Raw genomic sequence first — 57,386 nt, 5'->3', positions numbered from 1 at the left:
GTTGCAGAACCACATCTGGCCCGCCGAAGGCGCGCACGTCAGTTCCGGCTTCTGCGAAGACGGCCTGCGTCTGGCCTTCGCCGAGATGATCCGCGGCGGCACGACCTGCGTGAACGACATGTACTTCTTCCCGGACGCAACCGCGCGCGTCGCCCGTGAAGCCGGCCTGCGGGCCAGCGTCGGCCTGATCGTGTTCGACTTTCCGACTGCCTGGGGCAGCGGTGCCGACGACTACATCCACAAGGGTCTCGCTCTGCACGACCAGCTTCGCAGCGAACCGCTGATCCGCACCGTGTTCGCGCCGCACGCGCCGTACACCGTGTCCGACGCACCGCTGCTGAAAGTGCGCCAGTACGCCAACGAACTCGGCATCGGCATCCACATGCACGTGCATGAAACCGCACACGAGATCGAAACCGCAATCGCCAGTACCGGCAAGCGGCCGTGGGCGCGACTGCGTGATCTGGAACTGCTCGGTCCGGATTTCATCGCCGTGCACATGACGCAGCTGACCGACGAGGAAATCGACGACGCGGCGCGGCATGGCGTGCACATCGCTCATTGCCCGGAATCGAATCTGAAACTGGCGAGCGGCTTCTGTCCGGTCGACAAGCTGCTGCGCGCCGGCGTCAACGTCGGTATCGGCAGCGATGGCGCCGCGAGCAACAACGACCTCGACCTGCTCGGTGAAATGCGCAGCGCCGCGCTGCTCGCCAAGGCGGTCGGCGGCAATCCGGCAGCACTTGCCGCACCGGCGGCACTGAAGATGGCGACGCTGGCCGGCGCCAGGGCACTTGGCCTCGACAGCGAGATCGGCTCGTTGCTCGCCGGCAAATCCGCCGATTGCATCGCGATCGATCTGAGCGCCAGCGCGACCCAGCCGGTCTACAACGTGCTGTCGCAGATCGTCTACGCTGCCGGCCGCGATCAGGTCAGCGACGTGTTCGTTGCCGGCCGCGCGCTGCTGCGCAACCGCCAGCTCACCACCATCGACGAAGCGGCGGCAATCGCGCGCGCCGCCGAATGGCAACGGAAGATCCGCCCATGACCAGCAAACACGCCAGCGCCAACGTCGACGCTCGCGAAATCGCCAACTTCGATCGCCTCGCCTCGCGCTGGTGGGACCCGCGTGGCGAGATGGCGACCTTGCATCAGATCAACCCGCCACGCGTGCGCTATGTCGAGCAATGCGTCGGCGGCCTCGACGGCAAGCGCGCGCTCGATGTCGGCTGTGGCGGCGGCCTGCTCAGCGAGGCGCTGTGCGCCGAAGGCGCCGCCGTACTGGGGATCGACATGGCGGCCGAGCTGATTGATGTCGCGACGCTGCACGCACTCGAATCCGGACGCCGGCCCGAGTACCGGCGGATCGCCGCCGAGGCACTGGCCGCCGAACAGCCGGCGAGCTTCGATCTGGTGTGCTGCATGGAAATGCTCGAACACGTGCCGGAGCCGGCATCGGTGATCACCGCCTGCGCGCAGCTGGTCAAACCCGGTGGCGACGTGATCTTCTCGACGATCAACCGTCATCCCAAGGCCTTCGCGCTGGCCGTGGTCGGCGCCGAATACGTCATGAACCTCGTGCCGCGCGGTACTCACGAATACGAGAAGTTCATCCGTCCGTCCGAGCTCGACGGCTGGGCGCGCCATGCCGGCCTCGATGTGCTGGGCGTCAAGGGCCTGCGATACAACCCGATCCTGAAATCGGCGCGCCTGAGCGACGATCTCGACATCAATTACTTCATGCACTGCCGGCGACCCGCATGAACATGGCCAGCCCCGATCACCCGATCACGCGCAGCGTGCCCAGGGCCGTGCTGTTCGACCTCGACGGCACGCTGGTCGACACCGCACCGGACCTTGGCCATGCCGCCAATCTGGTACGCGCAGAGCTGGGCCGGCCGCCGCTGCCGCTGGCCGACTACCGGCCGGTGGCTTCGGCCGGTGCGCGCGGCCTGCTCGGCAAGGCCCTGCAGATCACACCCGAGCACGCCGATTTTCCGGCCCGCCGCGATCGCTTCCTGGAACTGTATCGCGCCAACCTGACGCGCCAGTCGCGTCTGTTCGACGGCATGGACGTGCTGTTCGCGGCAATCGCAGCCAGCGGCGCGCGCTGGGGCATCGTCACCAACAAGCCGGCCTGGCTGACGACGCCGCTGCTCGCCGGTCTGCATCTCGATCGGCAGGCGGCGTGCGCGGTCAGCGCCGATCAGGTTGCCCGCGCCAAGCCGGCACCCGACTCGCTGCTGCACGCCTGCGAGCTGCTGTCGCTGGCGCCGACCGAGTGCTGGTATGTCGGCGACGACAAGCGTGACATCACCGCCGGACGCGCGGCCGGCATGATCACGGTCGCTGCCGACTGGGGTTATCTGGGCGCCGACGGACCGATCGACAGCTGGGGCGCCGACTACATCGCGCGTTCGCCGCAGGAACTCGCCGGCTGCTTGCGCTCATGAGCTGGCGCTCTCCGGCACAAGGCGGCCTGCAAAGCCTCGACACGATGGCGCAGCTGCTGCGCGGGCGCGCCAATCGCTACGCGTGGTTCGGCCTGCTGGTCGCCGGACTGACGATCGTCGCGGCGACCCTGCTCAGCTGCCAGTACGAACAGGGCGACTACAGCTGGGCCGGTCTGCTGACCACGCAACAGAGCAATCCGGCCTTGTGGGCGCTCGACGCGATGCCGCTGATCTTCCTGATCTGGGGCCAGTACATCGGCAGCGTGATGTCGTATCAGGCCGGCGCGATGGTGCTCGACGAAACCCGCGAGTTGCGTGATGAAGCCAATCGCCTGCAGTACGAGCTGAGCCGGCAACCGGTCGCCGGCCACGCGATGGGCCTGCCGAACCGGCACACGCTGATCGGCGCGATCAACCGCAGCATCAACAAGCCGACACGCAAACCCGGCAACTTCGCGGTGCTGGTGCTGACCACCGAGCACTATCACGAGATCGCGCAGGCGCACGGCGAAACCGCCGCCGCCCAGTACATCTCGCAGCTGGGCGAACGCCTGCGCAGCGTGGTCGACAGCGACGACACCCTGGCTCACTTCGGTCATGACGACTTCGGCATCGTGCTGGCGCAGGCGCAGGACGAAGCCGGTGCGCGTCACCTCGCCAGCCGCGTACAGCTCGCCCTCGATGTGCCGATCACGATGGGGCGCAGCGCATTTTCGCTGCGCGCCAGCATCGGCATCGCGCTGTATCCGATGCACGGCCCCGACGCCGAAACCCTCTTGCGTCACGCAGAGACCGCCAAGTACGCCGCCGTCGCCGCGCGCCGCGACTATCTGGTTTACGAAGCCTCGCTCGACGACGCCCGCACCGAAAACTCGCGCCTGATCGCCGAACTGCACGGTGCCCTGTACAACGACGGCCTCGCCGACGAGTACCAGCCGCAGATTCCGCTGCGCGACGGCCTGCCGCGGCGTCTGCGTCTGTTGCCGTACTGGGAGCATCCGCGGCGCGGCCGCCTCGCCGAAGCCGACTTCCTGCATCTGCCGGATCGCCTCGGTCTCGTGCACGGCCTGACGACCTGGCTGCTGCGCGAAGGCCTCGGCCATCTGTCGCGGTGGCGTGCCGGCGACGCCACCGATCTGCAACTCGTGCTGCGTCTGCCCGACGCGGCGCTGCGCGAACTCGGCTTCGTCGATCTGATCCGCCGCATGCTGCAGTCGCACGACCTGCCGGGCTCGGCGCTGGTCATCGAATTCAGCGAAGCCGCACTGATGCAGGCCAACGCCACGCAGCGCGCACAGCTGGCGGCGCTGCGCCAGTCGGGCATCCAGCTGTGTCTGACCGGCGTCGGCGCACCCGGTGCCTCGGCCATGACATCGCTGTACTACCCGATCGACGAGTGCCGACTCGCGCCGGGGATCATCGATCGCGCGGCGCGCGAACCGCTGGCGCAGGACGCCCTGCAGAAGACCATGGAGCTGCTGCGCCTGCTGAAGCTGCGCGTCGTTTCCTCGGCGGTCGACAGCGAACCGCAACACCGGCTCGCCGAATCGCTGGGCGGTGACTACGCCGAAGGTCTCAGCTATCGCGCCGCCCTGACACCGCAAGCGGTCGAGCGCTGGCTGCATCCACGCGCCGCCGTCTGAATCCTTCTTTTCCACTTTCACGAGCCGACACGCCGCAATGGCCGCGACCCTGCCTGCCTCCTACACACCGCCCGCCGATCTGCTCAAGGGCCGCCACATCCTCATCACCGGTGCCGGCGACGGCCTCGGCCGCGTCACGGCGCTGGCCTGCGCGCAACACGGCGCGACCGTGATCCTGCTCGGTCGCACGATCCGCAAGCTCGAAGCCGTCTACGACCAGATCGGCGCAGCCGGCGGATCGGCCGCGATCTATCCGCTCAATCTCGCCGGTGCCACCTGGGCCGACTACTTCGAACTGGCGAGCACGATCGAGCGCGAGTTCGGCGGCCTCGACGGCCTGCTGCATTGCGCCGCGCACTTCAAGGCCTTCACGCCGCTGTACGACGTCGAGCCCAAGGAGTGGGTCGAAAGCCTGCAGGTCAATCTGACGGCGGCCTATTCCCTCACCCGTCATTGCCTGCCGCTGCTGAGCAAGGCGGCCGACGCGTCGATCGTGTTCACCAGTGATCGCAGCGGCCGCGAACCACGACCCTTCGCCGGCATCTACGGCATCGCCAAGGCCGGCGTCGAACAGATGGCGCAGATGTGGGCGAGCGAGCTGCAGTCCAGTCCGAAGCTGCGCATCAACAGCTACAACCCCGGTCCGCTGCGCACCGAACTGCGTCTGAAAGGCTACCCGGGCGAGCTGATCGAGGAATCACCGTTGCCGGAGACGGCGACACCGGCACTGCTGTGGCTGCTCGGTCCGGACAGCCGCGGCGTCAGCGGCCAGCGACTCTAGCGCCCTGTCAGCGCCGCGTGCGCGGCGGACGCCTGGGCTTCTGCGGCGGGCTCGCCGGTCGGTCATCGCGGCGTCGGCTTGCCGGTTTTCCCGCCCCCGCACTGCGCGGCGATGACGCGCGCGCTGGCGCTGCCGATTTGCCGCCGCCCGAACGCGACGCCGGGCGAGCGTCGCCGCTTGCACGTCCGGGACGCGCATCGCGCGCCTTCGCGCCGGCACGCACCGCGTCGCGCGACGCGCGACGCGGACGTCCGTCATCGGCTTCCTCGCGATCGTCGGCACGGCGACGGCGTGGCGCTGGTGGCTTGCCGGCAACATGCCGCGCTCCCGACTTGCCGCCGCGGACGGGTTTGCGCCCTGCATCGAGTCCGGCATCGGCCTCGCTCAGGCGCACCGCATCGAGCAAGGCCAGCAGTTCGGCCGGTGTGGCTTCGCGCGCGGTGCCGGACTTGATCCCGCGACCGAGCTCGACCGGCCCGTAGCTGATGCGAATCAGGCGGCTGACCTGCAGCTTCTGCGATTCGATCAGGCGCCGCACGAGCCGGTTGCGGCCCTCGCGCACGGTTACGTGGAACCACTGGTTGGCGCCCTCGCCGTCCTCGTTGACGCCCGCTTCGACGCGTTCGAATTTCGCCTTGCCGTCTTCGAGTTCGACACCGGCCTTCCAGCGTGCGATCACCGCATCGTCGACCGTGCCGAGAATGCGGACCGCGTAGGTGCGCGGCACTTCGAAACTCGGATGCGTCAGACGACGCGCCAGCTCGCCGTGATTGGTGAACAACAGCAGGCCCGAGGTATTGATGTCGAGGCGACCGATCGCGATCCAGCGACCGCTGCCGAGTTTCGGCAGCTTGCGGAACACCGTGCGACGACCTTCCGGATCGTCGCGGGTGACGAGTTCGCCCGTGCGCTTCTTGTAGATCAGCACGCGTGCCGGTTCGGCCTTGCGTTGCATCGCGATCGAACGCCCGTCGATCCGCACCTTGTCGTCCTGGTCGATGTGCTGGCCCGCCTCCGCCGGCTTGCCATTCACTTCGATGCGGCCGTCCTCGACCATGCGCTCGACTTCGCGGCGCGATGCGACACCCAGCGTTGCCAGAAACTTCTGGATTCTTTCACTCACGGCACGTCCTCCCGACGTTCCTGCGCAGCAGCCGTGATGGCCGCGCGCCCTGCTTGCGGCGCCTAGTGCCTGTCGACGCCGATGGCGTCGCTGTCGTGGTATCCGGCCCGTTTTGCCGCATCGTTGCGTCTCTCGTGGCTCATGTACATCACGTACACCTCACTACCTCGTTGCTTGCGCTGCGGCAAGGCGGACTCGGCCACGGCGATGTCACGAGTGTTACAGGCCCCAGGAACCCTCCGTCGGCGCTGTCACGACCAATGCGCTCAGTGCACGGTCGGCGGCTCGTCTTCGCCGGCGTCCGGCAGGTCTTCCGCGTCGTCCCCATCCTCGTCGCCGAGATCGAAGTCTTCGTCGCGGAACTCGTCCGGCGAAAACTCCAGATCCTCGTCGCTCAGGACCGGCGGATGTGCGTCGTCACCGCCATCGGCAAGCGGATGTGCCGGCGTTTCGTGCAGTTGCTCGCCCAGCCTTTCGAGGGCGGCTTCGAGCTGCTGCGCGTCCTTGATTTCCGGCAGTGACGGCAGATCGTCGAGCGAGCGCAGGTTGAGATCGTCGAGCAGCTGATGCGTGGTGCCGAACAACGAAGGCCGGCCCGGCACTTCCTTGACACCGACTTCGCGTATCCAGCCGCGATCCAGCAGCGTGCGGATGATGTTCGGCGACATCGCCACGCCGCGCACGTCCTCGATCTCGCCGCGCGTCACCGGCTGTCGATAGCAGATCAGCGCCAGGGTTTCGAGCAGCGCGCGCGACAGGCGCGGCGGCTTTTCCTGATACAGACGTGCAACCCATTCGGCATATTCGCGCCTGACCTGGATGCGCCAGCCGCTCGCGACTTCGGAAAGCTCCGCGGCGCGCGACTCCAGATCTTCCGACAGCCGCGCCAGCGCATCACGGATGTCCTTCCGGGTAACGCCGAGATCGTGGCCGAGCATGCGCTGCAGCTGCTCGGTCGGCAGCGGCTGCTCGGAGGCGAGCAGCAGGGCTTCGAGGATGCGGTCGAGCTGCGCAATGCGTGCATCGGCGGTGTTCTGGATGTCGAGATCGGCTTGCGCGTCGGTCTGTTCGTTCATGCGTCTGCTCCTTCGAGTTCGTCGACCGCAGCCGCGCGCGGGCGCGGCGGCATCACCATCAGCGGTGCGAACGGGCTGTCCTGTTCGATGTCCAGCATCGCCGAGCGCGCCATCTCGAGGATCGCGAGGAAACAGACGACGACACCGAGCCGGCCCTCCTCGGGATCGACCAGCTCGCCGAGCGTCGCCGGACCCTGCTGGATGCGCGACAGGATGTGGGTCATGCGTTCACGCACCGACAGCGGTTCACGTGAAATCTCGTGATGCTTGTACAGCGCCGCGCGTTCCATGATGTCGCGGAACGCCAGCACCAGTTCGCGCAGGCTCGGCATCGGCAGCTGCGCGGTGGTCGGGATCACTTCCGGACGTGCCTGCGCCAGGTGCAGATCGCGACCGATGCGCGGCAGCTTCTCGATGGCCTCGCCGGCGCTCTTGAAGCGCTCGTACTCCTGCAGGCGGCGCACGAGTTCCATGCGCGGATCGCCCTGTTCCTGCGCCTCGTCCGGCGGTGGCCTGGGCAGCAGGATGCGCGACTTGATCTCGGCGAGCAGCGCCGCCATCACCAGATACTCGGCGGCGAGCTCGAGCTTCATGTCGCGCATCAGACCGATGTACTGGATGTACTGCTGGGTGATCTTCAGGACCGGAATGTCGAGGATGTTGAGATTCTGGCGGCGGATCAGGTACAGCAGCAGATCGAGCGGCCCCTCGAAGGCTTCGAGGAAAACCTCCATCGCATCCGGCGGAATGTACAGATCCTCCGGCATCTTCTCCATCGCCAGCCCATGAACCTTGGGCAGGCGTACGGTCTCGGCTTCGGCGACCGCGTCCTGTACTTCTTCGCTCATGTGCTCACGGCCTCGCGCTCCCAGTACCAGACGATGCCATCCTGGGGGTGATGCAGACTGTCGCGCAAGCGAAACCCGAGCCGGCGCAGGATGCGCGTCGGCGCGCTTTCCTTCGATGCCGTCTGCGCGCTGATGATCAGCGAGGCATCACTGCGTTGCACGAGCTCGATCAGCTTCTGCGTCATCGCCGTGGCGATGCCGCGGCCCTCGTAATCCTCGAAGGTGTAGCAGGCGATCTCGACCTTGTCGTCCTTGGGCGGCGCCTTGAACGCGCAACTGCCCACCACTTCGCCGGCGGCGAACGCGAGATAACCGATCCACGGCGGCGCAAAGCCCTCCGCGCCGTAGAGCTGCAAGGTGCCGTCGAGCACCTCGCGCGCGTCCGGCGACAGTTCGGCCGGACAGAACGCCGGTGCGCCATCTTCGAGGATCGCGATCAGGCGCAGATCGTCGGCGCGGATCGGCAGACCACGCAGAGTCATTGCGGGATGAAGCCCAGCGCTTCGTGCACCTGCAGCAGCGTCGCGTCGGCCTTGGCCGATGCCGCCTCGGCGCCGGCACGCAGCACCTTGCGCAGACCTTCGGTGTCGTCACGCACGGCGCGGTATTTTTCCTGCACCGGCTTCAAGCATTCGACCACGGCATCGGCGCAGGCCTGCTTGAACTTGCCGTAACCCTGACCGTTGTAGCGCTCGACGATCGCATCGAAGGACTCGCCGGTGGTTGCCGACAGAATCGACATCAGGTTGGTGACGCCGGGCTTCTCGGCGATGTCGTAACGGATCTCGTTGCCAAGGTCCGTTACCGCGCGCTTGAGCTTGCGCGTGATCACGTCCGGCTCGTCGAGCAGGTAGATCGCATTGGTCTCGGCATCGTCCGACTTCGACATCTTCCTGGTCGGCTCCTGCAGGCCCATGATGCGCGCGCCGACCGGCGGAATCATCGGCTCCGGCACCGTGAACACCGGTCCGTGCACGTTGTTGAAGCGCATCGCCACGTCGCGCGTCAGTTCCAGATGCTGCTTCTGGTCGTCGCCGACCGGTACCTGCTGCGCCTGATAAAGCAGGATGTCGGCGGCCATCAGCACCGGATAGTCGAAAAGGCCGGCGTTGATGTTGTCGGCATGCTTGGCGCTCTTGTCCTTGAACTGCGTCATGCGGTTGAGCTCGCCCATCTGCGTGTAGCAGTTGAGAATCCAGGTCAGGCGCGAATGCGCCGGCACATGGCTCTGCACGAACAGCGTGTTGTGCGCCGGATCGAGACCGCAGGCGATGTACAACGCGAGAAATTCATAGCAGCGCTCGCGCAGCACTTTCGGATCCTGGCGCACCGTGATCGCGTGCAGATCGACCAGCATGTAATAGCAGTCGAAGCGGTCGTTGAGCTGCACCCAATTCTTCAGGGCGCCCAGATAATTGCCGATCGTCAGGCGGCCTGACGGCTGGATGCCGGACAGGACCACCGGTTTGCCGGAGGCGGGTTTGGTATTGAGAGTCACGAGCCGGATAACAGGACAGTGCTCGAATTCAGACCGAGCAGGGAATAGAGGGAAAATTCGGCGATCGCCAGTGGCCAGTACATGATCGCGCCGAGCAGTCCGGGGATCAGCACCAGACCGAGCAGGATGAACATGCCGTAGCGCTCGAGCTTGGCGAACTGGAAGGCCGCTCGCGCCGGCAGCAGGCCGGTCAGTACGCGACCGCCGTCCAGTGGCGGCAGCGGAATCAGGTTCAACACCATCAGCACCAGATTGATGACGATGCCGGCGACCGACATGTAGCGCACGCCCATCCAGACCCCTTCGGCGGCGCCGACCGCGAGCGCCAGCTTCAGCAGCAGACCCCAGCCGATCGCCATCGCCGCGTTCGACAGCGGACCGGCCGCGGCGACGATCGCCATGTCGCGGCGTGGATTCTTCAGATTGCGGTAGTCGACCGGCACCGGCTTGGCCCAGCCGAACAGGAATCCGCCCAGCATCAGCAGAATGCCCGGCACGAGGATGGTACCGACCGGGTCGATGTGGCGAATCGGGTTGAGGCTGAGGCGACCGAGCATCTGCGCAGTGCGATCACCGAGCGCACGCGCCGCGTAGCCGTGCGCGGCCTCGTGCACGGTGATGGCGAAGATGACCGGCAGGGCCCAGATGGCGATTTTCTGGACCAGGGTGAATTCCATGGGCATGCGCCGATTATATCGTGCTCGCTCCGTTCGCCGGCCCGGTGAACGAAACGCCGCACGGCTTCGAGTTCGCCCACACCGGACACGCCACGGGCCGGGCCGGCATCCCGCTCAGCCGGGCGACGGCGCCCTGCGTCGCCGCCGTCTCGTCGCACATCGCTCCGCCGAGGGCCCGACGCAGCAGGCCGTGATGCGCACCCGCCTCATAGTCCGAGGCCGGATACGTCGCCCTTGCCTTCGCGGACCAGCCGGACCGTGTCTTCGCTGAGGTCCAGCACCGTGGTTGGTGTCGTCCCGCAAGACCCACCATCGATGACGATATCGACCGCGCGATCGAGCAGTTCACGGTAGTCGTCCGGACTGCTGACCGGCTCGTCTTCACCCGGGAACTGCAGGGTGCAGGAAATCAGCGGCTCGTCGATCGTTTCCAGCAGGGCCTGGGCGACCACGTGCTCGGGAATGCGGATGCCGATGGTCTTGCGCTTGTCGTGGGCGATGCGCTTCGGCAACGTCTTGGTCGCCTCCAGAATGAAGGTGTACGGGCCGGGCGTGAGTTGCTTGAGCAGGCGGAACTGGCGATTGTCGACGCGCGCGTAGGTGGCGATCTCCGAGAGGTCGCGGCAGACCAGCGTGAACTGGTGGTGGCGGTCGAAGTCGCGGATGCGGCGCAGGCGGTCGGTGGCGTCCTTGTCGTCGAGGTGGCAGCCCAGCGCGTAGCAGGAGTCGGTCGGATACGCGACCACCGCCCCGGCGCGGATGCGCTCGACGACCTGCGCCAGCAGGCGTTTCTGCGGATTGACCGGATGCAGTTCGATCCACTCGGCCACGACGTTCTCGCTGCGAAGAAAGTGCGAATTGTAGCGGCCAGCGCGCCGGCGGCGTCCGTCGGCGAGCGCTGCAAGGCTACAATAGCGGGATGAATGCCCTGATCGATTTCCTGCCGGCGCTGCTGTTCCTCGGCACCTACGCGGCCTACGGAATCTATGTCGCCACCGGTGTGCTGATCGTCGCGATGTTCGCGCTGGTCGCGTGGTACTGGTTCCGCGAGCATCGGCTGCACAAGGCGCACTTCGTCACGGCGCTGGTCGCGCTGGTGCTCGGCGGGCTGACGATCTATGTGCACGATGCGCGCTTCATCAAGTTCAAGCCGACGGTCGTCTACGCGGTGTTTTCGCTGGCCCTGCTCGGCAGCCATTTCATCGGCGATCGCGTGCTGCTGGCGCGCCTGCCGCAGAAGTCGATCACGCTGCCCGATCCGGTCTGGCGCAAGGTCAATTTTGCGTGGGCGATCTTTTTTGCCGGCTGCGCGGTGCTGAACCTGTACGTGGCCTCGCACTACTCGGAAGCGGCCTGGGTCAAATTCAAGACCTTCGGCTTCACGTCGCTGATGTTCGTGTTCCTGATTGCGCACGTGCCGTTCCTGAAATCCTATCTGCCTGAACAATGAGCATGCTTTACGCCATCCTCGCGCACGACGCGCCGGACAGCCTTGCCGGTCGCCGTGCCCACCGTCCTGCGCATCTCGAACGTCTGCTGGTGCTGCAGAACCAGGGCCGGCTGGTGCTCGCCGGGCCACGGCCGCGCATCGATGCCGCCGATCCGGGCGAAGCCGGTTTCTCCGGCAGTCTGGTCGTCGCCGAATTCGAATCCCTGCAGGCCGCACAGGCCTGGGCACAGGATGATCCGTTCATGAAGGCCGGGGTGTATCAGCGCATCGACGTCTACCCCTTCGTCAAGACACTGCCCCAGTGAACCGGCAGGAACGGATACATGCCGCGCTGGTCGCGGCGTTCGCGCCGCAGTCGCTGCAGATCGATGATGACAGTCATCTGCACGCCGGCCATGCCGGTGCGCGCACCGGTCGGGGGCACTATCGCGTCGACATCGTCGCGCCCGCCTTCGCGGGACTGACGCCGGTCGCCCGTCATCGTGCGATCTATGCGGCGCTCGGCGACTTGATGCAGACCGACATCCACGCCCTGTCGATACGCGCCAGCACACCGGACGAAATCCGAAGTCGCGATCAGTCCTGATGCGTGCCGCCATCCCCCAGCCGGCCGCTCTGCTTGCGGTCCTGATGCTCGCCGTGCAGGCGCCGGCCGCGCTCGCCGCCGGCCTGCCGGACCGCGCGCAAATCGATCATCTGCTGGCGTCGCTGGGGGGCGACGCCAGCGACGACCATGAAAAGGCATCCGACTGGGGCATCCTGCCCGGCCCGTTCTACACACCTGAAACCAGCTTCGGCATCGGCGTCGCGCTGGTCGGCCTGTACCGAACGGACCGGGCGACGCCGGATACGCCGCAGTCGTCACTGACCCTGAGCGGCTTCGCCAGCATCACCGGCACCTTCGGCTTCGATTTCGACAACTACAGCTACTACAACGACGACCGCCAGCGGCTGTTCGTGCACGGCGATCTCGTCAACCAGCCAACCCGCTACTGGGGCATCGGCTACGCCGCCGGCCGCGACAATCATTCGCAGGACTACACCGGCGCATCCTTCGATCTCTGGCCGCAGTTGTACCAGCGCGTCGCGCCGGCGCTGTGGGTCGGCGCCGGCTGGAGCGTGGCCCAACTGCATGCGCGGGCACTCGAAGACAATGTCCGCAACAGCATCGGCGACACCACCGACGGACCGTCCGTGTTCAGCTCCGGAGCCAGTATCCATCTGCTCGACGACACGCGCGACTTCGTGCCGAACCCCTCGCGCGGCCACGTTCTGAGCGTCGACTATGCCGCGTACCGGTCGGACCTCGGCAGCGATGACAACTTCGACAGCCTGAGCACCCGCTTCGGAAGCTATCTGAGCCTGAGCACGAAGACGACCCTGGCCTTCGATCTGTACGGCGACTTCCGCTCCGGCGACGTGCCTTGGAACCAGCTGGCCACACTCGGCAACGATCAGCGCATGCGCGGCTACTACGATGGCCGCTACCGCGATCGCGATGTCGTCAGCACGCAGATCGAATGGCGCCACCAACTCGAGTGGCGGCACGGCATCGTGCTCTGGGCCGGCGCCGGATCGATCGCGTCGCGTCCTTCCGATCTCGGCACGCACATCCTGCCGAGCATCGGCACCGGCTACCGCTTCATGTTCAAGCCCCGGGTCAATGTCCGCCTCGATCTCGGCGTCGGCCGCGACAGTGCGGGCTTCTACTTTCAGGTCGGAGAAGCATTCTGACCGTCACGCCACACCGGGCGCCGTCCTGGCGCCGTCGCCTGCTGCCGCTGCTGCTGATCGTCGCCACCCTGCCGCTGGCGGTCTGCGAAAACACGCCGGTACCGTACCAGCCCAGCGCCAATCTGCCGTTGTCGGAACTGGTTGCACCGACAGCCGTCGCCCGCGACAGCTTCACGGTCGCGCCGCCGCTGCGCCAGCCAGACAGCCTGCGCCCCTGTTGCGCGTTCGGCCATGGCCTGCGTGTGCGGGCGTTGGGCATTCCGGTGCCGCTGGTCCGTCTCGACAACGTGATCGATCCGACCCTGCTCGGCAATCACGGCTACAACGGCGGCACCACCGGCTTTCTCGGCGACCTGCTCGGCAGCGACGCCGAAAAGCTCGGCATCGTCTACACCCGACGCGGCGGCTTCGTCGACATCGCCCACGTGCGCGACTCGGCCGACAACGCCCTGTTCCTGTTCAGCCAGATCTGGCCGCGGCTCGGCCAGCGCTGGACGCTCGACATGGGCCCGGAACTGGCAGACCGACGCCTGGTGTTCGAAGCTTTCGATCTGCCGGCCAGGGCGGCCGACCGCTACACGCTCGCCGCATTTCTCGCTGCGCACCTGTCGTTCCAGCTCGCCGCCTGGCACGAGATCGCGCAGTGGCATGGCTATCACACGGTGCCCGGCTTCTCGGAAGAGATTTCCGCGTTTTCACCCGAGGATCTGTACTCGAACGTGCTCGGTGCACGCCTCGGACTGATCATCGAACTGCAGGGCGAAGCCAGCAGCAGACAGCAGTTCAGCGCCAGCCTGACACGCATGCTGCCGCAGGCGCTCAACGCCCTGCAGTCGGTCAGTCCGGCCGAGACCCGCGAGAACTTCGACAAACTCGACGGCTGCTGGTGGGACAGCGAAGCGCGGGTACCGGACAAATTCGCGGTGCTGTACCGCAGTTACGACATCAGTGGCGTGCGGCGCCCGCTGCAACCGGACTTCGAAACCCTGCCGCCGCAGGATCTCGAAGTGCCCTACAGCTGGAACGCGACGCCGCTGGCGCGCTATGCGCAGCTGCGTCTGTACGCCACCGATCAAGACGACGCGCTGCCGCCACCGCCGGCGAGCGGCTACTGGACGCCGGCCGATTTCCAGGCGCTGGCCGATGCCGCCGCGCGAGCCGACGCGCTCAGCCTGCTGGCACGCAGCGTCGCCAGTGCCGACCCGACGCGAGCCTATGTGCCGCCGTCCACCGAGTTGTGCCACAGGCGGCCATCGACGGGCCGTCGCAGGCTTCAGTAAGGACGCCGGCCGCGCGGCTCGCGCGCAACCGGGAAGTCGAAGATCACACCGAGACTGAACATGCCGATGCTCTCGTTGTCGGCGAAGTCTTCCGGTTCGATCAGATCTTCGTATTCGAAGCGGACGCCAGTCCACGGACTGAACTTCCAGTCGGCGCCGACCGCAAAACTGCCGCCGCTGGTCGACAGCTTGCTGCTGCCGGATTGCGGATCGTCCGGCGTCTTGAGCTTGGTGTCGCCGTCGTAGTAGGAACCGCGCAGCCAGAGGCCGGAACCGAATGAATCGAGCGGCCAGAACACGCCGGCACCGATCGTGTATCCGCTGAAGTTCAACTTGAGACGATCGTTGCCGTCGTAGCCGGGATCGACGTCGGCATCTCCGGTGTTCAGATAGCTGGCTTCCAGAAACAGCGGGAACGGGGCAAAGCGGTAACCGGCAAACACCTTGCCGCCGAACGAGCCGTTCACGTCGTCATAGCCCGGACGGTTCGCATACAAACCGGAAGCACCGACATAGGGCCCTTCCGCTTGAGCGGCCAGCGGAACCAGGGCCGCGCAGCAGCACAGCGCGGCAATCGTCATCTTCATCTCATGCTCTCCAGACCCGCATCCGAACACCGAGGCGGCACGATCACGGTCCGGACGGCTCCGCGCATGCCTCGGATATTCGAGCCTGAGCAAGCAGAACGCAGCATGAATAGAACGACGCCTGCGGCACGAACGCCGCGGGCGTCGTTCGCCGGCGTTATCGAGCGTGCACGAGAACCCAGCCGGTCTGGCCGTTGTACTCGACGAAAATCCAGTCGCCTTCCGGATTCGACATCTGGCCGCTGGCCTTGAGCGCGACGCCCGCAGGGATCACCAGCTCCGTCTCGCTGCCGATGCGAGGCTGGGTCTTCAATGCCTGACCACCGCTTGAGGACATCGGCGACGGCGGTGCGATCACGGGTGCCGCGACCGACGCCGACGGTGCAGCCTCGACGGCGGGCGGCGCAGGCGGTGCGGGAGGCGCCACGATCGCGGCCGGCGGCACATAACCGGTGGGATACCCGTTTTGCTGCGGGGGCGGCGGCAGACGCACCGGCGCGGCTTGCGTCGGGAAGGTGAACACCAAACCGATGCTGCCGACTTCAACGTTCTCGTTGTCGGCAAAATCCTTGGTCTGAAGCAGGTCTTCAATCTCGAAGCGCAGACCTACCCAGTCGTTGAACTTCCAGTCGCCACCAAAGCCGATTTCGAATCCGCTTGCGGAAATCTTTGCCGAATCGCCGTCGAGCGCGACCTTGGTGTGACCGTCGTAGTAGGCGCCACGCAACCAGAACCCGGAGCCGCTCGGCGACAACGGGAAGAAGTAGCCGGCGCCGAGCGTGTAGCCGCTGAAGTTCAGCGTCGCGCCACCGGTGTCGTCGATGTCCGCCTTGCCCGTATCCAGATAGCTGGCCTCCAGGAAAATCGGCACCGGCTCGAAACGATAGCCGGCAAACACCTTGCCGCCGAACGATCCGTTGATGTCGTTGTACGCCGGTCGCTCCGCATAGACCCCGGAACCACCGAAGTACGGGACGCCTGCATGGGCTGCCGCAGGCAGCAGAAAGAGGCCCGCAAGCAGGCTCGACACTCGTTTCATCGTTGATCCCCCAAGATCGAAGAAATGAAAATTCACCGCGCCACGCCCCGACGTGGCCCGGGCATTGTAGGAAACGCGTGACGATACGGCCACCCGAGAGCCGCACAGCACCGCCGCAGTCAACGAATTCCCGACATGAACGGCGCGCAGGTGCACCCGCAAGAACGTGCGTCCGGAGCTGCGACCGAAAGGGACGCCGCGCACCGGCGGCAACGGTTCTTCAGGCCGACAGCAGGCGCTGCAAGCCGCCGTAGTCGAGCACCGCCACACCCAGTTGCTCGGCCTTCGTCAGCTTCGAGCCGGCGGCATCGCCGGCGACCACGTAGTCGGTCTTCTTCGACACCGAACCGCTGAGCTTGCCGCCGGCCGCTTCGATCTGCGCCGCGGCTTCATCGCGCGGCACCGGCAAGGTTCCGGTCAGCACGAAGGTCTTGCCGCTCAGCGGACCGGTCGGCAGGACCCGCGCCACAACGGTTTTGCCGAGCAGTCCGAAGTCGTGCAACTGGGCTTCCAGATCGAGCAGATGCCGGCGATGGTCTTCGTCGTCGAAATATTGCCGGACGAGCACGGCCGTCTTCTCGTCGAGCAGACCGGACAGTGCGCTCGCATCGTCGATGCGGGCCAGCACCTCGATCATCGAACTGCTGGCGGCGACCAGCTTCTCCGCTTTCACGGCGCCGAGCCCCTTGATCTGCTGCTGCGCCAACAGCGCCGCCAGCGAACAGCGTTCGGCGATCTCGGCGGACACCGCATGTTCGCCCTCGATCGTGATCCGGCCCAGCAGCGCGTCGACGGCGCCGGCGTTGTGTGCGTCGGCGAAGAACCAGCGGATCTCCTCGGCAGCGGTCGCGCCGACACCCTCGATCAGCATCAGGACTTCCGGATACGCGATGCGCAGGCGCGCAAACGACCCGAGGTGGCGCGCCAGATCCCTGGCCGTGGTCTCGCCGACCGATGGAATGCCGAGCGCGTAGATCAGTCTGGTCAGCGTCAGACTGCGGCGTGCGGCGATCGCCTCGATCAGTTTGAGCGGCGCCAGCTCGGCCGCCTTGTACAGCGCCGCGACATCGGCGACTTGCAGCGTGAACAGATCGGCAGGCGTCTTCAGCACCTCGCGATCCACCAGCTCATCGATCAGGGATTCACCGACGCCTTCGATGTCGGCGGCGCGGCGCGACACGAAATGCTGCAGCAGCTGCTTGAGCTGTGCCTTGCAGACCAGACGGCCGATGCAGCGATAGATCGGCCCGTCCGGATCCTTTTCGACGTTCGAGCCGCAGACCGGACAGAACGACGCCATGACGACGGCCGTGGCGTCGGCCGGCCGCTTGGCGAGCACGACACCTTTGACTTCCGGAATCACGTCACCGGCGCGCCGCACGATGACGGTATCGCCGACCCGCACGTCCTTGCGGGCGATCTCGTCCATGTTGTGCAAGGTCGCGTTGCTGACATTGGCACCGCCGACGAAGACCGTGCGCAGACGTGCGGTCGGCGTCAGCGCACCGCTTCGGCCAACCTGGAAGTCGACACTTTCCAGCACGGTCTCGGCTTCCTCCGCGGCGAACTTGTGGGCGATCGCCCAGCGCGGCGCGCGCGCGACCGAGCCCAGTTCGTCGCGCCCGGCAAGATCGTCGAGCTTGTAGACGACACCGTCGATATCGAACGGCAAAGTCGCGCGCCGCGCCTGCATCGCCGCGAAATATTTCAGGCAACCGTCGGCACCGTGCACCGTTTCGATCAGCCCGGACACGGGCAGACCCCAGTCGCGCAATTGCGCCAATACCTGCGAGTGTCGCGCCGGCAACCGCCAGGCTTCGTGAGCGCCGATGCCGTAGGCGTAGAACGCCAGCGGTCGACGCGCGGTCATTTGCGGATCGAGCTGGCGCAGGCTGCCGGCCGCCGCATTGCGCGGGTTCACGTAGAGCTTGTCCCCGCGCGCCGCCGCCTCGGCGTTCATGCGCGCAAAGCCGGCATGCGGCAGATAGACCTCGCCACGTACTTCGACCAGGGCCGGCGCAGCGCCCTTGAGCTTCAGCGGAATCGCGCGAATCGTGCGCAGGTTGGCGGTGATGTCTTCGCCGGTCTCGCCGTCACCGCGCGTCGCGCCCTGCACGAACACGCCGTCGACGTACTGCAGGGAGACGGCGAGCCCGTCAAGCTTGGGCTCGGCGACGTAGTCGACGCTGCCGAGGTCGAGCCCTTCGCGAACGCGGCGATCGAAGTCGCGCAATTCGTCGTCGCCGAAGGCATTGCCGAGCGACTGCATCGGCAGACGATGCGGCACCGGCGCAAAGGCCTTGAGCGGCTCGGCACCGACGCGCTGGGTTGGTGAATCCGGCGTCAGCAGTTCCGGGAATTGCGCCTCGAGCGCCTGCAGCTCGCGCAGCAGGCCGTCGTATTCGGCATCGGAGATGCTGGGGTCGTCGAGACTGTAATAGCGACGATTGTGCTCGTGCAGTTCGGCACGCAGCGCCTCGGCGCGGACGCGATCAGCTTCAGGAACGCTCACGGCGACCCTTCACATCGGCTCACAGGCCGTTGCGCTTGGCCCAGGCTTCGACTTCCGCCGTCAGCACGCGCTGTGCTTCTGCGGTGAACAGCTGCCGGTTGGCATCGAACACCTCGGCATTCAGTTGCTCGGCCAGAGCCCGGGTCGTCGCGACCATGTCGCGCACCGCATCGCGCGGTTTCGCCGCGTTCGGCAGCACCATGAACACGGTCAGACCCGGCGTCGAGAAACTGGCCTGCTCGGCCGGGTCGAGCGTGCCCGGCTTGATCAGGCTGGCGATCGAGAACACCGCCTCGCCGCTCTGCACGCGGTGATAGATCTTGCGGTCGCCGAACTGCAGGTTCTGGCTGGCCAGTGCCTGATGGATTTTCGGCCCGAAGATCGCCGTGCCTTCACGCTCGGCGATCAGCAGATTGACGAGCTTCTCCTCGAAGATCCTGGCGGGCGTGACCGGCGCTTCGGCCGGCGCCTGACCGAACAGTGACGCGGTTTCGCCGATGCCCGGCTCGATGCGCTTGGTGCGCGGCTTGCCGACGCCGAATTCGTCGAACTCGCCCTGCTGTTCGGCGCGACGCGCGTCGAACATGTCCATCTGGTCCTGACCCGGCAGCTTCGGTCCGCGTCCACCCGAGCTTCCGGGCGGCGTCCACTGCTTCGGCAGCCGGTCGCCGCGCCGGCTCGACACATAGATGGCGATGACTGCCGCCGCACCCAACACCAGCAACGCCCATTGCAACGCGCTCATGTCCCCGTTCCTGACCGTTGATCGTCGGTCTGTGTCGTCAGCTCGACCGCCTGCTCGATGTCCACGCTGACGAGCCGGGACACGCCCGGTTCCTGCATGGTCACGCCGTGCAGCTGCTGAGCCAGCTCCATCGTGATTTTATTGTGCGTGATGATAATGAACTGCACGTTCTGCGACATCTCGCGCACGACCTCGCAGAAACGGCCGACATTGGCATCGTCGAGCGGCGCATCGACTTCGTCCATCAGGCAGAACGGCGCCGGATTCAGCTGGAACAGCGCCAGCAGCAGCGCCGCCGCCGTCATCGCCTTCTCGCCACCGGACAGCAGATGGATCGTCGAATTGCGCTTGCCCGGCGGACGTGCCATCACGCGCACGCCGGTTTCGAGCATGTTGTCGCCGGTCAGTTCCAGATACGCCTCGCCGCCGCCGAACAGCTTCGGGAAGCGGTCGCGGAACACCGTGTCGACCTTGTCGAAGGTCTGCTTGAAGAGCTCTTTGGTTTCGGCGTCGATCTTGCGGATCGCCTCCTCCAGGGTTTCGAGCGCACCATGCAGGTCGGCATGCTGCTCGCCGAGATAGGTTTCCCGCGCCTGTGCCTCTTCGAGTTCCTGGATGGCGGCGAGATTGATCGCGCCGAGTCGCTCGATGCGCCGCATCGCGCTCGCCAGCTTTTCTTCCCAGTCCACGAGTGACGCCGCCGGGTCCAGGCCTTCGAACAGGGCGGCGCGCTCGAAACCGGTCTCGGCAATCTGTTCTTCCAGACTTTCACGATGCGCGCGCAGGTTCTCGAACTCGAGACGCGCCTGCTGCAGTTTCTCGACGGCCGCGTCCTTGTCGGACTCGGCGGCACGCGCGGCCGCAATCGCCTGCTGCAAGGCCGTCTCGACCGCTTCTGCGGCTTCGCGCAGCGCACGCATCTGCTCGCGGGCGATACCGACCTGGACGCGTGCCTGCTCGACGTGCTCGGCGTGATTGACCAACGGCTCGTTGAGTTCGGCCGCCTTTTCCTCTTCTTCACCCTTGCGTGACGACAGGGTCTGGCGTGTCGCGGCAAGCTCCTTCAGCGACTGCTCCAGCGCGGTCTGCGCACTGCGCCGGCCCGCGAGATTGACCTGCAGCTGGCCGCGAGCCTGCTGTGACTGTTGCAAGGCCATGCGGGCACGCACCACCAGATCGCGCTTGCGCTGCAGGCTCTGCTGCATTTCGGCGCGCTTGTCACGCAGTTCCTGGGCGATCTGCTCCAGCGACAGCAGGCGCGTGCGCGATTCGTCGAGTTCCTGGGTCTGCTGCTCGCGCGCTTCGCGCAGGCCTTCGATTTCCTGGCTCAAGTTATGCGCGCGCGACTGCATCTGTTCGAGACGCACGGCCTGCGCCTGACGGAACGCCAGCTTCTGCGCCTGACGATGGCGCAGCTGGTCGAACTTCGATGCCAGATCGCGACGCTCCTGCTCCATCGCGTGGGTGCGGGCGCGCAGCTCGCCGAGCACCTGTTCGCGATCGAGCACCTGCTGCTGCTGTTCCTCGACCTGCACCCTGAGCTGCTTGAGCAGCTGGCCACGGGCGATGACGCCGCTGTTGCCGTCCTCGCCGCGCTTGGCATAGCGCAGCCAGTGACGGCCGCGCCAGAGTCCGTCCGCGGTGATCACCGACTCGCCGGGCGCGAGTTGCGCGGCCATCGTCTCGGCTTCGGCTGCGCTGTCGGCGACACGGATGCCGGACAGCCAGTCGAGCACGGCCTGCGGACCGGTGACCTTGGCGGCCAGACCGCTGCCGCCCTGCCCCTGCTGCGCACTGAGCAAGGCGATGCCGGCCTTCGGTCCGGCCGGCACCTGGCGCAATCGCGATTCGAAATCGCCGAACAACGGCGCCTGCAGCAGCCCTTCGAGCACCTGCTCGACGGCGCCTTCCCAGCCGCTTTCGACCTGCAGCGCACTGGCCAGCCGCGGCGCTTCGCTCAACGCCTGCTGGCGCAGCCATTGATTCAGCTCGGCATCGTCCTGACGCAGCGCCGCCTGCTGCAGCGTTTCCAGCGAGGCCATGCGGCCGCGCGCCAGCTGCAGGGACTGCCGGGTTTCGTGCAGCGCCGTTTCCGCTGCCGCGCGCTGGTCACGCAGTTGCTGCAGCTCTTCGTCCATCGCCTGCAAGCGCGCTTCGGCCTGCTGCAGCTCATCGGCCAGCGAGGCCAGCTCGGCGTCGGCCTCGTTCAGGCTGTTCTGCACCGGTGCGATATTGAGTGCGCCGAACTCGGCTTCGAGCCGCTTCAGGCGCTCTTCACCCTGGAAGCGCGCACGCTCCAGCTGCTGCACGCGCACCCGCTCGGCTTCGGTCTGCGTCAGCGGCGTTTCGGCGTCCTGCTGGAAGCTGTCCCAGCGCCGCTGTTCGGCCTGTGCGTCGTCTTCGCTCTCGATCAGCGTCGACTGCGCGGCGGCCTCGTGTTCCTCGGCCGACAGGGCCTGCTGCTCGAGCTCGGCCAGCTGCTGCGCAGCCTCTTCGAGACGCTGACGCTCGCGGCGTTCGCGCGCTTCGAGTTCGCCGAGCTGGCGATTGATCTGGTCCAGTTCGCGAACCTTGAGCTGCTGCAGCTCGCGCGCGTGCTGCAGGCTCTGCTCCTGACGCGCGAGCACCGCTTCGGCCTCGTAGACCTTGCTCTGCTCGTCGCCGAGCTTCTGCGCCTGCGCGCGCTGTTCGATCTCGGCGGCGACACGCGCCTCGCCGCTGTGATGGACGCGCGTGCGCGCCGCTTCGAGCGCCTGCTCGAACTCGCTGATCGCGCCTTCGTGGCCGCGGCCCTGATCCTCGAACTGACGCATGCGCAGCGCGAGGATTTCCGCTCGCAACTGACGTTCCTGCGTTTTCAGATCGCGATACTTCTCGGCGTTCGCGGCCTGCTTGGTCAGCACTTCAAGGCGTTGCTGGATTTCCGAACGCAGATCGTTGAGTCGCGCCAGATTCTCGCGCGTCTGCTTGATGCGCGACTCGGTCTCGCGGCGGCGGTCCTTGTATTTGGAAATGCCGGCGGCCTCTTCCAGCCACTGACGCAGCTCTTCGGGCTTGGCTTCGATCATGCGCGAGACCATGCCCTGCTCGATGATCGCGTACTGGTTCTTGCCGCCAAGGCCGGTGCCGAGGAACAGGTCCGTGACGTCGCGCTTCAGGCACTTGCGGCTGTTCAGGTAGTACTGCGAATTGCCGTCGCGCATCAGTTCGCGGCGCACGGAAATTTCCGCGTAGGCGGCAAACGGACCGGCGATCTGGCCGTCGGAATTGTCGAAGATCAGTTCGACCGAGGCGCGGCCCACCGGCTTGCGCGTTTTCGAGCCATTGAAGATCACGTCTTCGGCGTCGGCCGAGCGCAGGTTCTTCATGCTGGTTTCGCCCAGCACCCAGCGCACCGCATCGATCACGTTCGATTTGCCGCAGCCGTTCGGTCCGACCACACCGGTCAGGTTCGACGGCAATGGCAGATGCGTCGGGTCCACGAAGGATTTGAACCCGGCGAGTTTGATGCCCGAAAGTCGCATGCGTTTAGAGATCTCTGGGCCGACCCGGGGTCGGCGCTCGCCTTATTTATTCGGTGGTATTGCGGCCGTGCGGACGGCTTCTGATGGCCGCTAGTGTAAATTAAGCGCCCCGCTGCGACAGCGCTTTCGTGCCCAGCCTGGTGCTGCGCATCGCCCTTGACATCAAGCCGAGTTTCCCTCATGCCGAGCCAACCCAGCAAGACGCTGGAAACCTTCCCGAATCCGGCGCCGCAACGCGATTTCTGCATCCGCATGCGCATCCCGGAATTCACCTGTCTGTGCCCGATGACCGGCCAGCCCGATTTCGGCACGCTCTATCTGGAATACGTCGCCGACAAGAAGTGCGTCGAACTCAAGGCGCTGAAGATGTACATCTGGAGCTTCCGCAACGAAGGCTGCTTCCACGAGGCGGTGACCAACCAGATTCTCGACGACCTGGTGAAGGCGATTTCGCCGCGCTACATGCGCCTGACGGCCGTGTTCAACGTCCGCGGCGGCATCTACACGCACGTCACCGTCGAGCATCGCAAGAAAGCCTGGAACGGCGAACTGCCGCCAGCGGCCTGGCACGTCGATCCCACCGGCGCCGGGCAAACGCCATCTTAGGAACGGCGCAAGCCGCGATTCGGTCGACCACGAGGAACCCGGAACGATCCTGCGTCCGGCATCAGGCCGGATAGCCGGTGATGCGGCGGATGCTGCGGTACAGCGGCTGCAGGCGGCCGTACATGCGGCTGTAGACCTCCCGGTAAAGCTCGTCGTAGATTTTCGCCGCCGCCGGCTCCGGCTCGAAGCGGCGACCGACGCGCGTCATCGCCTGCACCGCGCTCGCATGGTCCGCGTGCCAGCCCAGGCCGACGGCGGCGTTGATTGCCGCCCCCAGGCCGGAAGTTTCGTAGATCGACGGTCGTTCGGCCGGACGCTTGAAGACGTCGGCCGTGATCTGCATGGCCACATCGGATTGCGAGCCGCCGCCGGCGACGCGCAGCAGGCGGATCGGGTGTCGGAGCTTGCGTTCGATCTGCTCGCAGCCGCCACGCAGACCATAGACCAGGCCTTCGAGAATCGCGCGGTACAGATGCGCGCGCGTGTGCACGTCGCCGAAACCGATGATCGCGCCCTTGGCTTCCGGCCCCGGAATGCGCACACCGGGCGACCAGTACGGTTGCAGCGTCAGGCCCATCGAGCCCGGTGGCACGGCCCTGATCAGTTCGTCGAACAGGGTTTCGACGGCAACCCCGCGCTCGCGCGCGAGCCGCTCTTCATGCATCGCGAACTCGCGGCGGAACCAGCTGACCATCCAGAACCCGCGATAGATCTGGATTTCCGTATTCCACGCCTGCGGCTGCGCCGCCGGATAGGCGGGCACCAGTCGCTGCACTTCGAGGTAGCGCGGCTGCGTGGTGTTGATCGTCGCCGTGGTGCCGAAGCTCAGCTGTGCGACATCGGCTTCGACGGCGCCGGAGCCCAGCACTTCGCAGGCCTTGTCGGCGGCGGCGGCGATCAGCGGCAAGCCGCTCGCCAGCCCCAGTGAGTCGGCGGCTACCGGCGTCAGCCTGCCGAGCGTTTGCGACGGCGCCACCAACTCGGGCAGCTGCTCGCGGCGTACGGCCAGTGCCCGCCATTTGAAGTCACGCGGGCCGGCCCACGCGAGGCGCCTGTAATCGAATGGCAGATAGCCGACCTGGGCGCCGGCCGAATCGACATAGGCACCGCAGAGCCGCCAGCTCAGCCAGCCGGACAGCAGCAGGAAACGTGCAGTCCGGCGCCAGGTTTCCGGTTGCTGCTCGGCGAGCCAGTTGGCCTCGGCTTCCCGCTGCACCTGCGAGATCAGGGTGTGCGCGCCGGCGAGCCGGAATGCACTGCGCCAGGCCAGACCCAGATCGGGCGGCCGCTCGGCGCGGCGCTGATCGAGCCAGACGATCGCCGGACGCAGCACCTGCCCTTCGGCATCGACGCAGACGACCGTCGAACGTTGCGTGGTCAGCGTCACGGCGGCGATGTCGCGCGCGCTGACCGCAGCGTCACGCCACAACTGCTGGCAGCAGTTGGTGATCGCGCGCCAGTAGACTTCCGGGTCCTGCTCGGCCCAGCCGGGGTGCGGCGATTCGTAGGTGGTCGCGAACACCTCCTGGGCCTTGGCCAGCAGATTGCCGTCGGCATCGAACACCAGTGCTCGCGCGCTCTGCGTGCCGACATCGAGACTGAGGATGGTCCGCAGGCTCATGATGCGGGGGGCGCATGCCGCTGTTGCCAGAGCGCGCGATAGCGTTCGCATTCCTGCCGCCAGCGCGTTTCGCTCCAGCCAAGTGCCACGCAGGCCGGCTCGGCCAGCAGCGGCAGCAGGTCGACGCCACCGTTGGCGGCGACCAGACCGATGCGCGTGCGCCGCAACAGCAGATCGTCGAGATGCACGATCGCTTCGTGGCGCAGGGACCAGATCAGCTCGGCGAGTCGATACGGCGTGTCCGCCAGCGTCGTCTGCAACACGGCCGGCATCGCGCGAATCTCGGTCGCCGCCGCGCCGTAACGACCGCCCAGACGATCCGGCGCCATACCGGTTTCGAACAAGGGACCGTCACCCCGGCCCTGCAGCAGCTGCGGCAATTCGGCGGCGGCTGTCTGCAGCACCTGATTGGCGGTCACGCGGAAGGTCGTCAGCTTGCCGCCGGTGATGCCGATCAGTCCCGGGGCCGCCCACATCGCCGACTCGCGCGACTCGCGCGACGGATCGTCGTGGCCACCGGCGACCACCGGCCGCACGCCGGCATAGCTGGACAAGGCGTCGCCGGCGCGCAGCGACAGATCGGGAAACTGTGCCTTCAGCCCGACCATCAGGTAATCGATCTCGGCAGCCGTGATCCGCGGTGACGACAGCTCGTCGTCATGATCGAGATCGGTCGTGCCGTAGACCACGGCGCCTTCCCAGGGATGCGCGAAGATCGGCCGGCCGTCATGCGGATGCAGCCAGGTCACGGCGTGCGCCAGCGGCAGGCTGCGCGACGCAAACACGAGATGGCTGCCGCGCAGCGGTCGCAGCGTCGGCGCACCCGGCGGCGCATTCGCGAGGCGGTCCGCCCAGGCGCCGGTCGCATTGATGACCAGACGCGCAGCGATCTCGCGCACCGCGCCGCGCTCGTCGTCACGCAGGCGCACGCCGCGCACACGCTCACTGTCGCTGACGGGCTCGGCGGACACGTAGTTGACTGCTACCCCACCGTCTGCGATGCCGGCAAGCAGCAGACGCAGCACCAGCCGCGCATCGTCGGTGCTCGCATCTTCGTAGAGCATCGCGCCGCGCAAGGTGCCGGCCCGCAATACCGGTTCACGCGCCACGGCCTGTTGCGCGCTCAACCAGAACGAGCGTCGCGCGCCGGCCATCGCATCGTAAATACGCAGGCCGATCTGCATCAGCCAGCGACCGGGCCTGCGGTCACGATGGATGGGCATCAGGAACGGCAGCGGCTCGACCAGACCGGCGGCTTCGCGCAGCAGCCGCTGACGTTCCCGCACCGACTCCAGGGTCAGGCGCCAGTCGCCGTTCTTCAGATAGCGCAGGCCACCATGCACGAGTTTCGACGACGCCGACGACGTGCCGGATGCGAAATCGGCCGCCTCGACCAGCAGCACGCGCACGCCGCGGCGCGCGGCCTCGCGAAAAATGCCGGCACCGGTGATGCCGCCGCCGATGACGATCAGATCGTAGTGATCATCGAGCTGCTGCAGGGTGATCCGTTCAGGCATGTGCTCAGACGAACAACTTGCCCGGATTCATCATCTGTTGCGGATCGAGTTCCCTTGCCATTGCCCGCATCAGATCGAGACCGAGTTCGCCTTTCTCGTGGATCAGATAAGGCGCGTGATCGACACCGACGCCATGCTGGTGACTGATCGTGCCGCCGTGTTCGACGATCGCCGTCGACACGCGCGCCTTCAGGCGCCGCCAGCGTTCCATGTCGCCGTCCGGGTCACCAGTCGAGCGGAACACGAACGTCGAATAGACACTGCAGCCCTGGCGGTAAACGTGCGACAGATGAGTGAAGGCATGCATGCGCTCGTTGTCGGCATACAGCACCTCGCGTGCCGCGGCTTCGATCGCACGCATGGTCGCGGTCGCCTGCGGCCAGTTCACCGCAGTCTCGACCGTGTCGGCGGCGTAGCCGGCGTCCCACAGCGCATTGCGCAGCAAGGGTCCGCGAAAACGGTTCTTCGCCCAGCTCTTGCCGATCGCCTTGCCGACGTGGACGCCGTGAAACAGCTTGGCGATCGCCAGGGCTTCGCGTCGCATGCGTCGCGTCGCGCCCAGCGAACCGCTTGCCCCGATCACCATCATGCACTGACCCTGCGCAATGCCACGCATGCCGAGATAGCGCTGCAGCCACTTGATCAGTTCCGTGTGGCCGGCGAGCCGCAACTGCGTTTCGGTTTCGATCTCGTTCGACAGTCGCAGCATCGACAAGGGCACTTCGGCCTGGGTGATCGCCCGCGCCGCCTCGACGCCGGCCTCCCAGCTCGGAAAGAACACGGCATGGAAGTCCTCGCTCGCCGGCAGTCGCCGCACGCGCGCCGTGACTTCGGTCAGCAAACCGAGCCGCCCCTCGGAACCCAGCACCGCCTCACGCAGATCCTGGCCGGCCGACGACGCCGGTGCACTGCCGATGCGCAAGGCGCCGCGCGGCGTCAGCAGACGCCCCGACGCAAAAAGATTTTCGATGCGGCCGTAGCGTAGCGACTGCTGACCGGAAGAACGCGTCACGACCCAGCCACCGATGGTCGAGAATTCGTAGGACTGCGGGAAGTGCCCGAGCAGCGCGCCATGGCCGCGCAACTGCGCCTCGATCTGCGGGCCGGGCGTGCCGGCACCGAAGGTGGCCAGCTGCGACTTCTCGTCGAAAGCGAGCAGACGGTTCATGCGCTCGAACGAGATGTTGACGACCGGCCGATCACCGACCGGAACGTTCAAGTGCCCGACGACGCTGGTGCCGCCGCCATAGGGGATCACGATCGCGCCGAGCTTCTGCGCTTCGGCAAGCGCATCTGCCGCTTCCTCGTGCGACGCCGGTCGCGCGACGGCATCGGCGACCGGCCCGAAGCGGCCGGACTTCATCGCGACCCAGTCGGGGAAGCTCTGACCACGCGCATGCAGCAGTCGCAGGCGCGGATCGGTGTCGAAACGGGCGGCAGCATGCACACGACTGTCGGCGACACCGCGCAGGGCTTCGTCGATCGTGGCATCGTGCGGCGGCCTACCGTCGCCGATGCGGGCGCGCAGGAAGTCGCGCGCATCGTCGCTCAGTTCGAAGTGATCGGATTCATCGCCCCACCCGTTCCAGCGCCGCATGCGATCCGCTCCCGTGACGAGCGGCGAGTATAGACGGCGGCGTCCGGCTGCTGAATCTAGGCGGCGCGACGCTCGCGCGGACGGTGACGTTCGGCCAATACCGTGCCGAGCGTATCGAGCGTGACCCAGGGCAGGCCGGCCAGATGGCCCTGCAGCACGCGCGTCGGCGCGCCGGGTTCCCCGAGGCTGCTGACGACCAGCGCCGCGTCACTGAAGTCCTGTTCCAGAGTATCGCGGTTGATCGTGACGACCGCCGACAGTCCGGCGGCCGTGGCGGCACGCAATCCCATCTCGGAATCCTCGAGCGCCACGCATTCGGACGCATCGAGATTGAGCCGACGCATGGCCAGCTGATAGAGATCGGGCGCCGGCTTCTTGCGCTGTACCTCCTCACCACTGGCGATGATTTCCACTTCCGCCGCGAGCTCAGGTCCCATGCTGTATTTCAGGACCGGCCGCAGCGTCTTCAGGCTGGCGTTGGTGACGATGGCAAGACGGATACCGGAACTGCGCGCCTCGCGCATGATGCGGGCGATGCCCGGCCGCAGCGGTACGCGGCCATGCCGCATGTAGCGCTTGAAGTAGTGGGATTTGAGCGTGTGGACCTTGGCGACCCAGGCATCGAGATTCTGGTCGACCTCCGCCGCTTCGGCACCGAGTTCCGGCTGATAGTGCTGAAGGTAATGCTTGATCCGTTCGCGACCACCTGGCTGCTTGAGCAGCTTGCGGTAGAGCTTCGGTCCCCAGCGAAAATCCAGACCGAGATTGCGGAACGCGCGGTTGTAAGCGGGACGATGGCCCAGCGCCTCGGTATCCGCCAAGGTGCCATCGACATCAAACAGGACTGCTTTAAGGCTCATGCCGAACGCCCCGGCAGTGCGGTGCGGCGACCATGAGAACCATCAACGCTCATATCGTGATTCAAACAGTTACAACCTGTACTTAATGTACCATGCGGCGCGCCTCGCGATGTGATTCAGCGCACCGTTCAGCCGCACGACCATGACCGTTCGCTCTCCTGCCCGTCACGCCTACCGCGGCCGCTTCGCACCGACACCAAGCGGACCCCTGCATCTCGGATCGCTGATGACGGCGCTGGCGAGCTGGCTCGAGGCGCGTACGCACGACGGCCGCTGGCTACTGCGCATCGACGATCTCGATGGGCCGCGTTGCGTGGCCGGCGTCGACGCGCGAATTCTCCAGCAGCTCGAAGCGCATGGTCTGTACTGGGATGAAGCGCCGCGCTACCAGTCCGCACATCTCGACGAGTACCGCGCCGCAGTGAGTCAGCTGCAGCAGACCGGGCGGCTGTACGCTTGTCGCTGCACGCGCGCGGAACTGGCTGCCGGCAGCCGCATCGGCCCGGACGGTGCGGTCTACGCCGGAACCTGTCGTGAAGCCCGGCTGGGCGAGACGGATGCGGCGCTGCGCCTGACCGTCGGCGCACGGCAACTTCGTTACCAAGACGGCGTCCAGGGGGAGCTTTCGCGGGCGCTCGACAGCGAGCTTGGCGACTTCGTCGTGCGCCGTCGCGACGGCATCGTCGGCTACCACCTGGCCTGCGCGATCGACGAACACGCGCAGCAGATCAGCGATGTCGTGCGCGGCGCCGATCTGATCGGCTCGACCTTTGCGCAGATGTGCGTACAGCGCGAGCTGATGCTGCAGGCGCCGCGTTATCACCACCTGCCGGTCATCGGCGGTCGCGATGGCCTGAAGCTGTCGAAGCAGAATCACGCGAATCCGATAACGGCAGAGGATGCCGGCCGCAATCTCTGGCTGTGTCTGCAATGGCTGCAGCAGCAACCGCCGGCCGCCTTGCTCGGCGCCCCACCATCGCTACTGCTCGAATGGGCACGTCGGCACTGGCGCCTGGCATCGGTCCCGGCGCAGACATGGGTAATGCGTCAGTTTGAAATTTCGCGTTTCTTGTAAGGGCCGCGCTTGGTTGGCACCTTATCCACGACCAGCGCCGCAATCTCGGCATGGGTCCAGACATGATCGCTGATACCGGCTTCCATAGCTGGCGTCACGCGTAGGGTCTTATGAACTCGGCCGAAGTTGTAGTACATGAAGTGCAGCGCGACGGCGCTGGCGTGCGCTTCGACCTTCTTGCTGAAGGCATTCGTCAGGCGCGTGAAGCGGCGCATGCCCATACGCATCGTCAGATTCGCGCGCTCGACGTAGCTAGTGGAGATATGAGCGCCTTCCGGATTGCCTGAGACGTTCTGCTTGATCGCGCCAGTGCATTCCGCCGGGCTGTAGCGGCGCGTGCCTTCGATTCCCGGCGCGGCGCCGTACTGCTTGACGAGCATTGCGTAGTCGACCTGGCCGACGAAAGCCTCCTTGACCGCATCAAGATAGGTGCGATTCCCGTCCGTGGTGAGCTGTACTCGGTTGGTGAGGCGCGAAGCCAAGTCGTCCATGAACTCGTTCGCTACGGCCGCATTGCGGGCGCCCACGGCCCAGCAGGGCATCAGTTTGGTGTCGGCGCAAATCGCGGTCCACGTCCAGACGTCGCCAGCGTTGCCAGCCGCGCGCATGGCTTCAGATGCGTTCTTTTCCTTGGCGCCTACGAAGGACCAGATTTCATCGCACTGAATGCGCTTGCACGGCAGGTTGTGGAACGCCTTGTCCTGATACTCGGCGCAGGCGGCGCCAACGTCGGCGAGGAACTTAGACACGGTGTTGAGTGACACATCCGCCAGCCTCGCAGTGGCGCGCATGCTGTTGCCTTCAACCAGTAGGCCGATGATCTGAGCGCGCTTGGAGAGGGGCAGGACGTTCATGACTTACTCAATTTCAATGTGAACATTATGCATGACGCGCATCTAGTATGCAAGCAGATGCTTGCATTAGTACTATTTCTCAGTATTATGCAAGCATTAACCGGAGATGAAAATGTCAGAAATCGAGGCAACCGGCAAAGCGAAAGGCGGAGTAATCCGCGCAAAAACGCTTAGCGCCAAGCGCAGAAGGGAGATTGGAGAAAAAGCTGCTGCTGCGAGGTGGAGTGAGGATGTAAAGCAGGTAACGCACGGATCTTCTGACCACCCGTTGAAGATTGGTGACGTCGAAATTCCTTGCTATGTCCTCGAAGACGAGACGCGCGTGCTTTCCCAACGCGGTGTCGTTGCCGCCTTGGGCATGAAGTACGGTTCTCGGGCTGGCGGTGCTGACCGACTCACCGGATTTATGAGCGGAAAAGGTCTTTCCCCCTTTGCATCCAATGACTTACTGGCGCTGATCCAAGCCCCGATAAAATTCCGACATCAAGGGGGTGGTGGCATCGCTTTCGGATATCCAGCCACCATCTTGGCGGATATCTGCGATGCAGTTTTGGCGGCCAGAAAAGCTGGAGCTTTGCAGAAGCAACAAGAACACATCGCAGAACAGTGTGAGATTCTAGTTCGCGGTTTTGCTCGCGTTGGCATCATCGCGCTTGTAGACGAGGCGACCGGATACCAAAAGGATCGCGCCAAAGATGCGCTCGCCAAAATTTTGGAAGCCTTCATCGACAAGGAACTGCAGCCGTGGGTTCAGACCTTCCCGAATGAGTTCTATCAAGAGATGTTCCGACTCCGTGGGCTCGACTATCCAACTGCAACTGTAAAGAGACCGCAGTATTTTGGCGTCCTGACGAACAATGTTGTCTATGACCGCATAGCCCCTGGCGTCCTTGCAGAACTCAGAAGAGTTGTGCCGAAACTCGAATCAGGTCGTCGCAAGCATCACTACTTTCGCAAGCTGACCACGAATGTCGGATATCCCAAGCTCAAAGAACATTTGGGTTCGGTAATCGCTTTTATGCAGATGAGCAAAGACTGGGCCGACTTCATGGAGAAAATGGATCGGTTCAAGCCAAAGTACGGTCACACAATGGCGCTTCCGCTTGACCTGCCAGAAGACGATGGAAAGGGCCTTTAGGCCTTCTTCCAGCGCGCCTTTGCTGCTTTCTTCGCGATCTCTGACCGCTCTTCAGCGGTCAGTTTTTGCGCGCGCGCCGCGCCGCCCTTCAATCCACCCTTGCGCCCAAGCGCAACGGCTGCCGGATCTTTCCCGTCGTCGGTCTTGGGCATCTCGACTTCGCCGGACGCAATATCCGTGATGAACTTGGCGAGCTGGTTGGTATCGCGCGGGCGTTTCGGTTTTGTAGCCATGCGATCAGGATACGCCGGCAGCCTGACCGGTCAAGCATGACCAGACCGAATCAGATTTCAAACTGACGCACTACCCAGACATGGCTTGCGGTGGAGCAGCCGCCCTAGTTCTGGCATCATGGGTCAAAGCTATTGCACTGCAGCAAAGCATCGCCAACCGGTCTCCGAATGTCCGACGTCCGCATCATCAAGAAGTACCCCAACCGGCGTCTCTACGACACGCACATCAGCCGCTACATCACGCTGGAGGAAATCCGCCAGCTGGTGCTGCAGGATGTGAAGTTCCGTGTCGAGGACAAGCGCACGCACGAAGACATCACCCGCACGATCCTGCTGCAGGTGATCTCCGAGCAGGAAGAAGGCGGCGATCCGATCTTCACCAGCGATCTGCTGGAATTCATCATCCGCTACTACGGCGATCCGATGCAGAACAGCATCGGTCGCTACCTGGAACTGTCGGCGCGCCTGTTCCAGGAACAGCAGGATCATTTCACCGATCAGATGCGGCAGATGCTGGGCCAGGCACAGCAGCCGCTGCAGGTGCTCAAGGAAATGGCCGATCGCCAGGTGCCGATCTGGCGCTCGATCCGCAAGGAGTTCCTGCACAATCTTCAGAACAGCACCAAGGTCATCAAGCGCCGCAACGGACGCGAGGACGAAAGTCCGCAAAAGGACTCGATGCCCTAGGGCCTGTTAACGCGATGGCAATCGCTGCGGCGGAGGTCGTTTTGGCGCAGGGCAAGGCGCCAGCCGCGCCGCCTGGTGGCGCCAGGCAAGCGGCTGGCAACGCCGCCCTGCGCCAAAACGGCCCCGCCCCATTCGGGTTGCGCCAGCAATCGCGCCATGCGGCGTTACGAGCCTTGCGCTTGGCGCCACCAAGCCCTGCGGCTCCTGCCTTGCCTGGCGTGATTGCTGGCAGCAACGCAGCGATCGTCCATAGCGTTAACAGGTCCTATTGTCGCGAGTCGGAATTTCCTTGATGAAATCGGCGAGGATTTTTCGCGACTGGCAAAACACGCCGACGAGGCATATCGGCTCATATGGCGAGGAGGCGCAACACCGCCGGGCGCGAAACAGACCATCGATTTCGCATGCGAATTCCTGACTCTCGACACTGGCAGCGGCGGGCTCGGACTGCCTGCGAGCCACGTCGGCCGGCATGTTCCGGCAGCACAAACGAAAACGGCGCACCTCTCGGTGCGCCGTTTTGCCTTGCTGCGGTCCCGACCGATCAGGCGGTTTCCACACCAACGTCGCTGGACTTCATCGACAGGCGGATCTTGCCGTCGCGGCTGACTTCCAGAACCTTGACGCGAACCTGCTGGCCTTCCTTGACGACTTCGTCGACCTTCTCGACGCGCTTGTCGGCCAGCTGCGAGATGTGCACCAGACCATCCTTGCCCGGCGCGATCGTCACGAACGCACCGAAGTCCATGATCTTGGCGACCTTGCCTTCGTAGATTGTGCCGACTTCGACGTCCTTGGTCAGCGTGTTGATGCGGCTGATCGCCGCTTCCGCCGCCTTGCCGTCGACCGCCGCGATCTTGATCGTGCCGTCGTCGGAGATGTCGATCTGCGTACCGGTTTCCTTGGTGATCGACTGAATCGTCGCGCCACCCTTGCCGATCACTTCGCGGATCTTGTCCGGATTGATCTTGATCGTCGTGATGCGCGGCGCGAACGGCGACAGCTGCGAGCGCGGCGTCGGCAGCACCTGCACCATCTGTTCGAGGATACCGAGACGCGCGGTCTTGGCCTGCGTCAGCGCCTGCGCCATGATCTCGCCGGTGATGCCGGCGACCTTGATGTCCATCTGCAGGGCGGTAATGCCGTCCTTGGTGCCGGCGACCTTGAAGTCCATGTCGCCGAGGTGATCTTCGTCACCGAGGATGTCGGTCAGCACGGCCCAGCGGCTGCCTTCCAGAATCAGGCCCATCGCGACGCCGGCGACCGGCGCCTTCAGCGGCACGCCGGCGTCCATCATCGACAGACAGGCGCCGCACACCGACGCCATCGACGACGAGCCGTTCGATTCGGTGACTTCAGACACCACGCGCACGATGTACGGGAACTCGCGGTCGAGGTCCGGCATGACCGCGGCCACGCCACGCTTGGCGAGTCGGCCGTGACCGATTTCGCGGCGCTTCGGCGCGTTCAGGCGGCCGGTTTCGCCGACGCAGTACGGAGGGAAGTTGTAGTGGAACATGAAGTGTTCATGCCACTCGCCTTCCACGGCGTCGATGATCTGGTAGTCCTTGCCGGTACCGAGCGTGGTCACCGCCAGCACCTGGGTCTCGCCACGCGTGAACAACGCCGAGCCGTGGGTGCGCGGCAACACGCCGGCCGACATCGCCAGCGGACGCACGGTGAACAGGTCGCGGCCGTCGATGCGCGGCGAGCCATCGAGAATGCGGTTGCGGACGACCTTGGCTTCAAGCTCGTGCAACTCGGCCTTCAACTGGTTTTCGCTGAACGGCGCATCGGCCGGACGCGCGGCGCTGGCGGCCTTGCGGACGTCGCCCATCGCGCTGTAGCGCTGCTGCTTGTCCATCAGCGTGTACGCTTGCGCAATCTGCGCCTCGTAGCTGCTGGCGAACTCGGTGACGGCGCTGCGATCGGCGGCCTTCCAGTCCCACTTGGCCTTGCCGGCTTCGGCGGCGAACTCGTTGATCGCCTGGATTGCAGCCTGCATCTGCTCGTGGCCGAACAGCACGGCGCCGAGCATGACCGGCTCGGACAGCATCTTGGCTTCCGATTCGACCATCAGCACCGCGTCCTTGGTGCCGGCGACGACGAGGTCGAGATCCGAGCTTTCGAGTTCGGTTTCCGTCGGGTTCAACAGGTAGTTGCCGTCCTTGTAACCGACGCGGGCGGCGCCGATCGGGCCCTGGAACGGCAGGCCCGACAGGGCCAGCGCGGCCGAGGCGCCGAGCATTGCCGGAATGTCGCCCGAGACTTCCGGGTTCAGCGACATCACCATCGCGACGATCTGCACCTCGTTGTAGTAACCATCCGGGAACAGCGGACGCAGCGGACGGTCGATCAGACGCGAGGTCAGCGTTTCCTTCTCGGTCGGACGCCCTTCACGCTTGAAGAAGCCGCCGGGAATGCGGCCACCGGCGTAGAAGCGTTCCATGTAATCGACGGTCAGCGGGAAGAAGTCCTGATCGGGCTTGGCTTCCTTCTTGCCGACGACGCTGACGAACACCACGGTGTCGTCGATGTGAACCATGACCGCCGCGGTCGCCTGACGGGCAATGGCAGCGGTTTCAAACGTGACGTCGTGCTTGCCGTAGCGGAACGTCTTCTTTACGGGCACGGCGGGAGTGGCAGGTACTGCCATGGTCTACCCCTGTTTTCTGGCGGTAAAAACGACTGCGCCGCTGTTAGCGGCGCAGACCGAGCTCGGCGATGAGCTTGATGTAACGGGGTTCATCCTTGCGCTTCAGATAGTCGAGCATCTGGCGGCGCTGATTGACCATCTTCAGCAGACCACGGCGCGAGTGATTGTCCTTCTTGTGCTGCTCGAAATGCGGCGCGAGCACATTGATGCGCTCCGTCAACAAAGCAACCTGGACCTCGGGAGAGCCCGTGTCATTCTTGGCGCGGGCATGCTTGCTCACCACGTCCGCCTTGCGTTCAACCGTCAAACTCATTGCCTTCAGCTCCGAACTAATTCTTTGATCGCTACAAAGTCCAATATATTAACTTTTTCTACGGCTTTCTCACAAGTTAAAGCGTCTTCATGTCCTTGTGAGCAGACAGCGTTGCGGCTTCAAGCAGCCATCGCCATCGCCCCGGGCGATGCCCAGCAGCTCGCCGTCCGGTCCGTTGACGGCCAGGCGCGTGTGCTCGACAAGGCCGGGCAGACGGATGGCGCGACCATGCCGGAACGCAGCCGCCTGTGCCTCGTCGAGGACCACCCGCGGCCAGTGCGCAAGCGCCTGGCCCGGACTCAGGAGCAGGCGATCCAGCGCCGTGAAGTCGCCGGACAGCGCCTGCAGCTGCTCCAGGCTGACCGGCGTCCGGTCGCCGAACGGTGTCACCGCCGTACGCCGCAAGCCGATCAGGTGCCCGCGTTGCCCCGCAGCAGCGCAGATGTCCTCGGCCAGCGTGCGGATATACGTGCCCTTCGAGCAGCGCACCCGCATCGCGAAGCCGTTGCCCCCGAACTCCAGGAGTTCAAGCTCGCTGAGCATCACCTCGCGCGCCTCGCGCACCACGGTCTGGCCCTCACGCGCCAACTCGTACAGCGGCCGACCATCGCGCTTGAGCGCCGAGTACATCGGTGGCACCTGCTGCTGCACGCCGAGAAAACTGCGCAACGCCGACTCCAGCTCTGCCTTCGACAGCAGCGAGGGATCGGACCGGGCGATGACGTCGCCTTCGGCATCGCCGGTGCTGGTCTGCTCGCCCAGCCGGACCTGCGCCCGGTATTCCTTGTCGGATTCGAGCAGTACGGCGCTCAGCTTGGTCGCCTCGCCGAAGCAGATCGGCAGCATGCCGGTCGCCAGCGGATCAAGGCTGCCGGTGTGGCCGGCCTTGTCGGCATTGAACAGGCGTTTGGCTTTCTGCAAGGCGTCGTTCGAACTCAGGCCGAGCGGCTTGTCGAGCAGCAGAATGCCATCGAGCTTGCGGCGTGGGGGCCGTGGCGAAACTGCCATCCGCCGTCAGGTTTCCGATGACTCGTCACGGTGCCCGGGGCTGTCGCCCTCACCGTTGTCGTCGCTGCGCACGGCCGCCCGGATCAACGCGCTGATGCGATCACCCTCGCGCAAGGCGGTATCGGCAGCAAAGTGCAGCTGCGGCACGTGACGCAGGCGCAGGCGCTCGCCGAGCTCGTAACGCAATTTGCCAGCCGCGTGATTCAGGCCCTTGAGCGCATCCTTCAGCTGTTCGTCGCTGCCGAGCAGACTGACGCTGATCCGCGCATTGCGCAGATCCGGCGAGACGTCGACCTTGGTGATGGTGACGCCGAGCACGCGCGGGTCGGAGAGTTCGCCGCGAATCAGCGTCGAAAGCTCGCCCTGCAATTGCGTGTTGATGCGTAGCGTGCGGGGATACTCTCTCATGGGGGTCGTCGGGCCGGGTTCGACACCCGGCCCGATCACTCAGGCAAGCGCCGCTGCTTGCACGGTGCGCCGGACTTCGATGCGCTGGAAGCATTCGATCTGGTCGCCGGCCTTGACGTCGTTGTAGTCCTTGACGCCGATGCCGCACTCGGTGCCGGCCTCGACCTTGCTGACATCGTCCTTGAAACGGCGCAGCGACTCGAGCACGCCTTCGTAGACGACGGTCTGGTTGCGCAGCACGCGAATCGGCAGGTTGCGCTGTACGGAACCCTCGATCACGAGGCAGCCGGCGATATTGCCGATCACCGAGCTGCGGAACACGTCGCGAACCTGCGCGATACCGACGATCTGTTCGCGCGTCTCGGTGCCGAGCAGGCCCGAAACCGCATCGGTCACGTCGTCGATGATCTCGTAGATGATCGAGTAGTAGCGGACGTCGACGCCGGTGTCCTGGACGCGCTTGCGGGCGGCGCCGTCGGCGCGGACATTGAAGCCGATGATGATCGCCTTCGACGCAACCGCCAGATCGACGTCCGATTCGTTGATGCCGCCGATCGCGGTCGACAGCACATTGACCTTGACCTCTTCGCTCGGGATCTTGCGCAGCGCTTCGGTGATGGCTTCGGCACTGCCCTGCACGTCGGCCTTGACCATGATGTTGAGCGTCTTCTGCTCGCCCTGGCCCATGCTCGCGAAGACCTGCTCCATGCGGATCGCCTGGTTCTGCGCCAGCTTCTGCTCGCGCAGCTTCTGTTCACGCAGCTGCGCGAGCTCGCGCGCCTTGCGTTCGTCGGCAACAACGACGACATCGTCGCCGGCGTCCGGCGCCCCGGACAAACCGAGCACCTGCACCGGAATCGACGGCCCGGCTTCCTTCACCGGCTTGCCGTTCTCGTCGAACATGGCACGCACGCGACCGAAATGCGGACCGGACAGGATGACGTCGCCCTGGCGCAGATTGCCGTCACGAACCAGCACGGTTGCAACCGGACCGCGGCCCTTCTCGATGGAGGCTTCCAGAATGTTGCCGCGCGCCGGCGCATCGACCGGGGTCGTCAGTTCGAGAATTTCCGCCTGCACCAGAATGGCATCAAGCAGATCATCGACGCCCTGACCGGTGAATGCCGAAACGCCGACGATCTGGGTGTCGCCACCCCAGTCTTCGGGAATGACGCCTTCCTTCGACAGCTCGTTCTTGACGCGATCGAGATCGCCGTCCGGCTTGTCGATCTTGGTGATCGCGACAATCATCGGCGCCTTGGCCGCCTTGGCGTGCTGGATCGCCTCGCGCGTCTGCGGCATCACGCCGTCGTCCGCCGCCACCACGATGATGACGATATCGGTGACCTGCGCACCACGCGCACGCATGCGCGTGAACGCCGCGTGACCCGGCGTGTCGAGGAAAGTGATGATGCCCTTCGCCGTCTCGACGTGATACGCGCCGATGTGCTGGGTGATGCCGCCGGCTTCACCCGCGGCAACACGTGTCTTGCGGATATGGTCGAGCAGCGAGGTCTTGCCGTGATCGACGTGTCCCATGATCGTCACGACCGGCGGACGTCCGGCGCGCTCGCCGTCGTCCTGCGATTCACCGGTGACCGCCTGCTCGAGGCTGTCCTCGAAATCGCTGGCCTTGACCATGCGCGCCTTGTGCCCCATCTCCTCGACCATCAGTGCGGCCGTGTCCTGATCGAGGGTCTGGTTGATCGTCGCCATGACGCCGTTCTTCATCATGACCTTGATGAGTTCGACCGCCTTGACCGCCATGCGGTTGGCGAGCTCGCCGACGGTGATGGCTTCCGGCACCTCGACTTCACGGACGATCGGCGCGACCGGCTTTTCGAAGCCGTGTGCGTTGTCGAACTTGATGCGGCCCGAGGGCTTGCGCTGCTTCTTGTCGCGCTTGCCGCCCTTGCCTTCGGCCAGATGCAACTCCTGGCGGTGCGAACGATCGTCACGCCCGCCGCGGCCACGATCATTGCCCGGCGAGCTGGGCGCGCTCGGCGCCACGGCAGACGGAGCGGCGCGGCCGGCGGCCGGTGACGGACGACTCGGCGCGGCCGCCGGACGCGGCTGGCTGGCATTGGCACGCGCCATTTCGGCGGCGCGGCGAATGTTCTCGGACGCGCGATTGCGCGCCTGTTCGCGTTCCCACTTTTCGCGGTAGAGCGGATCTTCCTTCAGCAGACGCTCGTGCTCGGCACGCTCGGCCTTGCCGGCGGCTTCAAGCTCCGCACGTTTGGCGGCTTCGGCTTCATCGCGTTGCTGGCGCTCGGCCTGTGCCTGCTCGGCCCTGGCCTTGGCTTCGGCTGCTGCCTGTTCGGCGGCCTCGCGCTTCGCCAGTTCCGCAGCCCGCTTTTCCTCTGCCGCGCGCAGCGCTTCGGGATCCGGCTCGGCGACCGGTTCCGGCTCGGCAACCACCGGTTCCTCGGTCTTGACGAAAGTGCGCTTCTTGCGCACCTCGATGCTGATGGTCTTCGAAGGCGCACCACGACCGCCACCCAGCTTCAGCTCGGTGGTTTCCTTGCGCTTGAGCGTGATGCGGCGCGGCTCTGCAGTGGTCGCGGTGCCGGTCTTCTGCTTCAGATAGTTGAGCAGCGCCACCTTGTCGTCGGCCGAAACCGACGACGACGCGTCCTTGACGGAAACGCCCGCTTCCTTGAACTGCGAGAGCAGTTCGTCGAGAGGACGATTCAGCTCTTTGGCAAAATCTTGAACAGTTACGGTTGACATCCGTACTCCCCGGGCGCGAGCCCAGATTCCTGAGTCAATCTCACGCGTAGGCTTTGGCGCGCGCCGACATGATCAGTTTCGATGCGCGCTCCTCGCCAAAATCCGGCAGAGATTCGAGCAATTCGTCGGTCGCGAGATCGGCAAGCGCCTCGCACGTGGCATATCCCGCTTCGGCAAGCTGGTAGGCCGTGTCTTCATCCATTCCGTCGACCGCGAGCAGATCCTCGGCCGGTTGCGCATGGGCGCGCTGTTCGGCCTTGGCGATCGCCTTGGTCAGCAGCACGTCGCGCGCACGGTTGCGGAGCTCCTCGACGATCTGCTCGTCGAACTCCTCGATCTCGGTCATTTCCTGGGCCGGCACGTAGGCGACTTCTTCCAGGGTCGTGAAGCCTTCCTGGACCAGCACGCCGGCGACTTCGGCGTCAACGTCGAGATGTTCCATGAACATCTCCAGCACCGACTGGTTCTCCTCGTCCTTCTTCGACTCCGCATCGGCGGTCGTCATGACATTGAGCACCCAGCCGGTCAGCTCCGACGCCAGGCGCACATTCTGGCCGCCGCGACCGATCGCCTGTGCGAGCTTCTCCTCGGACACGCCGATCGTCATCGCATGCGCTTCCTCGTCGACGACCACGGTCTCGACTTCGGCCGGCGCCATCGCATTGATCACGAACTGCGCGATGTTCTCGTCCCAGGGCACGATATCGACGCGCTCGCCGGCGAGTTCGTTGGAAACACTCTGCACGCGCGAACCGCGCATGCCGACGCAGGCACCGACCGGATCGATGCGCTTGTCCTTGGCCTGCACCGCGATCTTCGCGCGCAGACCCGGGTCGCGAGCCGCACCCTTGAGTTCGATCAGCCCCTGCGCGATCTCCGGTACCTCGAGCTTGAACAGCTCCATCAGGTACTCCGGCGACGTGCGCGTCAGGAACAGCTGCGGGCCGCGAACCTGCGGGCTGACTTCATAAAGATAGCCACGGATGCGATCGCTGGGGCGGACCGGCTCGCGCGGAATCAGATGGTCGCGCAGGATGATCGCTTCGGCGTTGCCGCCGAGATCGACGATCACGCTGCCGCGCTCGAGGCGCTTGACCTGGCCGGAGATCAACTCGCCCACGCGATCCTGGTAGGCCTCGACGATCTGCGCACGCTCGGCTTCGCGCACTTTCTGGACGATGACCTGCTTGGCCTTCTGCGCGCCGATGCGACCGAAATCGACGGAATCGACCTTGCGCTCGATGACGTCGCCGGCGACAGCGCCTTCCTGTTCCTTGCCGGCATACGACAGTTTGATCTGGCGCTCCGGAAATTCGAAATCCTCGCTGTCGTCCTCAAGCACGGTCCAGCGCCGGAACGTCTCGTATTCGCCGGTTTCGCGATCGATCGCCACGCGCAGTTCCGACTCGTCGCCGTACTGCTCCTTCGCGGCGGACGCCAAGGCCGCTTCAAGCGCCTCGAAGATCAGCTCTTTCTCGACGCCTTTTTCGTTGGAAACGACGTCGACCATCAGCAGGATGTTCTTGTTCATGCCTAGCTTCACTCCTGATCGTAATCCGGAACCAGCCGTGCCCTGTCGATCTCGGCCAGCGGAATTTCGGCAACACCTTCTTCAGTTTCGATGCGCACGACATCCTCGTCCGCACCGACAATCGCGCCAATGAAACGGCGCCGGCCATTGAGCGGCGCCATCAACTGCACGCGCGCCTGCTGACCGATGAAACGCTGGAAATGCGCCGGTTTCACCAGCGGCCGATCGAGGCCCGGCGACGACACTTCAAGACGGTACGCACTGCGGATCGGATCTTCGACATCGAGCACACCCGCAACTTCCTTGCTGACGCGCTCACAATCGTCGAGCGTGATGCCGGCGGCCGCGTCGATGTAAAGACGCAGCATCGCGTTCTTCGGGCTGGGGCTGTATTCGAGCAGCAGCAATTCGTAGCCGAGGCTCGCGATCACCGGCTCCAGCATTTGCTCCAGACGCTCCTGGACGGACGCCATGCACACTCCAAAAACAAAACTTCCGATACCGCAAGGTCCAAAAAAATCCAACAAAAAAGGCCCACGAAGGGGCCTTTTTCAAGCCAACATATTGGTAGCGGGGGCAGGATTCGAACCTACGACCTTCGGGTTATGAGCCCGACGAGCTGCCAGACTGCTCCACCCCGCACCGGGTAAGCAAAAACTATAGCAAATCAGGCGCATATCCGCAACCATCCTTGCTACTTGCTGCATTGAAAAACCGGCTTCGTTCCAGTTCTTCAATTCCAAAATCAGCTTGCAGCTCCCGCCTCATTTGGTGCCCACGGAGAGACTCGAACTCCCATGACTTTCGCCGCTACCACCTCAAGGTAGTGTGTCTACCAATTCCACCACGTGGGCATTCGGGGGGACCGCAACGGGGCGCGAATTCTAGCGCCTCGTTATCGATTTGTCTCTACTCCGGAACGGCCGGCGCCTTCTTTTCTTCAGCGGGCAATGCGCTGCTTGCCGGCGCCGGGTTGGTTTCGGCCGGCACCACCGGCGCGGGCGCCGCTGCGGCAGCCCGATCGACCACCGAATCACTGGCGCTGCGCTGTCCATGCACCAGATAGGCCAGCGCCAGACTGACGACGAAGAACACCGTTGCCAGCCACGCCGTCGACCGCGAAAGGAAGTTTGCCGACCCGCGCGAACCGAACACCGTGCCGGACGCCCCGCTGCCGAACGCCGCACCGGCGTCGGCGCCCTTGCCGTGCTGAATCAGGATCAGACCAACCAGCGACACCGCCACCAGGACCTGCACAATCACCAAAATCGTATACATGCTCGACTCACTGACACAGCGTCTGTGCGGCTGCACAGATCGCGAGAAATTCCGCCGCCTTCAGGGATGCGCCGCCGATCAGGCCGCCATCGACATCGGCATTGGCGAACAGCGACTCGGCGTTGTCGGCCTTGACGCTGCCACCGTAAAGAATGCGGGTTGAATTTGCGATTTTAGCATTCGCCCGGGCGAGCTGACCACGAATAAATGCGTGGGCCGCCTGCGCCTGCTCGCCGCTGGCGGTGCGCCCGGTGCCGATCGCCCACACCGGCTCGTAGGCGACGATCGCCGATTTGAACGCCTGGATGCCGGCGGCGTCGAGCACCGCCGCGAGCTGACGCGCGAGCACTGTCTCGGTCTGATTCGACTCACGCTCCGCGAGCGTTTCGCCCAGGCAGAGTATCGGCTGCAAACCGCAGGTCTGGGCAGTGATGAATTTCTGCGCCACCAGTGCATCGCTTTCGCCATACAGGGCACGGCGCTCGGAATGACCGACGATGACGTGCGAGCAGCCGACATCCTTGAGCATGCCCCCGTGGATCTCGCCGGTGAACGCACCGGGCTTTTCCTGCTCGCAGAGCGTCTGCCCGCCGAGCTGGACGCTGCTGCCGCTGAGCGCCGCGGCCACCGATTCGATGTACACGGCCGGCGGACAGATGACGATGTCGATCCCGGGGAAGCGCTTGGAATCGAAAGTGATGTCATGTACGAGCGCGGCGTTTGCATCACGCGCACCGTTCATCTTCCAGTTACCCGCGACCAGCTTGCGACGCGCCATCTTCTTGCTCCGTTTCTCGTTTCGCTTCGATAAAAAGACAGACTGATCTCAGTCAGCGGTTCCGCGGACGGCAGCCGCGAGCGACTCTGCAACAGCCTGCGTCAGCGCCATGTCATCAGCCTCGACCATGACACGAATCAAGGGCTCGGTCCCGGATGCCCGCAGCAGCACGCGGCCGCGCCGTCCGAGACGCACCCGCGCTTCGTCCTGCGCAGCCAGGACGCTCGATCGGGCGAGGATGTCGGCCGCCCGCGCCTGCACCGGCACATTGATCAGCACCTGCGGAAACAAGCGCAGACCGGACAGCATTTCGGGAAGACTCTTGCCTTGCGCGCGAAGCGCGGCCAGTACCTGCAACGCGCTGACCAGACCGTCGCCGGTCGTCGTCTTGTCGAGACAGATGATGTGGCCGGAGCCCTCGCCGCCCAGCATGCCGCCACTGGCCTGCAGCATTTCCATCACATGACGATCACCGACCTGCGCGCGCTGGAAGGCAATGCCGAGCGCATCGAACGCGCGTTCGACGCCGAGGTTGGACATCTGCGTGCCGACCACCGGCCCGCGCAGTTCGCCGTTGGCCTGTCGCCACTGCGCGATCACGTAGAGAATCTGGTCGCCGTCGATCGGCTCGCCGCGTTCGTCGACCATCAGGCAACGATCGGCGTCGCCGTCGAGCGCGATACCGAGTGCCGCGCCGCTGCGCAACACCGCTGCCTTCAGCGCATCGAGATGCGTGGACCCGCAAGCGGCATTGATATTGAGGCCGTTCGGATGATTGCCGATGACCGTGACGTCGGCACCCAGTTCCTCGAAGACCGCCGGGCCGACGCGATACGCCGCGCCGTTGGCGCAATCGAGTACCAGTTTCAGACCGTGCAGATTCTTCTCGCCGAACGTGCCCTTGCAGAATTCGATGTAGCGGCCGGCCGCATCGTCGATGCGCTTGGCGCGGCCGAGCTGGTCCGGTGCCACGCACTCCAGCGGCGCATCGATCAGTCGTTCGATCTCGAGTTCGATCTCGTCGCTGAGCTTGCGGCCGTCCGGCCCGAAGAACTTCACGCCATTGTCGTGGTGCGGATTGTGCGAGGCCGAAATCACCACCCCGGCCTGCGCCCGCAGCGCGCGCGTGAGATACGCGACGCCCGGCGTCGGCAAGGGCCCGAGCAGATCGGTTTCGACGCCGGCGGCGGCAAAGCCGGCTTCAAGCGCCGATTCGAACATGTAGCCCGAGCGCCGTGTGTCCTTGCCGACGACGACGCGCGCGCCCGGCAGACCGCGACCGAACACGCGGCCCGCCGCCCAACCCAGCTTGAGCGCGAATTCGGGCGTCATCGGCGACTGCCCGACCCGTCCACGCACTCCATCGGTTCCGAAATACTGCCGACTCACGCCATCCCCTGATTGATGCGCAGGGCCTGCGCGACGCGAACTGCATCGGCCGTTGCCCTGACGTCGTGGGTGCGCACTATAGCGACCCCTTGCCAGACGGCAATGGCCGTGGCGGCCAGTGTGCCGGGCAGGCGTTCGTTCGCTGGCCGCCCGAGCAGTTCGCCGAACAGCGATTTGCGCGAAATACCAAGCAGCAGCGGACAGGCCAGCGCCTGAAGGGGGCCCAGCGCACGCAGCAGATCGAGATTGTGATCGAGCCGCTTGCCGAAACCGATGCCGGGATCGATGCAAAGGTGGCGGCGGTCGATTCCCGCGGCTTCGCAGGCCGCGATCCGCGCGGCCAGAAAGGCCGCGACTTCGCGCGTCACGTCGTCGTAGTGCGGTGCGCGCTGCATGGTCCCGGGCCGGCCTTGCATGTGCATCAGGCAGACAGCGGCGCCGGCCTCGCGGGCGGCGTCCAGTGCGCCGTCCGCCTGCAGCGCCGAGACGTCGTTGATCATTTCCGCGCCGGCTGCGCAGGCCGCGCGCATCACCGCCGGTTTCATGGTGTCGACCGAGATCACGACCTGCGATTCGCGGCGCAGGGCGGCGATCAACGGCACCACGCGCGCTATCTCCTCGGTCTCGCCGACCGCCACCGCACCGGGTCGCGTCGACTCGCCTCCGATGTCGATGATCGCGGCACCGTCGGCAATCATCTGGCGCGCCTGCATCAACGCCGCGTCCGGATCGGCGCCGTGACCGTCGCCGGAGAAAGAATCGGGCGTGCAGTTGACGATGCCCATCACCAGCGGCGCATCAAGCGACAGAATACGCTGCGGCAATTTCAGCTGCATGGTGGGCGACGTGGCGGGACAACGCGAAAACGGGGACGGCGTGAAACGACAAGGCCGGCGCGGGGCCGGCCTTGTGGATCAGGTCTGCTGGCTCGCCGGTTTCGGCGTCGGCTGCGGCGACAAGCCACCGAGCGGCTGTGGCGCGGTCGGCCCGCTGCCGCCACTCGGACGCGAACTGTCGTCGTTCCAGCTCTCCGGCGCACCCGGCTCCTGACCGGCAAAGATGCGCTTGATCTGCTCGGTGTCGATCGTTTCGTACTTGATCAGCGCCGCCGCCATCGCATGGAGCTTGTCGAGATTGCCGACGATGATGCTCTTGGCCGACGCGTAGTTCTTCTCGATGATCTTGCGCACTTCCTCGTCGATCGTGTGCGCGGTTTCGTCCGAGACGCTCTTGGTCTGCGTCACCGACTTGCCCAGGAAGACTTCGCTGTTGTCGTCCGAGTAGGCCAGTGGCCCGAGCTTGTCGGACAAACCCCACTTGGTGACCATGTTGCGGGCAATTTCGGTCGCACGTTCGATGTCGTTGCTGGCACCGGTCGTGACCTTCTCGGGCCCGAAGATCACTTCCTCGGCAATGCGACCGCCGAACAGCGAACAGATCGAAGAATTCAGCCGCTGCTTGGTGTAGCTGTAGCGGTCCTCTTCCGGCAGGAACATCGTCACGCCCAGCGCACGGCCGCGCGGAATGATCGTCACCTTGTAGACCGGATCGTGTTCCGGCACCGACAGGCCGACGATCGCATGGCCGGCCTCGTGGTAGGCGGTGAGTTTCTTCTCGTTCTCGGACATCACCATCGAGCGCCGCTCGGCGCCCATCATGATCTTGTCCTTGGCGCGCTCGAAATCGTCGTGATCGACCAGACGCTTGCTGGCGCGTGCAGCGAACAGCGCCGCCTCGTTGACCAGATTGGCAAGATCGGCGCCGGAGAACCCGGGCGTCGCGCGCGCGATGATTTCGGCCTTGACGTTGTCCGCCAGCGGCACCGCGCGCATGTGAACTTTCAGGATCTGTTCGCGGCCGCGCACGTCCGGCAACGGCACAACGACCTGACGGTCGAAACGACCCGGGCGCAGGAGTGCCGGATCGAGCACGTCCGGTCGGTTGGTGGCGGCGATGACGATCACGCCTTCGCTGCCCTCGAAGCCGTCCATTTCCACCAGCAACTGGTTCAGGGTCTGCTCGCGCTCGTCATGGCCACCGCCGAGACCGGCGCCGCGATGACGACCGACCGCGTCGATTTCGTCGATGAAGATGATGCACGGCGCGTGCTTCTTGGCCTGCTCGAACATGTCGCGCACGCGCGAGGCGCCGACGCCGACGAACATCTCGACGAAATCCGAACCGGAGATCGTGAAGAACGGCACACCCGCCTCGCCGGCGATCGCCTTGGCGAGCAGCGTCTTGCCGGTGCCCGGCGAGCCGACCATCAGCACGCCACGCGGGATCTTGCCGCCAAGCTTCTGGAATTTGCCGGGATCCTTGAGGAAGTCGACCAGTTCGGAGACTTCCTGCTTGGCTTCTTCGCAGCCGGCCACGTCGTTGAACGTGATCTTGACCTGATCGGCGCTGAGCATGCGCGCCCGCGACTTGCCGAACGACATGGCACCGCGACCGGCGCCGCCACCCTGCATCTGGCGCATGAAGTAGACCCAGACCGCGATCAGCAGCAGGATCGGGAAAGCATTGAACAGCAACTGCAGCAGGATCGGCGTTTCCTTGGGCAGCGAACCGCTGAACTTGACCTTGTTGTCGAGCAGCGTGCCGACCATCGCGCTGTTGTCGGTTTCCGGGCTGATGCTGACGAACGGCGTGCCGCCCTTCATCTCGCCACGGATGACCTGGCCGTCGATGGTCACTTCGCCGACGTTGCCGTCCTTCACCTGATCGATGAATTCCGAATAGGCGAGCGGCGACTGCGAACGCGAGTGCGACGAGAAGCTCTGGAACACCACCATCAGCACGACCAGGATGATGACCCACAGCAGGAGGTTTTTTGCCAGATCGTTCAACGTCGGGAGCCTGTCGGATTTATTGACGATTGCACATTACACCGCACGGAAGTTGCGCGCCAGCAAATAGACTTCGCGGGAACGCGGCCGTGAGGCCTTGGGTTTGCGGATCGTGACGGTCTCGAACGCCGCGCGCATTTCCTTCAGATAGGCGTCGAACCCGTCGCCCTGGAAGATCTTGACGATCAGCGTGCCGCGCGGCTTGAGATGGGCCTTGGCGAATTCCAGCGCCAGCTCGCAGAGATGGATGCTGCCGGCCTGATCGGCGACGTCGATGCCGCTGACGTTCGGCGCCATGTCGCTGAGCACGACATCCACCGACTGGTCGCCGATCCTGCTCTCCAGCTGCAGCAGGACCGCGTCCTCGCGAAAATCGCCGACGATGATGTCGACACCGGGAATCGGTTCGAACGGCAGGATGTCGAGTGCGAACAGCTGTCCCTTGGCGCCCAGCACCGGCCGCGCGTACTGGCTCCAGCCACCGGGCGCGGCACCGAGATCGACGACGATCTGGCCGGGCCGCAGGATGCGGTCCTTTTCCTGGATTTCCTTGAGCTTGAAAACGGCGCGCGAGCGGAAACCGAGGCGGCGAGCCTCCTGCACATAGGTGTCCGCCTCGTGCTCGGCGAGCCAGCGGGCGGAACTGGGGCGGCGTTTCTGCGTCATGTTGGCAAGCGACATGGCCGTTAACTGCGGCCGATTCCTTCTCGTTCAAGGCCCGGCGGCGCGGCGGCGCCGAATCACACGTAGCGGATGCTGACGATTTCGAACTCGCGCACACCCTGCGGCGTGACGACCTGGGTGACATCCCCCTCGCCGCGGCCGATCAGGGCCTTGGCGATCGGGCTGTTCAGGGAAATCCGGCCCGCCTTCACGTCCGCCTCGTCCTCGCCGACGATCTGCCAGGTCTGCTCGGCACCGCTGTCGGCGTCAGCCAGCTCGACGGTGGCGCCGAAGATCACCTTGCCGTTGGCGGCCACCTGCGTCGGATCGATGATCTGCGCGCTGCCCAGCTTGGCTTCGATTTCCTGGATACGGCCTTCATTGAAGCCGTGCTGTTCGCGCGCCGCGTGATATTCGGCGTTTTCCTTGAGATCGCCGTGCGCGCGCGCTTCCTCGATCGAGGCAATGATCTTCGGCCGCAGCTCGCTCTTGCGTTGACGGAGTTCTTCGCGCAGCTGTTCGGCGCCGCGCAGCGTCATGGGGGTCTTGTTCATGTTCTGGAGTCCCGGTTCTCGACGTGGACAAATAAAGCCTCGCGCCGACCCGAAAGCCGGCGAAAGTTTCAACGGGATGGCTAAAGATACCACTGCCGGGGGGCGGCGCCAAAACCGGCGCCGCGCCACCGGTGCCGATCAGCGCAGTCCGCTGTGCAGGGCCTGCAGGCGGTTGACGTCGACTTCGTCGAGATGATCCATCGCCACCGCGGCCGCCAGCGCACCGGCAATCGTCGTGAAATAGCAAACCTTGTGCTGGATCGCCGCACCGCGGATCGAGCGTGATTCCTCGATCGACTGCTTGCCTTCGGTGGTGTTGGCGATGAACTGGATTTCGCCGTTCTTGATCATGTCGACGCAGTGCGGCCGGCCTTCCTTGACCTTGTTGACACCTTCGCAGGCAATGCCAGCCTTGCGGATGATCGCTGCGGTCCCGTGCGTCGCCACCACCTTGAAGCCCTTGCCGGTGACCAGGCGTGCCAGCTCGACCGCCTTTTTCTTGTCCTGATCGCGTACGGAAATGAAGGTCGTACCCGAGCGCGGCACGGTCATGCCGGCCGCCAGCAGCGCCTTGTTGAACGCCTCGCCGAAATGCTTGCCGGTGCCCATGACCTCGCCGGTCGAGCGCATTTCCGGCCCGAGCAGCGGATCGACCCCCGGAAACTTGGCGAACGGGAACACCGATTCCTTGACCGAGTAGTACTTCGGCACGATCTCGCTGGTGACACCCTGGCTCTTCAGGCTCTGCCCCGCCATGCAGCGCGCGGCGATCTTCGCCAGCGGCCGACCGATCGCTTTCGACACGAACGGGCTCGTGCGGGAGGCGCGTGGATTGACTTCCAGCAGATAGACCTTGCCGTCCTGCACCGCGAACTGCGTGTTCATCAGGCCGACCACGTTCAGCGCCCTGGCCAGCTTGACGATCTGCGTGCGGATTTCCTCCAGCACTTTCTTCGGCAGCGAGTGCGCCGGCAGCGAGCAGGCTGAGTCGCCGGAATGCACGCCGGCCTCCTCGATATGCTCCATGATGCCGCCGATCACGACGTCCTTGCCGTCGGCCAGGGCATCGACGTCCACCTCGACTGCATTGTTGAGGAATCGGTCGAGCAGTACCGGTGAATCATTCGAAACCTGCACCGCTTCGCGCATGTAGCGCTTGAGGTCATCGTCGTCGTGAACGATTTCCATCGCACGGCCGCCGAGCACGTAGCTCGGCCGCACGACCAGCGGATAGCCGACCTTGGCCGCGACGTTCAGCGCCTGCTTCTCGGAAGTCGCGACGCCGTTCGGCGGTTGCAGCAGGCCGAGCTTCTCGACCAGTTTCTGGAAGCGCTCGCGGTCTTCGGCGAGGTCGATCGCGTCCGGCGTCGTGCCGATGATCGGCGCGCCGGCGGCTTCCAGCGCGCGCGCCAGCTTCAGCGGCGTCTGGCCGCCGAACTGCACGATCACGCCCCTGGGCTTTTCGAGGTCGATGATTTCCATCACGTCCTCGAAGGTGAGCGGCTCGAAGTACAGGCGATCGGAGGTGTCGTAGTCCGTCGACACGGTCTCCGGATTGCAGTTGACCATGATGGTCTCGTAGCCGTCCTCGCGCAGCGCCAGCGCGGCGTGCACGCAGCAGTAGTCGAACTCGATGCCCTGACCGATACGGTTCGGGCCACCGCCGAGGATCATGATCTTGTCGCGCGTGGTCGGCTGCGCCTCGCATTCCTCGTCGTAGCTCGAATACAGATACGCGGTCGAGGTCGGGAACTCGGCGGCGCAGGTGTCGACCCGCTTGTAGACCGGCCGCACGCCAAGCTTGTGGCGGGCACGGCGCACCGAGTCCTCCTTGACGCCGAGCAGCCTGGCGAGACGGCGATCGGAAAAGCCGAGCCGCTTGTAGCGCCGCAGATCGGCCGCTTCGAGCTTGCTGATCTTCTGCACCGCGATTTCGCCTTCGACGGCGATCAGCTCGGCGATCTGTTCGAGGAACCAGACGTCGATCTTGCTGAGCTTGAAGACATCCTCGACCGACAGCCCGGCGCGGAACGCATCGCCGACGTACCACAGCCGCTGACCGCGCGGGATCGCCAGCTCGGTGCGGATGCGGTTCATCGCCTCGTCGCTGTAGCCGCCCGCGGTGCGTTCGACGATCGGATCGAAGCCGTCGCTGCCGACTTCCAGCCCGCGCATCGCCTTGTGCAGCGACTCCTGGAAATTGCGGCCCATCGCCATCACCTCGCCGACCGACTTCATCTGCGTGGTCAGCCGCGAATCGGCCTGCGGGAATTTCTCGAACGTGAAGCGCGGAATCTTGGTGACGACGTAGTCGATGCTCGGTTCGAACGAGGCCGGCGTCGCGCCGCCGGTGATGTCGTTCTGCAACTCGTCGAGCGTGTAGCCGACCGCCAGCTTGGCGGCGATCTTGGCGATCGGAAAGCCGGTCGCCTTCGAGGCCAGTGCCGAACTGCGCGAAACGCGCGGGTTCATCTCGATGACGATGATGCGGCCGTTGTCCGGATTGATCGCGAACTGCACATTCGAGCCGCCGGTATCGACGCCGATCTTGCGCAACACCGCGATGCTCGCATTGCGCAGCAGCTGGTATTCCTTGTCGGTCAGCGTCTGCGCGGGTGCGACCGTGATCGAGTCGCCGGTATGCACGCCCATCGGGTCGAAGTTCTCGATCGAGCAGACGATGATGCAGTTGTCCTTGCGATCGCGGACGACTTCCATCTCGAACTCTTTCCAGCCGAGCAGCGACTCCTCGATCAGCACTTCGGTGGTCGGCGACAGATCGAGGCCGCGCAGCACGATCTCCTCGAACTCCTCGACGTTGTACGCAACGCCGCCGCCCGAGCCGCCGAGCGTGAAGCTCGGCCGGATGATCACCGGGAAGCCGATATCCTGCTGGATGCGCCGCGCCTCCTCCATCGTGTGCGCGACATCGGAGCGCGCCGAACCAAGACCGATTTCGGTCATCGCGTCGCGGAACTTGGACCGGTCTTCCGCCAGATCGATCGCGCGCTCGTTGGCGCCGATCAGCTCGCACTCGAATTTCTTCAGGACACCTTCGCGCGCCAGATCGAGCGCGCAGTTCAGCGCAGTCTGCCCGCCCATGGTCGGCAGCAGCGCGTCCGGCCGTTCTTTCTCGATGATCTTGGCGACCGACTGCCAGCGGATCGGCTCGATGTAGGTCGCGTCCGCCATCTCCGGGTCGGTCATGATGGTCGCCGGATTCGAGTTGACGAGAATGACGCGATAGCCTTCCTGGCGCAGCGCCTTGCAGGCCTGGGCGCCGGAGTAGTCGAACTCGCAGGCCTGACCGATGACGATCGGCCCGGCGCCGATGATCAGGATGCTGTTGAGGTCTGTACGTTTCGGCATCTTCGACTCGATTTAATGGATGGCGGCTGTTGCCAGCCGCGCACTGAAACTCAGGAACAGGGCCCCGACCCCGCCGGTCGCCCCGGCGCTCAAGCGCCGCCGCGCGCGAAACGCCGCGGCGAGGCGGTGCCCGAACAGGATCAGCGTGCTCAGATAGGTGAAGCTGGCGATCTGCGCGATCGTGCCGAGCACGGCGAACGACAGCGCCGGATGCGGATAGCCGCGATCGACGAACTGGATGAAGAACGACAGGAAGAACAGGATCGCCTTCGGATTGAGCAGGCTGATCGTCAGCGCGCGGTGAAACGGATCGCGGGTCGAGACCATCGGCGCGAGCGGCGCTGCGTCCGGATCGCGACGCCAGCCCAGCCAGGCACTGCGCAGCATGTTGATGCCCAGCCAGGCGAGATATGCAGCGCCCGCCCACTTCAGCGCGAAAAACAGCGACGGGTAGGCGCGCAGCAGCGACGCGACTCCGGCGGACGCCAGCACCATCAGCACCAGATCACCGACGAAGACGCCCAGCGCCGCGCGATAGCCACGGCGCACGCCGTCACGCGCGGCCACGCTGAGCACGAACATCGAATTCGGTCCAGGCAGCAGCACGATGACCACCACGCCGATGATGTACGTGGTGATGTCGGTAATGCCGAACATGTCTACCGCGCTTCCGCCATCAGGCGCACGAAGCGATCGAACAGTTCGCCGACGTCATGCGGGCCGGGGCTGGCTTCCGGGTGGCCCTGGAAACTGAAGGCCGGCGCATCGGTGACGCGCAGCCCCTGATTGGAGCCGTCGAACAGCGAGCGGTGCGTGGCGACCGCGTTGGCCGGCAGCGTCGTCTCATCAACCGCGAAGCCGTGATTCTGGCTGGTGATCATCACGCGCCCGGACTCGAGATCCTGGACCGGATGGTTGGCACCGTGATGACCCAGCTTCATCTTCAAGGTCCTGGCGCCAAGCGCCAGGCCGAGAATCTGATGGCCCAGGCAGATGCCGAACAGCGGCATCTTCGCGGCGAGGAACTCGCGCGCGGCACGGATCGCATAGGTGCAGGGCTCCGGGTCGCCGGGGCCATTGGTCAGCATCACGCCATCCGGCTTGAGCTTGAACACCTCGGCCGCGGTGGTTTTGGCCGGCACCACCGTCACCCGGCAGTCGCGGTCGACCAGCAGGCGCAGGATGTTGCGCTTGACGCCGAAGTCGTAGGCGACGACGTGGTAGCGGCCATCGCCGCGTTCGCTCTCGCGATTGGTTTCCAGCTCCCAGGAGCCGCGCGTCCAGGCATAAGGCTTGGCGACACTGACGACCTTCGCCAGATCCATGCCCTTGAGGCCCGGAAAGCCACGCGCCGCTTCGAGGGCCTTCTTCTCGCTGATCCGCGCGCCGGCGAGGATGCAGCCGTTCTGCGCGCCCTTGTCGCGCAGGATACGCGTCAGGCGGCGCGTGTCGATGCCGGCGATCGCGACGGTCTTGTTGGCCTTCAGATACTCGCGGAAGTCCTGGGTCGAGCGGAAGTTGCTGTGCCGCCGCGGCACTTCGCGCAACACCAGTCCGGCGATGTGGACCCGATCCGCCTCCATGTCCTCGACATTGGTGCCGACGTTGCCGATATGCGGATATGTAAGGGTGACGATCTGTTCGCGGTAGGACGGATCGGTCAGGATTTCCTGATAGCCGGTCATCGCAGTGTTGAAAACGACTTCGCCTACGGTCTGTCCGTCACTGCCAATGGAAACGCCCCGGAACACAGAACCATCAGCGAGGGCAAGCAGGGCCGGTTTGAAATCGGTCATAAGGCGGTCTATCCAGGTGGCGGACACGAAAACGGGGGCCGAAAGCCCCCGCTCCGAATCCGGCGCGAATTCTATACGACCTCGGCCCGCGGCAAAACCTTTTTGCGAATATTGCTCACAAGGGCACGCCCATCGCCTTGCCGATCTGCCAGATGTTCTTGTCGACATTCTCCGACATCATCACGATCACGGTCTGCTCCGGACTCATTTTCGCCGCTTCCTGACAGGCCCAGCCAAGTGCGAAAGCGGTCTGGATCGCCGGAATCACGCCTTCGTGCTTGCTGACATCGAACATTGCACGCTTGGCGGCACCGACCGATCCCTTGACGTACTCGACCCGTCCGCTGGCCTTCAGCCAGGCGTGCTCTCGGGTCGTGCGCGGGTAGTCCATGCCCTCCATGATCGCGGCCGCCCGCTGCTGCTCCTTGAGCGTCAACGGCTGCGTGATGCTGCCGCCCTTCTCCACCGCCGGTTCGAGTTCGTCCTGGCCTTCGACGCAGACCAGCCGAGTGCCGGGCGCACGCAGGAACGGCGGAAACAGACCGACGGCATCGGCATTGTCGCCGGCGCGCGCGACCAGCAGATCCGGGGCTTTCTTGCTGATGGCGTACAGCTGGCGTCGACACTCGCGGCCCGCGATCGAGGCCAGCTCCAGCGTCAGCATCGGATACGGATGCGGCGCGGCGTCCAGACCCATCACGAGGAAGCTGTCGGCGCTGTTGCGTGCCCAATGATCCCAGACCTCGTTGCGCACGCCGCCATCGCGCCTGCGCCCGAGGCCGCCTTCGTTGACGTGCGCGCCCATCAGCCACATCCGGAACACGCTGCCGGCCTGCAACTGCATCTGCTCGCTGTCCATGAAGATCTCGGCCTGCATGCCGAGCCGCGAGGCGACCGACGCGACGACCACACCGCTGCGGCCGGTCGGGCTGAACGCGACCAGGCTCTTCTTGCCCATGCGCTTGGCGAGCAGCGCCTGACCGAGCACCGCGGCAAGCAGATGTGCCGGTTGCGAGTTGATGTCCTCGCGCTTCAGGTAGATGCGGGCACCGCCGACGTGATCGGACAGCCGTCCGGCCAGCTGCAGCGACGACGGATGGCCCGCCGACTGGATCATCTCGTTGTCGAGTTCGGCAATGAAACGGGGGTCCTTGCGCACCGCCTCGTAGGCTTCGGCAATTTCCGCCAGCGGCTTGCGGAACCGTTCTTCCTCGCCGATGCGCGTGTAGGCAACCTTCGGCGAAATGGAACGCGAACCGATGAACTCGATCTTGTCGCCGATCACCGCCTCGGCGAACAAGGGGTCGCTGGCCGCGATCATCCGCCCCATGCTCAGCACCTTGCGCCATTCCTCGGATTGCGCCGCGTTGCGGATATGTGCGTGCATGTAGCGCGCCTGTTCGAGAAACGGCGCGATCTTGCGGGTCTCGTAGTAGAGCTCGGCGAGCCGCAGTCGCAGATCGAGCAATTCCGGTTGCCGCGTGACCTGTTGTACCAGCAGCTTCTCGAGATCGTCGTAGAACGCGCCGGAATCCTGACCCTTATCGTTATTGCCGGACACCTGGAAGTCCTTAAGCAGGCTTTCCGCGAGTATAGGGGCGTCTTCGCTCAGAGCGCCAAACGCAGCTGATCGCCGGCCGCCGCAGGCACCGTGAACGCATCGCAGCGCAGGCCCTGCAGGCCGGCCCCATCGAAACCGAGGCGCCGGCAGGCGATGCGGAAGCGCTGTTCGACGATCGCCGCGTACTGGCCTTCGCCCTTCATGCGGGAGCCGAAACGCGGATCATTGAGCTTGCCGCCGCGCATCTGCTCGACCAGACTCAGGACGTGCGCCGCCTTCAAGGGCGCATGCGTCTCCAGCCATTCACGGAACAGATCCTTCACCTCGTACGGCAGTCGCAGCATGATGTAGCTGGCGCGTCGAGCGCCGGCATCGCGCGCCGCGGCCAGCACCGACTCCATCTCGGCATCGTTGACGAACGGGATCACCGGCGAAAACAACACCATCGTCGGGATGCCGGCATCGCTGAGTCTGCGCAGGACCCGCAGGCGCGCGGCACCGGACGCGGCGCGCGGTTCCAGGGTGCGCTTCAGGGCCGGATCGAGCGTGGTGATCGACAGCGCGACATGCGCCAGACCGTCTTTCGCCAGATCCTGGAGCAGATCGATGTCGCGCTCGACCAGTGCACCCTTGGTGACGATCCCGACCGGGTGACGGAAACGCTGCATGACCTCGAGCAGACTGCGCGTGATCTTCAGTTCGCGCTCGATCGGCTGGTAGGGGTCGGTGCTGGCACCGAGCGAGATCACCGCGCAGCGATAACCGGGCTTGCGCAATTCGGCTTCCAGCAGCGCGGCGGCCTGCGGCTTGTAGTAGAGCTGCGTCTCGAAGTCGAGGCCGGAAGAGAGGTTGAGATACCCGTGACTGGGCCGTGCAAAGCAGTAGATGCAGCCATGCTCGCACCCGCGATAGGGGTTGATGGTTTGCGAGAACGGCAGATCGGGCGATTCGTTGCGGGCGATGATGCTGCGTGACTGATCGACGTGCAGGGTGGTCTTGAGCCGCTCCGGCTCGCCGCCCTCGTCCGCCGAATCCGCGCCGTCGGGGTACCAGCCGTCGTCTGCTGCTTCCGACCTGCGCAACTCGAAGCGGCCGGCCGGATTCGAAACGGCGCCGCGGCCCTTGATCACCGTCCTGTCCTGGTTGCTGCTCACTGCCGCTGTCCGTGTCTCGCCGGGTCGTGCCTGCCATTATGGACAGGCGCAGGCTCACAAACTGCACCCGGCAGCGCCGCCCGGACCCTCAGCCGCCGCCGGCCAGCGCCTGCAGGGCCGTGCCGCTGACGCGGTTGATGATCCATTCGCGCTTCATCTCCGCCCCCAGGCTTTCGTAGAAGCGGATC

The 57,386-nt window shown here is 65.2% G+C and carries 52 protein-coding genes and 2 tRNA genes (2 of these 54 only partly in view); 14 read left to right on the top strand and 40 right to left on the bottom strand.

The features are described 5' to 3' along the window. The 5 genes in view from G7Y85_RS15515 to G7Y85_RS15495 are tightly spaced (at most 37 nt apart) and all read left to right on the top strand, a layout consistent with a single transcriptional unit that may run on beyond the window. On the top strand, positions 1 to 1,048 hold the 3' portion of the coding sequence (locus G7Y85_RS15515; RefSeq protein WP_166259186.1) for a TRZ/ATZ family hydrolase. 266 nt of this gene lie to the left of the window's left edge; only the last 1,048 of its 1,314 coding nucleotides appear in the window; its start codon lies beyond the left edge, outside the window; it ends in the stop codon at positions 1,046 to 1,048. Continuing rightward, positions 1,045 to 1,764, top strand: coding sequence for a bifunctional 2-polyprenyl-6-hydroxyphenol methylase/3-demethylubiquinol 3-O-methyltransferase UbiG (gene ubiG, locus G7Y85_RS15510; RefSeq protein WP_166259183.1), 720 nt, complete (start codon positions 1,045 to 1,047; stop codon positions 1,762 to 1,764). The genes G7Y85_RS15515 and ubiG overlap by 4 nt, the downstream gene beginning before the upstream one ends. Continuing rightward, positions 1,761 to 2,453: an HAD family hydrolase gene (locus G7Y85_RS15505; RefSeq protein WP_241696208.1), complete on the top strand. Its 693-nt coding sequence runs from the start codon at positions 1,761 to 1,763 to the stop codon at positions 2,451 to 2,453. The genes ubiG and G7Y85_RS15505 overlap by 4 nt, the downstream gene beginning before the upstream one ends. Then, entirely contained in the window at positions 2,450 to 4,096 is a 1,647-nt protein-coding gene (locus G7Y85_RS15500) for an EAL domain-containing protein (protein WP_166259180.1), read from the top strand. Before G7Y85_RS15505 ends, G7Y85_RS15500 begins: the two co-directional genes overlap by 4 nt. 37 nt (positions 4,097 to 4,133) lie before the next feature. Continuing rightward, positions 4,134 to 4,877, top strand: a complete 744-nt coding sequence (locus G7Y85_RS15495; RefSeq protein ID WP_166259177.1) for an SDR family NAD(P)-dependent oxidoreductase — start codon at positions 4,134 to 4,136, stop codon at positions 4,875 to 4,877. Positions 4,878 to 4,884: 7 nt separating this feature from the next. Here G7Y85_RS15495 and G7Y85_RS15490 read toward each other — a convergent pair whose 3' ends face one another. From G7Y85_RS15490 to G7Y85_RS15460, 7 genes are all read right to left on the bottom strand, one after another. Further along, complete coding sequence (locus G7Y85_RS15490) at positions 4,885 to 6,000, bottom strand: pseudouridine synthase (protein ID WP_166259174.1); 1,116 nt, start codon at positions 5,998 to 6,000, stop codon at positions 4,885 to 4,887. 266 nt (positions 6,001 to 6,266) lie between these two features. Beyond that, positions 6,267 to 7,076: an SMC-Scp complex subunit ScpB gene (scpB, locus tag G7Y85_RS15485; RefSeq protein WP_241696207.1), complete on the bottom strand. Its 810-nt coding sequence runs from the start codon at positions 7,074 to 7,076 to the stop codon at positions 6,267 to 6,269. After that, positions 7,073 to 7,924: a segregation and condensation protein A gene (locus G7Y85_RS15480; RefSeq protein WP_166259171.1), complete on the bottom strand. Its 852-nt coding sequence runs from the start codon at positions 7,922 to 7,924 to the stop codon at positions 7,073 to 7,075. Before G7Y85_RS15480 ends, scpB begins: the two co-directional genes overlap by 4 nt. Continuing rightward, positions 7,921 to 8,406 (bottom strand): GNAT family N-acetyltransferase, encoded by a 486-nt coding sequence (locus G7Y85_RS15475; protein WP_166259168.1) that lies wholly within the window; start codon positions 8,404 to 8,406, stop codon positions 7,921 to 7,923. Before G7Y85_RS15475 ends, G7Y85_RS15480 begins: the two co-directional genes overlap by 4 nt. Continuing rightward, positions 8,403 to 9,422: a tryptophan--tRNA ligase gene (gene trpS / locus G7Y85_RS15470; protein ID WP_166259165.1), complete on the bottom strand. Its 1,020-nt coding sequence runs from the start codon at positions 9,420 to 9,422 to the stop codon at positions 8,403 to 8,405. Before trpS ends, G7Y85_RS15475 begins: the two co-directional genes overlap by 4 nt. Next, a complete protein-coding gene (locus G7Y85_RS15465; protein WP_166259162.1) occupies positions 9,419 to 10,105 on the bottom strand; it encodes a site-2 protease family protein in 687 nt (228 codons plus the stop codon). Before G7Y85_RS15465 ends, trpS begins: the two co-directional genes overlap by 4 nt. Before the next feature lie 200 nt (positions 10,106 to 10,305). Continuing rightward, on the bottom strand, positions 10,306 to 10,929 hold the full coding sequence (locus G7Y85_RS15460) for an L-threonylcarbamoyladenylate synthase (RefSeq protein WP_166259158.1): 624 nt from the start codon (positions 10,927 to 10,929) through the stop codon (positions 10,306 to 10,308). Positions 10,930 to 11,018: 89 nt separating this feature from the next. On the opposite strand from G7Y85_RS15460, the gene G7Y85_RS15455 reads away from it, so the two are divergent. The 5 genes from G7Y85_RS15455 to G7Y85_RS15435 all read left to right on the top strand — a co-directional run bounded on the left by G7Y85_RS15455 (position 11,019) and on the right by G7Y85_RS15435 (position 14,563). Beyond that, entirely contained in the window at positions 11,019 to 11,549 is a 531-nt protein-coding gene (locus tag G7Y85_RS15455; RefSeq protein ID WP_166259155.1) for a septation protein A, read from the top strand. Between the two features lie 2 nt (positions 11,550 to 11,551). Further along, positions 11,552 to 11,854, top strand: coding sequence for a YciI family protein (locus tag G7Y85_RS15450; protein WP_166259152.1), 303 nt, complete (start codon positions 11,552 to 11,554; stop codon positions 11,852 to 11,854). After that, complete coding sequence (locus G7Y85_RS15445) at positions 11,851 to 12,135, top strand: BolA family protein (protein WP_166259150.1); 285 nt, start codon at positions 11,851 to 11,853, stop codon at positions 12,133 to 12,135. Before G7Y85_RS15450 ends, G7Y85_RS15445 begins: the two co-directional genes overlap by 4 nt. Continuing rightward, on the top strand, positions 12,135 to 13,283 hold the full coding sequence (locus G7Y85_RS15440) for a BamA/TamA family outer membrane protein (protein WP_166259147.1): 1,149 nt from the start codon (positions 12,135 to 12,137) through the stop codon (positions 13,281 to 13,283). The genes G7Y85_RS15445 and G7Y85_RS15440 overlap by 1 nt, the downstream gene beginning before the upstream one ends. Positions 13,284 to 13,411: 128 nt before the next feature. Then, positions 13,412 to 14,563, top strand: a complete 1,152-nt coding sequence (locus G7Y85_RS15435; RefSeq protein WP_206675590.1) for a DUF4056 domain-containing protein — start codon at positions 13,412 to 13,414, stop codon at positions 14,561 to 14,563. Here G7Y85_RS15435 and G7Y85_RS15430 read toward each other — a convergent pair. The 5 genes from G7Y85_RS15430 to smc all read right to left on the bottom strand — a co-directional run bounded on the left by G7Y85_RS15430 (position 14,557) and on the right by smc (position 22,970). Then, positions 14,557 to 15,150, bottom strand: a complete 594-nt coding sequence (locus G7Y85_RS15430; protein ID WP_166259144.1) for an outer membrane beta-barrel protein — start codon at positions 15,148 to 15,150, stop codon at positions 14,557 to 14,559. The two genes, G7Y85_RS15435 and G7Y85_RS15430, sit on opposite strands and share 7 nt — an antisense overlap. A gap of 157 nt (positions 15,151 to 15,307) precedes the next feature. Continuing rightward, positions 15,308 to 16,345, bottom strand: a complete 1,038-nt coding sequence (locus G7Y85_RS15425) for an outer membrane beta-barrel protein (protein WP_366514991.1) — start codon at positions 16,343 to 16,345, stop codon at positions 15,308 to 15,310. Positions 16,346 to 16,409: 64 nt separating this feature from the next. After that, positions 16,410 to 18,701: an NAD-dependent DNA ligase LigA gene (gene ligA / locus G7Y85_RS15420; protein ID WP_166259138.1), complete on the bottom strand. Its 2,292-nt coding sequence runs from the start codon at positions 18,699 to 18,701 to the stop codon at positions 16,410 to 16,412. A 19-nt stretch (positions 18,702 to 18,720) separates the two neighbouring features. Then, entirely contained in the window at positions 18,721 to 19,446 is a 726-nt protein-coding gene (locus G7Y85_RS15415; RefSeq protein WP_166259135.1) for a cell division protein ZipA, read from the bottom strand. Beyond that, positions 19,443 to 22,970, bottom strand: coding sequence for a chromosome segregation protein SMC (smc, locus tag G7Y85_RS15410; protein ID WP_166259132.1), 3,528 nt, complete (start codon positions 22,968 to 22,970; stop codon positions 19,443 to 19,445). The genes G7Y85_RS15415 and smc overlap by 4 nt, the downstream gene beginning before the upstream one ends. A 180-nt stretch (positions 22,971 to 23,150) precedes the next feature. On the opposite strand from smc, the gene queF reads away from it, so the two are divergent. Further along, entirely contained in the window at positions 23,151 to 23,576 is a 426-nt protein-coding gene (gene queF, locus G7Y85_RS15405) for a preQ(1) synthase (RefSeq protein ID WP_166259129.1), read from the top strand. A gap of 61 nt (positions 23,577 to 23,637) precedes the next feature. Here queF and G7Y85_RS15400 read toward each other — a convergent pair whose 3' ends face one another. From G7Y85_RS15400 to G7Y85_RS15385, 4 genes are read right to left on the bottom strand one after another with little or no spacing between them, the layout of a single operon-like run. After that, positions 23,638 to 25,197: an FGGY-family carbohydrate kinase gene (locus G7Y85_RS15400; protein WP_166259126.1), complete on the bottom strand. Its 1,560-nt coding sequence runs from the start codon at positions 25,195 to 25,197 to the stop codon at positions 23,638 to 23,640. Continuing rightward, complete coding sequence (locus G7Y85_RS15395) at positions 25,194 to 26,714, bottom strand: glycerol-3-phosphate dehydrogenase/oxidase (RefSeq protein ID WP_166259123.1); 1,521 nt, start codon at positions 26,712 to 26,714, stop codon at positions 25,194 to 25,196. The genes G7Y85_RS15400 and G7Y85_RS15395 overlap by 4 nt, the downstream gene beginning before the upstream one ends. 4 nt (positions 26,715 to 26,718) lie before the next feature. Then, complete coding sequence (locus G7Y85_RS15390; protein ID WP_166259120.1) at positions 26,719 to 28,311, bottom strand: FAD-binding oxidoreductase; 1,593 nt, start codon at positions 28,309 to 28,311, stop codon at positions 26,719 to 26,721. 56 nt (positions 28,312 to 28,367) lie between these two features. Beyond that, positions 28,368 to 29,171, bottom strand: coding sequence for an HAD-IA family hydrolase (locus tag G7Y85_RS15385; protein WP_166259117.1), 804 nt, complete (start codon positions 29,169 to 29,171; stop codon positions 28,368 to 28,370). Positions 29,172 to 29,313: 142 nt separating this feature from the next. On the opposite strand from G7Y85_RS15385, the gene gluQRS reads away from it, so the two are divergent. Next, positions 29,314 to 30,246: a tRNA glutamyl-Q(34) synthetase GluQRS gene (gene gluQRS, locus G7Y85_RS15380; RefSeq protein ID WP_166259114.1), complete on the top strand. Its 933-nt coding sequence runs from the start codon at positions 29,314 to 29,316 to the stop codon at positions 30,244 to 30,246. Here gluQRS and G7Y85_RS15375 read toward each other — a convergent pair. After that, a complete protein-coding gene (locus G7Y85_RS15375) occupies positions 30,219 to 31,100 on the bottom strand; it encodes an IS1 family transposase (protein WP_166259111.1) in 882 nt (293 codons plus the stop codon). The two genes, gluQRS and G7Y85_RS15375, sit on opposite strands and share 28 nt — an antisense overlap. Positions 31,101 to 31,206: 106 nt before the next feature. On the opposite strand from G7Y85_RS15375, the gene G7Y85_RS15370 reads away from it, so the two are divergent. After that, entirely contained in the window at positions 31,207 to 32,238 is a 1,032-nt protein-coding gene (locus G7Y85_RS15370) for a P63C domain-containing protein (RefSeq protein WP_206675588.1), read from the top strand. On the opposite strand, the gene G7Y85_RS15365 is transcribed toward G7Y85_RS15370, so the two are convergent. Then, the gene (locus G7Y85_RS15365) at positions 32,235 to 32,471 is read right to left on the bottom strand and encodes a histone H1 (RefSeq protein ID WP_166259108.1); all 237 of its coding nucleotides are present in this window, start codon (positions 32,469 to 32,471) and stop codon (positions 32,235 to 32,237) included. The genes G7Y85_RS15370 and G7Y85_RS15365 overlap by 4 nt on opposite strands. 168 nt (positions 32,472 to 32,639) lie before the next feature. On the opposite strand from G7Y85_RS15365, the gene phaR reads away from it, so the two are divergent. Further along, positions 32,640 to 33,158, top strand: coding sequence for a polyhydroxyalkanoate synthesis repressor PhaR (gene phaR / locus G7Y85_RS15360; protein ID WP_166259105.1), 519 nt, complete (start codon positions 32,640 to 32,642; stop codon positions 33,156 to 33,158). Between the two features lie 544 nt (positions 33,159 to 33,702). Here phaR and pnp read toward each other — a convergent pair. The 22 genes from pnp to G7Y85_RS15250 form a co-directional block, all read right to left on the bottom strand. After that, entirely contained in the window at positions 33,703 to 35,814 is a 2,112-nt protein-coding gene (pnp, locus tag G7Y85_RS15355; RefSeq protein ID WP_174839786.1) for a polyribonucleotide nucleotidyltransferase, read from the bottom strand. Between the two features lie 43 nt (positions 35,815 to 35,857). Further along, positions 35,858 to 36,127: a 30S ribosomal protein S15 gene (gene rpsO, locus G7Y85_RS15350; protein ID WP_166259102.1), complete on the bottom strand. Its 270-nt coding sequence runs from the start codon at positions 36,125 to 36,127 to the stop codon at positions 35,858 to 35,860. An 87-nt stretch (positions 36,128 to 36,214) separates the two neighbouring features. After that, complete coding sequence (gene truB, locus G7Y85_RS15345; protein WP_166259099.1) at positions 36,215 to 37,135, bottom strand: tRNA pseudouridine(55) synthase TruB; 921 nt, start codon at positions 37,133 to 37,135, stop codon at positions 36,215 to 36,217. Between the two features lie 6 nt (positions 37,136 to 37,141). After that, complete coding sequence (gene rbfA, locus G7Y85_RS15340; RefSeq protein WP_166259096.1) at positions 37,142 to 37,543, bottom strand: 30S ribosome-binding factor RbfA; 402 nt, start codon at positions 37,541 to 37,543, stop codon at positions 37,142 to 37,144. A gap of 39 nt (positions 37,544 to 37,582) precedes the next feature. Beyond that, positions 37,583 to 40,276, bottom strand: coding sequence for a translation initiation factor IF-2 (gene infB / locus G7Y85_RS15335; protein ID WP_166259093.1), 2,694 nt, complete (start codon positions 40,274 to 40,276; stop codon positions 37,583 to 37,585). 40 nt (positions 40,277 to 40,316) lie between these two features. Further along, entirely contained in the window at positions 40,317 to 41,807 is a 1,491-nt protein-coding gene (gene nusA, locus G7Y85_RS15330) for a transcription termination factor NusA (RefSeq protein WP_166259090.1), read from the bottom strand. 8 nt (positions 41,808 to 41,815) lie between these two features. Next, the gene (gene rimP / locus G7Y85_RS15325; RefSeq protein WP_166259087.1) at positions 41,816 to 42,280 is read right to left on the bottom strand and encodes a ribosome maturation factor RimP; all 465 of its coding nucleotides are present in this window, start codon (positions 42,278 to 42,280) and stop codon (positions 41,816 to 41,818) included. Positions 42,281 to 42,372: 92 nt separating this feature from the next. After that, positions 42,373 to 42,449: transfer RNA gene (locus tag G7Y85_RS15320), tRNA-Met, on the bottom strand. A 127-nt stretch (positions 42,450 to 42,576) separates the two neighbouring features. Beyond that, positions 42,577 to 42,661, bottom strand: a tRNA-Leu gene (locus G7Y85_RS15315). 55 nt (positions 42,662 to 42,716) lie between these two features. Then, entirely contained in the window at positions 42,717 to 43,085 is a 369-nt protein-coding gene (gene secG, locus G7Y85_RS15310; RefSeq protein WP_166259083.1) for a preprotein translocase subunit SecG, read from the bottom strand. Between the two features lie 7 nt (positions 43,086 to 43,092). After that, on the bottom strand, positions 43,093 to 43,863 hold the full coding sequence (gene tpiA / locus G7Y85_RS15305; RefSeq protein ID WP_166259080.1) for a triose-phosphate isomerase: 771 nt from the start codon (positions 43,861 to 43,863) through the stop codon (positions 43,093 to 43,095). Positions 43,864 to 43,911: 48 nt separating this feature from the next. Further along, positions 43,912 to 45,252, bottom strand: a complete 1,341-nt coding sequence (gene glmM, locus G7Y85_RS15300; protein ID WP_166259076.1) for a phosphoglucosamine mutase — start codon at positions 45,250 to 45,252, stop codon at positions 43,912 to 43,914. Continuing rightward, on the bottom strand, positions 45,249 to 46,088 hold the full coding sequence (folP, locus tag G7Y85_RS15295) for a dihydropteroate synthase (RefSeq protein WP_166259072.1): 840 nt from the start codon (positions 46,086 to 46,088) through the stop codon (positions 45,249 to 45,251). Before folP ends, glmM begins: the two co-directional genes overlap by 4 nt. 78 nt (positions 46,089 to 46,166) lie before the next feature. Beyond that, positions 46,167 to 48,101, bottom strand: a complete 1,935-nt coding sequence (gene ftsH / locus G7Y85_RS15290) for an ATP-dependent zinc metalloprotease FtsH (protein ID WP_166259069.1) — start codon at positions 48,099 to 48,101, stop codon at positions 46,167 to 46,169. Positions 48,102 to 48,137: 36 nt separating this feature from the next. Next, the gene (gene rlmE, locus G7Y85_RS15285) at positions 48,138 to 48,767 is read right to left on the bottom strand and encodes a 23S rRNA (uridine(2552)-2'-O)-methyltransferase RlmE (protein ID WP_166259685.1); all 630 of its coding nucleotides are present in this window, start codon (positions 48,765 to 48,767) and stop codon (positions 48,138 to 48,140) included. Positions 48,768 to 48,841: 74 nt separating this feature from the next. Continuing rightward, positions 48,842 to 49,318 carry a transcription elongation factor GreA gene (greA, locus tag G7Y85_RS15280; RefSeq protein ID WP_166259066.1) on the bottom strand — a complete coding sequence of 159 codons (477 nt, stop codon included), beginning with the start codon at positions 49,316 to 49,318 and terminating at the stop codon, positions 48,842 to 48,844. A gap of 138 nt (positions 49,319 to 49,456) precedes the next feature. After that, positions 49,457 to 52,687: a carbamoyl-phosphate synthase large subunit gene (gene carB / locus G7Y85_RS15275; RefSeq protein ID WP_166259063.1), complete on the bottom strand. Its 3,231-nt coding sequence runs from the start codon at positions 52,685 to 52,687 to the stop codon at positions 49,457 to 49,459. 12 nt (positions 52,688 to 52,699) lie between these two features. Next, positions 52,700 to 53,344: a leucine efflux protein LeuE gene (leuE, locus tag G7Y85_RS15270; RefSeq protein ID WP_166259060.1), complete on the bottom strand. Its 645-nt coding sequence runs from the start codon at positions 53,342 to 53,344 to the stop codon at positions 52,700 to 52,702. 2 nt (positions 53,345 to 53,346) lie between these two features. Next, the gene (gene carA / locus G7Y85_RS15265; RefSeq protein ID WP_166259057.1) at positions 53,347 to 54,483 is read right to left on the bottom strand and encodes a glutamine-hydrolyzing carbamoyl-phosphate synthase small subunit; all 1,137 of its coding nucleotides are present in this window, start codon (positions 54,481 to 54,483) and stop codon (positions 53,347 to 53,349) included. A gap of 115 nt (positions 54,484 to 54,598) precedes the next feature. Further along, positions 54,599 to 56,044, bottom strand: a complete 1,446-nt coding sequence (locus G7Y85_RS15260) for a pyridoxal-phosphate dependent enzyme (protein WP_166259054.1) — start codon at positions 56,042 to 56,044, stop codon at positions 54,599 to 54,601. 47 nt (positions 56,045 to 56,091) lie between these two features. Then, on the bottom strand, positions 56,092 to 57,198 hold the full coding sequence (locus G7Y85_RS15255) for a PA0069 family radical SAM protein (protein WP_366514984.1): 1,107 nt from the start codon (positions 57,196 to 57,198) through the stop codon (positions 56,092 to 56,094). Positions 57,199 to 57,286: 88 nt separating this feature from the next. Continuing rightward, positions 57,287 to 57,386, bottom strand: partial view of a GNAT family N-acetyltransferase gene (locus tag G7Y85_RS15250; protein ID WP_166259051.1) — the final stretch only. The gene runs 386 nt beyond the window's last position; only the last 100 of its 486 coding nucleotides appear in the window; the start codon falls outside the window, past its right edge; its stop codon occupies positions 57,287 to 57,289.

This window comes from Solimonas terrae, from assembly GCF_011067135.1.
Lineage (GTDB): Bacteria > Pseudomonadota > Gammaproteobacteria > Nevskiales > Nevskiaceae > Solimonas > Solimonas terrae.
Note: the sequence above shows the minus strand (reverse complement) of the source record. Positions and strands in the feature narration are given on the sequence as shown.

Excerpts from the sequence above, each read along its gene's own strand:
- infB (WP_166259093.1), bottom strand. The coding sequence starts at position 40,276 with ATGTCAACCGTAACTGTTCAAGATTTTGCCAAAGAGCTGAATCGTCCT.
- G7Y85_RS15375 (WP_166259111.1), bottom strand. The coding sequence starts at position 31,100 with ATGAACGTCCTGCCCCTCTCCAAGCGCGCTCAGATCATCGGCCTACTG.
- G7Y85_RS15480 (WP_166259171.1), bottom strand. The coding sequence starts at position 7,924 with ATGAGCGAAGAAGTACAGGACGCGGTCGCCGAAGCCGAGACCGTACGC.
- G7Y85_RS15365 (WP_166259108.1), bottom strand. The coding sequence starts at position 32,471 with ATGGCTACAAAACCGAAACGCCCGCGCGATACCAACCAGCTCGCCAAG.
- G7Y85_RS15475 (WP_166259168.1), bottom strand. The coding sequence starts at position 8,406 with ATGACTCTGCGTGGTCTGCCGATCCGCGCCGACGATCTGCGCCTGATC.
- greA (WP_166259066.1), bottom strand. The coding sequence starts at position 49,318 with ATGAACAAGACCCCCATGACGCTGCGCGGCGCCGAACAGCTGCGCGAA.
- gluQRS (WP_166259114.1), top strand. The coding sequence starts at position 29,314 with ATGACCGTTCGCTCTCCTGCCCGTCACGCCTACCGCGGCCGCTTCGCA.
- G7Y85_RS15440 (WP_166259147.1), top strand. The coding sequence starts at position 12,135 with ATGCGTGCCGCCATCCCCCAGCCGGCCGCTCTGCTTGCGGTCCTGATG.
- pnp (WP_174839786.1), bottom strand. The coding sequence starts at position 35,814 with ATGGCAGTACCTGCCACTCCCGCCGTGCCCGTAAAGAAGACGTTCCGC.
- G7Y85_RS15450 (WP_166259152.1), top strand. The coding sequence starts at position 11,552 with ATGCTTTACGCCATCCTCGCGCACGACGCGCCGGACAGCCTTGCCGGT.
- G7Y85_RS15495 (WP_166259177.1), top strand. The coding sequence starts at position 4,134 with ATGGCCGCGACCCTGCCTGCCTCCTACACACCGCCCGCCGATCTGCTC.
- G7Y85_RS15465 (WP_166259162.1), bottom strand. The coding sequence starts at position 10,105 with ATGCCCATGGAATTCACCCTGGTCCAGAAAATCGCCATCTGGGCCCTG.
- G7Y85_RS15370 (WP_206675588.1), top strand. The coding sequence starts at position 31,207 with ATGAAAATGTCAGAAATCGAGGCAACCGGCAAAGCGAAAGGCGGAGTA.
- truB (WP_166259099.1), bottom strand. The coding sequence starts at position 37,135 with ATGGCAGTTTCGCCACGGCCCCCACGCCGCAAGCTCGATGGCATTCTG.
- queF (WP_166259129.1), top strand. The coding sequence starts at position 23,151 with ATGCCGAGCCAACCCAGCAAGACGCTGGAAACCTTCCCGAATCCGGCG.
- rpsO (WP_166259102.1), bottom strand. The coding sequence starts at position 36,127 with ATGAGTTTGACGGTTGAACGCAAGGCGGACGTGGTGAGCAAGCATGCC.
- leuE (WP_166259060.1), bottom strand. The coding sequence starts at position 53,344 with ATGTTCGGCATTACCGACATCACCACGTACATCATCGGCGTGGTGGTC.
- carA (WP_166259057.1), bottom strand. The coding sequence starts at position 54,483 with ATGACCGATTTCAAACCGGCCCTGCTTGCCCTCGCTGATGGTTCTGTG.
- rbfA (WP_166259096.1), bottom strand. The coding sequence starts at position 37,543 with ATGAGAGAGTATCCCCGCACGCTACGCATCAACACGCAATTGCAGGGC.
- rimP (WP_166259087.1), bottom strand. The coding sequence starts at position 42,280 with ATGGCGTCCGTCCAGGAGCGTCTGGAGCAAATGCTGGAGCCGGTGATC.
- ubiG (WP_166259183.1), top strand. The coding sequence starts at position 1,045 with ATGACCAGCAAACACGCCAGCGCCAACGTCGACGCTCGCGAAATCGCC.
- G7Y85_RS15455 (WP_166259155.1), top strand. The coding sequence starts at position 11,019 with ATGAATGCCCTGATCGATTTCCTGCCGGCGCTGCTGTTCCTCGGCACC.
- tpiA (WP_166259080.1), bottom strand. The coding sequence starts at position 43,863 with ATGGCGCGTCGCAAGCTGGTCGCGGGTAACTGGAAGATGAACGGTGCG.
- scpB (WP_241696207.1), bottom strand. The coding sequence starts at position 7,076 with ATGAACGAACAGACCGACGCGCAAGCCGATCTCGACATCCAGAACACC.
- G7Y85_RS15395 (WP_166259123.1), bottom strand. The coding sequence starts at position 26,714 with ATGCCTGAACGGATCACCCTGCAGCAGCTCGATGATCACTACGATCTG.
- nusA (WP_166259090.1), bottom strand. The coding sequence starts at position 41,807 with ATGAACAAGAACATCCTGCTGATGGTCGACGTCGTTTCCAACGAAAAA.
- rlmE (WP_166259685.1), bottom strand. The coding sequence starts at position 48,767 with ATGACGCAGAAACGCCGCCCCAGTTCCGCCCGCTGGCTCGCCGAGCAC.
- carB (WP_166259063.1), bottom strand. The coding sequence starts at position 52,687 with ATGCCGAAACGTACAGACCTCAACAGCATCCTGATCATCGGCGCCGGG.
- G7Y85_RS15430 (WP_166259144.1), bottom strand. The coding sequence starts at position 15,150 with ATGAAGATGACGATTGCCGCGCTGTGCTGCTGCGCGGCCCTGGTTCCG.
- secG (WP_166259083.1), bottom strand. The coding sequence starts at position 43,085 with ATGTATACGATTTTGGTGATTGTGCAGGTCCTGGTGGCGGTGTCGCTG.
- G7Y85_RS15400 (WP_166259126.1), bottom strand. The coding sequence starts at position 25,197 with ATGAGCCTGCGGACCATCCTCAGTCTCGATGTCGGCACGCAGAGCGCG.
- folP (WP_166259072.1), bottom strand. The coding sequence starts at position 46,088 with ATGCAGCTGAAATTGCCGCAGCGTATTCTGTCGCTTGATGCGCCGCTG.
- G7Y85_RS15500 (WP_166259180.1), top strand. The coding sequence starts at position 2,450 with ATGAGCTGGCGCTCTCCGGCACAAGGCGGCCTGCAAAGCCTCGACACG.
- G7Y85_RS15505 (WP_241696208.1), top strand. The coding sequence starts at position 1,761 with ATGAACATGGCCAGCCCCGATCACCCGATCACGCGCAGCGTGCCCAGG.
- G7Y85_RS15385 (WP_166259117.1), bottom strand. The coding sequence starts at position 29,171 with ATGAGCCTTAAAGCAGTCCTGTTTGATGTCGATGGCACCTTGGCGGAT.
- smc (WP_166259132.1), bottom strand. The coding sequence starts at position 22,970 with ATGCGACTTTCGGGCATCAAACTCGCCGGGTTCAAATCCTTCGTGGAC.
- G7Y85_RS15415 (WP_166259135.1), bottom strand. The coding sequence starts at position 19,446 with ATGAGCGCGTTGCAATGGGCGTTGCTGGTGTTGGGTGCGGCGGCAGTC.
- G7Y85_RS15390 (WP_166259120.1), bottom strand. The coding sequence starts at position 28,311 with ATGCGGCGCTGGAACGGGTGGGGCGATGAATCCGATCACTTCGAACTG.
- phaR (WP_166259105.1), top strand. The coding sequence starts at position 32,640 with ATGTCCGACGTCCGCATCATCAAGAAGTACCCCAACCGGCGTCTCTAC.